This is a genomic window from Streptomyces sp. 150FB, from assembly GCF_000818195.1.
Lineage (GTDB): Bacteria > Actinomycetota > Actinomycetes > Streptomycetales > Streptomycetaceae > Streptomyces.
On sequence record NZ_JTHL01000001.1, the window covers coordinates 1,903,145 to 1,960,635 of the forward strand.

At 69.4% G+C, this 57,491-nt stretch carries 52 protein-coding genes and 1 pseudogene (1 of these 53 cut by a window edge); 18 read left to right on the forward strand and 35 right to left on the reverse strand.

Annotation, left to right across the window (positions count from 1 at the left end; translation table 11 throughout):
- Window positions 1-36: 36 nt before the first annotated feature.
- From QR77_RS07835 to QR77_RS07845, 3 genes are all read right to left on the reverse strand, one after another.
- Window positions 37-270, reverse strand: a complete 234-nt coding sequence (locus QR77_RS07835; protein ID WP_236710558.1) for a hypothetical protein — start codon at window positions 268-270, stop codon at window positions 37-39.
- 88 nt (window positions 271-358) lie between these two features.
- On the reverse strand, window positions 359-895 hold the full coding sequence (locus QR77_RS07840; RefSeq protein WP_040020530.1) for a TetR family transcriptional regulator: 537 nt from the start codon (window positions 893-895) through the stop codon (window positions 359-361).
- On the reverse strand, window positions 895-1,215 hold the full coding sequence (locus QR77_RS07845) for a multidrug efflux SMR transporter (protein WP_040020531.1): 321 nt from the start codon (window positions 1,213-1,215) through the stop codon (window positions 895-897). Before QR77_RS07845 ends, QR77_RS07840 begins: the two co-directional genes overlap by 1 nt.
- A gap of 299 nt (window positions 1,216-1,514) precedes the next feature.
- On the opposite strand from QR77_RS07845, the gene QR77_RS07850 reads away from it, so the two are divergent.
- The gene (locus tag QR77_RS07850) at window positions 1,515-2,474 is read left to right on the forward strand and encodes a hypothetical protein (RefSeq protein WP_052488597.1); all 960 of its coding nucleotides are present in this window, start codon (window positions 1,515-1,517) and stop codon (window positions 2,472-2,474) included.
- Between the two features lie 67 nt (window positions 2,475-2,541).
- Window positions 2,542-2,901 carry a VOC family protein gene (locus QR77_RS07855; RefSeq protein ID WP_040020533.1) on the forward strand — a complete coding sequence of 120 codons (360 nt, stop codon included), beginning with the start codon at window positions 2,542-2,544 and terminating at the stop codon, window positions 2,899-2,901.
- Between the two features lie 190 nt (window positions 2,902-3,091).
- Here the strand turns inward: QR77_RS07855 and QR77_RS07860 are convergent, their stop codons facing one another.
- The 9 genes from QR77_RS07860 to QR77_RS07900 form a co-directional block, all read right to left on the reverse strand.
- Window positions 3,092-3,439, reverse strand: coding sequence for a hypothetical protein (locus QR77_RS07860; RefSeq protein ID WP_040020535.1), 348 nt, complete (start codon window positions 3,437-3,439; stop codon window positions 3,092-3,094).
- A 256-nt stretch (window positions 3,440-3,695) separates the two neighbouring features.
- A complete protein-coding gene (locus QR77_RS07865) occupies window positions 3,696-4,034 on the reverse strand; it encodes a metal-sulfur cluster assembly factor (protein WP_040020537.1) in 339 nt (112 codons plus the stop codon).
- Window positions 4,031-4,495, reverse strand: coding sequence for a Fe-S cluster assembly sulfur transfer protein SufU (sufU, locus tag QR77_RS07870; RefSeq protein ID WP_040020538.1), 465 nt, complete (start codon window positions 4,493-4,495; stop codon window positions 4,031-4,033). Before sufU ends, QR77_RS07865 begins: the two co-directional genes overlap by 4 nt.
- Before the next feature lie 28 nt (window positions 4,496-4,523).
- Window positions 4,524-5,798 (reverse strand): cysteine desulfurase, encoded by a 1,275-nt coding sequence (locus tag QR77_RS07875; RefSeq protein WP_040020540.1) that lies wholly within the window; start codon window positions 5,796-5,798, stop codon window positions 4,524-4,526.
- Entirely contained in the window at window positions 5,795-6,559 is a 765-nt protein-coding gene (sufC, locus tag QR77_RS07880; protein WP_040020541.1) for a Fe-S cluster assembly ATPase SufC, read from the reverse strand. Before sufC ends, QR77_RS07875 begins: the two co-directional genes overlap by 4 nt.
- Window positions 6,560-6,565: 6 nt before the next feature.
- On the reverse strand, window positions 6,566-6,883 hold the full coding sequence (locus QR77_RS07885) for a non-heme iron oxygenase ferredoxin subunit (RefSeq protein WP_040020543.1): 318 nt from the start codon (window positions 6,881-6,883) through the stop codon (window positions 6,566-6,568).
- Entirely contained in the window at window positions 6,883-8,064 is a 1,182-nt protein-coding gene (gene sufD / locus QR77_RS07890) for a Fe-S cluster assembly protein SufD (RefSeq protein ID WP_040020547.1), read from the reverse strand. Before sufD ends, QR77_RS07885 begins: the two co-directional genes overlap by 1 nt.
- Window positions 8,065-8,164: 100 nt before the next feature.
- On the reverse strand, window positions 8,165-9,586 hold the full coding sequence (gene sufB, locus QR77_RS07895; protein ID WP_040020552.1) for a Fe-S cluster assembly protein SufB: 1,422 nt from the start codon (window positions 9,584-9,586) through the stop codon (window positions 8,165-8,167).
- Window positions 9,583-10,353 (reverse strand): ArsR family transcriptional regulator, encoded by a 771-nt coding sequence (locus QR77_RS07900; protein ID WP_040020553.1) that lies wholly within the window; start codon window positions 10,351-10,353, stop codon window positions 9,583-9,585. Before QR77_RS07900 ends, sufB begins: the two co-directional genes overlap by 4 nt.
- A gap of 181 nt (window positions 10,354-10,534) precedes the next feature.
- Here QR77_RS07900 and QR77_RS07905 point away from each other — a divergent pair, with 181 nt between their 5' ends.
- From QR77_RS07905 to QR77_RS07915, 3 genes are read left to right on the forward strand one after another with little or no spacing between them, the layout of a single operon-like run.
- Window positions 10,535-11,518 carry an ABC transporter ATP-binding protein gene (locus tag QR77_RS07905; RefSeq protein WP_236710559.1) on the forward strand — a complete coding sequence of 328 codons (984 nt, stop codon included), beginning with the start codon at window positions 10,535-10,537 and terminating at the stop codon, window positions 11,516-11,518.
- Window positions 11,515-12,324, forward strand: coding sequence for an ABC transporter permease (locus tag QR77_RS07910; RefSeq protein WP_040020555.1), 810 nt, complete (start codon window positions 11,515-11,517; stop codon window positions 12,322-12,324). The genes QR77_RS07905 and QR77_RS07910 overlap by 4 nt, the downstream gene beginning before the upstream one ends.
- Before the next feature lie 46 nt (window positions 12,325-12,370).
- Entirely contained in the window at window positions 12,371-13,390 is a 1,020-nt protein-coding gene (locus tag QR77_RS07915; RefSeq protein ID WP_040027504.1) for a COX15/CtaA family protein, read from the forward strand.
- Here the strand turns inward: QR77_RS07915 and QR77_RS07920 are convergent.
- From QR77_RS07920 to QR77_RS07930, 3 genes are all read right to left on the reverse strand, one after another.
- The gene (locus tag QR77_RS07920; protein WP_040020556.1) at window positions 13,376-14,536 is read right to left on the reverse strand and encodes an amidohydrolase family protein; all 1,161 of its coding nucleotides are present in this window, start codon (window positions 14,534-14,536) and stop codon (window positions 13,376-13,378) included. The two genes, QR77_RS07915 and QR77_RS07920, sit on opposite strands and share 15 nt — an antisense overlap.
- An 86-nt stretch (window positions 14,537-14,622) precedes the next feature.
- Window positions 14,623-15,009, reverse strand: coding sequence for a hypothetical protein (locus QR77_RS07925; protein WP_040020557.1), 387 nt, complete (start codon window positions 15,007-15,009; stop codon window positions 14,623-14,625).
- 28 nt (window positions 15,010-15,037) lie between these two features.
- Window positions 15,038-15,991 carry a heme o synthase gene (locus tag QR77_RS07930; RefSeq protein ID WP_063798013.1) on the reverse strand — a complete coding sequence of 318 codons (954 nt, stop codon included), beginning with the start codon at window positions 15,989-15,991 and terminating at the stop codon, window positions 15,038-15,040.
- 400 nt (window positions 15,992-16,391) lie between these two features.
- Between QR77_RS07930 and tkt the strand changes: the two genes are divergently transcribed.
- The 5 genes from tkt to pgl are packed head-to-tail and all read left to right on the forward strand — an operon-like array spanning window position 16,392 to window position 22,952.
- Complete coding sequence (tkt, locus tag QR77_RS07935) at window positions 16,392-18,467, forward strand: transketolase (RefSeq protein ID WP_040020559.1); 2,076 nt, start codon at window positions 16,392-16,394, stop codon at window positions 18,465-18,467.
- A 34-nt stretch (window positions 18,468-18,501) separates the two neighbouring features.
- Window positions 18,502-19,620: a transaldolase gene (gene tal, locus QR77_RS07940; protein WP_040020560.1), complete on the forward strand. Its 1,119-nt coding sequence runs from the start codon at window positions 18,502-18,504 to the stop codon at window positions 19,618-19,620.
- 4 nt (window positions 19,621-19,624) lie between these two features.
- Window positions 19,625-21,157 (forward strand): glucose-6-phosphate dehydrogenase, encoded by a 1,533-nt coding sequence (gene zwf / locus QR77_RS07945; RefSeq protein WP_040020561.1) that lies wholly within the window; start codon window positions 19,625-19,627, stop codon window positions 21,155-21,157.
- Window positions 21,154-22,173, forward strand: coding sequence for a glucose-6-phosphate dehydrogenase assembly protein OpcA (opcA, locus tag QR77_RS07950; RefSeq protein WP_040020563.1), 1,020 nt, complete (start codon window positions 21,154-21,156; stop codon window positions 22,171-22,173). The genes zwf and opcA overlap by 4 nt, the downstream gene beginning before the upstream one ends.
- Complete coding sequence (gene pgl / locus QR77_RS07955) at window positions 22,170-22,952, forward strand: 6-phosphogluconolactonase (protein ID WP_040020564.1); 783 nt, start codon at window positions 22,170-22,172, stop codon at window positions 22,950-22,952. The genes opcA and pgl overlap by 4 nt, the downstream gene beginning before the upstream one ends.
- 131 nt (window positions 22,953-23,083) lie before the next feature.
- On the opposite strand, the pseudogene mrdA reads toward pgl, so the two are convergent.
- A pseudogene (mrdA, locus tag QR77_RS07960) lies at window positions 23,084-25,159 on the reverse strand (penicillin-binding protein 2); the annotation flags it as partial.
- A 426-nt stretch (window positions 25,160-25,585) separates the two neighbouring features.
- A complete protein-coding gene (locus QR77_RS07965) occupies window positions 25,586-25,900 on the reverse strand; it encodes a helix-turn-helix domain-containing protein (protein ID WP_040020566.1) in 315 nt (104 codons plus the stop codon).
- A gap of 97 nt (window positions 25,901-25,997) precedes the next feature.
- Between QR77_RS07965 and QR77_RS07970 the strand changes: the two genes are divergently transcribed.
- Both QR77_RS07970 and QR77_RS07975 read left to right on the forward strand, forming a co-directional pair.
- A complete protein-coding gene (locus QR77_RS07970) occupies window positions 25,998-26,978 on the forward strand; it encodes a zinc-binding dehydrogenase (RefSeq protein WP_040020568.1) in 981 nt (326 codons plus the stop codon).
- Between the two features lie 96 nt (window positions 26,979-27,074).
- On the forward strand, window positions 27,075-27,419 hold the full coding sequence (locus tag QR77_RS07975; RefSeq protein ID WP_040020569.1) for a type II toxin-antitoxin system prevent-host-death family antitoxin: 345 nt from the start codon (window positions 27,075-27,077) through the stop codon (window positions 27,417-27,419).
- Here the strand turns inward: QR77_RS07975 and QR77_RS07980 are convergent.
- The 14 genes from QR77_RS07980 to QR77_RS08045 form a co-directional block, all read right to left on the reverse strand.
- On the reverse strand, window positions 27,349-28,860 hold the full coding sequence (locus QR77_RS07980; RefSeq protein WP_040027507.1) for a PH domain-containing protein: 1,512 nt from the start codon (window positions 28,858-28,860) through the stop codon (window positions 27,349-27,351). The two genes, QR77_RS07975 and QR77_RS07980, sit on opposite strands and share 71 nt — an antisense overlap.
- Window positions 28,861-28,949: 89 nt before the next feature.
- Window positions 28,950-29,483, reverse strand: coding sequence for a PH domain-containing protein (locus tag QR77_RS07985; RefSeq protein ID WP_052488598.1), 534 nt, complete (start codon window positions 29,481-29,483; stop codon window positions 28,950-28,952).
- A 4-nt stretch (window positions 29,484-29,487) separates the two neighbouring features.
- Window positions 29,488-31,140: a glucose-6-phosphate isomerase gene (gene pgi, locus QR77_RS07990; protein ID WP_040027511.1), complete on the reverse strand. Its 1,653-nt coding sequence runs from the start codon at window positions 31,138-31,140 to the stop codon at window positions 29,488-29,490.
- A 178-nt stretch (window positions 31,141-31,318) separates the two neighbouring features.
- Window positions 31,319-31,654 carry an RNA polymerase-binding protein RbpA gene (locus QR77_RS07995; protein ID WP_078876543.1) on the reverse strand — a complete coding sequence of 112 codons (336 nt, stop codon included), beginning with the start codon at window positions 31,652-31,654 and terminating at the stop codon, window positions 31,319-31,321.
- 179 nt (window positions 31,655-31,833) lie between these two features.
- Window positions 31,834-32,070, reverse strand: a complete 237-nt coding sequence (gene secG / locus QR77_RS08000; RefSeq protein ID WP_078876544.1) for a preprotein translocase subunit SecG — start codon at window positions 32,068-32,070, stop codon at window positions 31,834-31,836.
- Window positions 32,071-32,232: 162 nt separating this feature from the next.
- Window positions 32,233-33,027 carry a triose-phosphate isomerase gene (gene tpiA / locus QR77_RS08005; RefSeq protein ID WP_040020573.1) on the reverse strand — a complete coding sequence of 265 codons (795 nt, stop codon included), beginning with the start codon at window positions 33,025-33,027 and terminating at the stop codon, window positions 32,233-32,235.
- Between the two features lie 7 nt (window positions 33,028-33,034).
- On the reverse strand, window positions 33,035-34,246 hold the full coding sequence (locus QR77_RS08010) for a phosphoglycerate kinase (protein WP_040020576.1): 1,212 nt from the start codon (window positions 34,244-34,246) through the stop codon (window positions 33,035-33,037).
- Between the two features lie 111 nt (window positions 34,247-34,357).
- The gene (gene gap / locus QR77_RS08015; protein WP_040020579.1) at window positions 34,358-35,362 is read right to left on the reverse strand and encodes a type I glyceraldehyde-3-phosphate dehydrogenase; all 1,005 of its coding nucleotides are present in this window, start codon (window positions 35,360-35,362) and stop codon (window positions 34,358-34,360) included.
- A gap of 195 nt (window positions 35,363-35,557) precedes the next feature.
- Complete coding sequence (locus QR77_RS08020) at window positions 35,558-38,515, reverse strand: M14 family metallopeptidase (RefSeq protein WP_040020581.1); 2,958 nt, start codon at window positions 38,513-38,515, stop codon at window positions 35,558-35,560.
- A 156-nt stretch (window positions 38,516-38,671) separates the two neighbouring features.
- Window positions 38,672-39,661, reverse strand: coding sequence for a DNA-binding protein WhiA (whiA, locus tag QR77_RS08025; protein WP_040020583.1), 990 nt, complete (start codon window positions 39,659-39,661; stop codon window positions 38,672-38,674).
- Window positions 39,652-40,686 carry a uridine diphosphate-N-acetylglucosamine-binding protein YvcK gene (gene yvcK / locus QR77_RS08030; protein WP_040020584.1) on the reverse strand — a complete coding sequence of 345 codons (1,035 nt, stop codon included), beginning with the start codon at window positions 40,684-40,686 and terminating at the stop codon, window positions 39,652-39,654. The genes whiA and yvcK overlap by 10 nt, the downstream gene beginning before the upstream one ends.
- A complete protein-coding gene (rapZ, locus tag QR77_RS08035; protein WP_052488599.1) occupies window positions 40,683-41,630 on the reverse strand; it encodes an RNase adapter RapZ in 948 nt (315 codons plus the stop codon). Before rapZ ends, yvcK begins: the two co-directional genes overlap by 4 nt.
- Window positions 41,623-43,893, reverse strand: a complete 2,271-nt coding sequence (uvrC, locus tag QR77_RS08040; RefSeq protein WP_040020586.1) for an excinuclease ABC subunit UvrC — start codon at window positions 43,891-43,893, stop codon at window positions 41,623-41,625. The genes rapZ and uvrC overlap by 8 nt, the downstream gene beginning before the upstream one ends.
- Before the next feature lie 108 nt (window positions 43,894-44,001).
- Window positions 44,002-44,475, reverse strand: a complete 474-nt coding sequence (locus QR77_RS08045; RefSeq protein ID WP_052488600.1) for a Rieske (2Fe-2S) protein — start codon at window positions 44,473-44,475, stop codon at window positions 44,002-44,004.
- 131 nt (window positions 44,476-44,606) lie between these two features.
- Between QR77_RS08045 and QR77_RS08050 the strand changes: the two genes are divergently transcribed.
- Window positions 44,607-45,533, forward strand: coding sequence for a carbohydrate kinase (locus QR77_RS08050; protein ID WP_040020588.1), 927 nt, complete (start codon window positions 44,607-44,609; stop codon window positions 45,531-45,533).
- An 80-nt stretch (window positions 45,534-45,613) separates the two neighbouring features.
- Here QR77_RS08050 and QR77_RS08055 read toward each other — a convergent pair whose 3' ends face one another.
- Together QR77_RS08055 and QR77_RS08060 are read right to left on the reverse strand one after the other, a co-directional pair.
- Complete coding sequence (locus QR77_RS08055) at window positions 45,614-46,867, reverse strand: MFS transporter (RefSeq protein WP_078877765.1); 1,254 nt, start codon at window positions 46,865-46,867, stop codon at window positions 45,614-45,616.
- Between the two features lie 341 nt (window positions 46,868-47,208).
- On the reverse strand, window positions 47,209-48,540 hold the full coding sequence (locus tag QR77_RS08060; protein ID WP_052488602.1) for a glucarate dehydratase family protein: 1,332 nt from the start codon (window positions 48,538-48,540) through the stop codon (window positions 47,209-47,211).
- Window positions 48,541-48,726: 186 nt separating this feature from the next.
- Here QR77_RS08060 and QR77_RS08065 point away from each other — a divergent pair, with 186 nt between their 5' ends.
- The 3 genes from QR77_RS08065 (at window position 48,727) to QR77_RS08075 (ending at window position 51,326) form a co-directional block, all read left to right on the forward strand.
- Window positions 48,727-49,518, forward strand: a complete 792-nt coding sequence (locus QR77_RS08065; RefSeq protein WP_040020591.1) for an IclR family transcriptional regulator — start codon at window positions 48,727-48,729, stop codon at window positions 49,516-49,518.
- A gap of 105 nt (window positions 49,519-49,623) precedes the next feature.
- A complete protein-coding gene (locus QR77_RS08070; protein WP_040020592.1) occupies window positions 49,624-50,538 on the forward strand; it encodes an SDR family oxidoreductase in 915 nt (304 codons plus the stop codon).
- 266 nt (window positions 50,539-50,804) lie between these two features.
- On the forward strand, window positions 50,805-51,326 hold the full coding sequence (locus QR77_RS08075) for a DUF6879 family protein (RefSeq protein WP_040020594.1): 522 nt from the start codon (window positions 50,805-50,807) through the stop codon (window positions 51,324-51,326).
- A gap of 649 nt (window positions 51,327-51,975) precedes the next feature.
- Here the strand turns inward: QR77_RS08075 and QR77_RS08080 are convergent.
- On the reverse strand, window positions 51,976-53,688 hold the full coding sequence (locus tag QR77_RS08080) for an AIPR family protein (protein WP_040020596.1): 1,713 nt from the start codon (window positions 53,686-53,688) through the stop codon (window positions 51,976-51,978).
- A 395-nt stretch (window positions 53,689-54,083) separates the two neighbouring features.
- On the opposite strand from QR77_RS08080, the gene QR77_RS08085 reads away from it, so the two are divergent.
- A complete protein-coding gene (locus QR77_RS08085; protein ID WP_040020597.1) occupies window positions 54,084-55,295 on the forward strand; it encodes a helix-turn-helix transcriptional regulator in 1,212 nt (403 codons plus the stop codon).
- A 152-nt stretch (window positions 55,296-55,447) separates the two neighbouring features.
- On the forward strand, window positions 55,448-55,654 hold the full coding sequence (locus QR77_RS08090; RefSeq protein ID WP_040020598.1) for a hypothetical protein: 207 nt from the start codon (window positions 55,448-55,450) through the stop codon (window positions 55,652-55,654).
- A 164-nt stretch (window positions 55,655-55,818) separates the two neighbouring features.
- Here QR77_RS08090 and uvrA read toward each other — a convergent pair whose 3' ends face one another.
- Window positions 55,819-57,491 carry the 3' portion of an excinuclease ABC subunit UvrA gene (gene uvrA / locus QR77_RS08095; RefSeq protein WP_040020599.1) on the reverse strand. 1,327 nt of this gene lie beyond the right edge of the window, so the window shows 1,673 of its 3,000 coding nt (coding positions 1,328-3,000); its start codon lies beyond the right edge, outside the window; it ends in the stop codon at window positions 55,819-55,821.

A 57,491-nucleotide genomic window follows, 5' to 3' on the forward strand; every position in this document is an offset into this window, starting at 1 on the left:
CCGGGCGCGCGGGCGCGGGGCGCGCGGGCGCCGTGCTCAACTCAGCCTGTTGCCGCCGGGACCGCCCGTCGCGTGGTCGGCGTCGTCCTCGGCGCGTGGCAGCGCCCGGTGCCCCTCGGAGTGGTGGTTGACCCAGCCGCAGACACCGCAGCTGTAACGGCCGTCGAGTCCGGCGATGAGCGTGCCGCACTGGCGGCACTCGGCGTACGTGATCTCGGGGCCCGTGTCGTCCGCCGGCCGGATGCCGGGCTCCCGGGTTGGGTTGTTCACCCGGTCAACCTACCGCCGTGGCCCGGTGGCGTCGGCCGTGGGACCCCGGGGCTTTCCGACCCGGGGCCGTCGGCGGATCAGCCGGTCGTCAGCGGATCAGCCGCGCCAGCATCTCGCGCGCGTACCCCTCGTCGTACGGAACGCCCGTCAGCAGCACCTGGAGGCAGATCCCGTCGAGCAGCGCGACGAGCGCCCGCGCGGTGACGGGGTCGGTGCGCCGGGCCAGGATGTCGGCGACGCCGTCCGCCCATTCGGCGGCGACGGGGCGCAGCGCGGGGCGGCGCAGGGCGCCAAGGTACAGCTCGTACTCCAGTTCCACGCCGGTGCGCTCGCCGGCCAGCCACCGTCCGGTGAGGGCGGCCAGGACGGCGGCGACATCGCAGTTGGGGTCGGTGGGCAGTTCGCTCTCGCGCACCGCGGCCGCGAAGCCCTCGTTGGCCTGGCGCAGCGCGGCGACCAGCAGTTCGTCCAGGGAGGCGAAGTGGTACGTGGTCGAGCCGAGCGGCACATCGGCCTCGGCGGCGACGCTGCGGTGGCTCAGCCCGGCGATCCCGGCACGCCCCACGACACGGATCGCCGCGTCGATGATGCGCCCGCGCCGCTCGGGGTCGTACCTGCGGGTCATCAGTGCGCACCTCCGACATTGAGCAGGATCACGCCGGCGATCACGAGCAGCAGCCCGGCGATCTTGGCCAGGCCGGCCGACTCACCCATGAAGAGCATGCCGATGACGGCGATGGCCGCTGTGCCCGTGCCCGCCCAGATCGCGTAGGCGGTGCCCACGGAGAGCGTCTTGAGCGTCTGCGCGAGCAGGGTGAAGGCGATCAGATAACCGGCGACCGTGACCAGCGAGGGCCACAGGCGCGTAAAACCGTCGCTGTACTTCATGGCCGTGGTGCCGGCCACCTCCGCCGCGATCGCCCCGGCGAGCAGTCCATATCCCATGTGTACGAGGGTACACAACGTTGTGTACGACCGTACACAACCACCGGGAGCCAGGGACCCGTTACGGTGTCCGCGTCGGACACGACCAACCGACACGACCGACCGACACGACCGATCTACACGCCGGATACGCCGACACACGGGGGACGAAGCAAGTGGCACAGGACACGCCGCCAGGGGCATCACAACCGCCACACCCGCCACAGGGGCCACCGGCGTACGCGCCGGGGCCCTACGGACCACCACCACCGCCCGGCTGGGGCGGCCCGGGCTGGGGGCCGCCGCCTCCGAAGCCGGGCGTGATACCCCTGAGGCCGCTGAGTCTCGGCGAGATACTGGGCGCCACCTTCACCACCCTGGGCCGCTACTGGAAGCCGCTGCTCGGCGTGCTCCTGGCGGCGTACGGCCTGGCAGGCGCGGTGATCCTGGCGATGGCCGGCGTCGCGTACCTCGCCTTCCCCGAGTCGCGGGACTTCCCGGAGTCGGCAGTGGTCGCGCTCGTCGTCCTCGCGGTGCCGGCCGCGCTGGCCGTACTGGCGGCGACGGCGATGGTGCAGGCCGCGTGCCCGGTGATCGTGCAGCAGGCGGTGCTGGGACGCGCCACCACCTTCCGCGAGATCTGGTGGCGGGCCGCCACCCGGCTGCGCTCGGTGGCCGGGATCGTCGTCGTCGAAGGGCTGATCGCCCTGATCCCCACGGCCCTGTTCCTGCTGGGTTTCGTCGTTCTGCTGATGTCGCTCGTCGCGCCGGAGGACGGCCCGAACGTGGCGCTCTCACTGACCGTCAGCTTCGTCGGCACGCTGCTCTCCGTACCCCTGGGCATCTGGCTCTGGGTCCGCTTCAGCCTCGCCTCGGCCGCAGCGGTCATCGAGTTCCGCGCCCCCGTGGACGCCCTGCGCCGCTCCACCGAACTGGTCAGCGGCGCCTGGTGGCGGATCTGCGGCATCTCGGCTCTGGGGTTCCTGATCGCGGGGGCCGCCAGCACGATGATCGAACAGGCCGGATCCCTGCTGAGCCCGTTCGCCGGCATGTACGACGACTGGTCCTCGTCCGGAAGTGACGTCGGTGACGCACCGTCGGTCGTGCTGGGCGTGCTCGCCGTGGCGATAACCCTGATCGCACTGCTGGCGGCCCGCGCGATCGCGACCGTGGTGCCGGAGATCACGCTGAACCTGCTCTACGTGGACCAACGCCTCCGCAGGGAGAACCTGGGCCCGCTACTGGCGGAAGCGGCCGGAGCCGCACCGGCGGCCGGATAGGAGTGGGCGGCGGGCTGCGGCGTAAAGCACGATCGCGCCGCAAAGTGGCACTCTCCTGGAGGTACCGGTGTTCAAGAATGTGCGTACCGTGATGGTCTTCGCGAAGGACCCGGAGGCCTCGGCCGACTGGTGGTGCCGACTCCTCGGCACGCCAGTGAAAACGGAAGTCAGCGACACGGGTGCGGTGTACGCCTGGGGCGAGATCGGCGGCGTCGAGCTGGGTTTCCACCCGGCGGACGACGAGCGCAACCCCAGGGGCGGCAGCCCGGTCGTCTACTGGGAAGTGGACGACGTCGATCAGGCCCGTGACTGGCTGCTGGCCGCGGGGTGCGAGCACCACCGCGGCCCTCTCACCATCGAGCGCGGTCGGCGTATCGCCCAACTGCGCGACCCGTTCGGAACGATCGTCGGCATCGACGGACCGTGAGACCCGACGCCCCGCCTGAAACCGGCTGGGCCGTCAGGCCTTCGCGCTCAGCGGTCCAGTCCGTGCAGGCTCGGTCTCGACGACGAGCAGCACCACTTCACCATCGGCCGTAGCCGCAGGTGTTCCCCGCCCCAGCAGGAATAGATGATCTTGTACCTGACGACGTGTGGCGTTGCTTCCGCCCCGGCGGTCAAGTTGGCTCGGTGGACTCGGACTTCCAAGCGAAGGCGTCTGCGGTTCGAGCAGCCAGAGATCCGGTCCGCCAAGAGTCGGTGATGTCGGTCCACTCGTGGAGGTAGGCGCTCAGCGCGCCGTGCTCTGCTGACTGATCGTGGAAAAGAAGGAATCCATAGACCCTGCCGTCATCGGAAATAACTTGGCCGTCCTCGTGGTCCGGACCCCCCTGCAGGAGGTCGACAACGATCGTCCGATCCGGATCGAGCCCCTCGCTCCTCAGGAGCTCCCGTAACCGGATCCAGAGGTCGTAGGTACTGGTCCGCAGGAGGTCGGTGTACTGAACGACGATGCTTGACACCATGAACTCATGATCCGTCTGGCGAGCAGTGTGGGGAAGCAGCGGGCACCGTTCTACTACAAGTGCCGGCGACCGCGCCGTCGCTCGTCCTGGCGCGCTCCAACTCGCTTGCAGCATCATCCGCTTACGACGTCTCCGAACGTCATTCTGAAATGATCAGTAAGGCGGGCTGGCGGCATCTGCCTTTATTCATGCCACCGGGCACGTCCCGCGGCCTCGGAGAAGCCGCGGGACGTGCCCGGTGGATGACGAATATGGCTCAGACGTTGAAGCCGAGTGCGCGGAGCTGCTCGCGGCCGTCGTCCGTGATCTTGTCCGGGCCCCACGGCGGCATCCAGACCCAGTTGATCTTCAGCTCGTTGACGATGCCGTCCGTCGCCGCCTTCGCCTGGTCCTCGATCACGTCGGTCAGCGGACAGGCCGCCGACGTCAGCGTCATGTCGAGGGTGGCGATGTTGGAGTCGTCGATGTGGATGCCGTAGATCAGGCCCAGGTTGACGACGTCGATGCCCAACTCGGGGTCGACGACGTCGTACAGCGCCTCACGTACCTCGTCCTCCGAGGCCGGCTTCATGGTCAGGGTCTCGTTGTCACTCATGCGGTCTCCTTCTGCGCGGGGCCGTCCAGGGCCTGGGCCGTCGCGTCCTTCCAAGCCATCCAGCTCAGCAACGCGCACTTCACTCGGGCGGGGTATTTGGAGACGCCGGCGAACGCGACAGCGTCCTCCAGCACCTCCTCCATCGCGTCGTCGGGCTCGAGCTGGCCCTTGGACTGCATCAGCTCCAGGAACGTGCCCTGGATCTTCTGCGCCTCGGCCAGCTCCTTGCCGACCAGGAGATCGTTCAGCACGGACGCGCTGGCCTGGCTGATGGAGCAGCCCTGGCCCTCGTAGCTGACGTCCGCGATGCGCGATCCGTCGTACCGGACGCGCAGCGTGATCTCGTCACCGCAGGTCGGGTTCACGTGGTGCACCTCGGCGTCGCCGTCCCGCAGACCGCGCCCGTGGGGGTGCTTGTAGTGGTCCAGGATGACGTCCTGGTACATCGAATCCAGCTTCACGAGTCAGTCCCTTGTCCGACGAAGTTCATCATCCGAAGAAATTACGGACGTGCTCCAGCCCGTCGACCAAGGCGTCGACCTCGGCCATCGTGGAGTACAGATAGAACGACGCCCGTGTGGTCGCGGGAATTCCGTAGCGCAGGCAGACGGGCCTCGCGCAGTGGTGGCCGACCCTGACGGCGATGCCCTGCTCGTCGAGGACCTGGCCCACGTCGTGCGGGTGGATATCACCCAGTGTGAAGGAGATCGCCGCACCCCGCTCCTCGGCCGTGGTGGGGCCGATGATGCGCAGGTCAGGGACCTCAAGCAGCCGCTGCACCGCGTACGAGGTGATCGCGTGCTCATGCGCGGCGATCTTGTCCATACCGATCGCCGAGAGGTAGTCCACGGCTGCGCCGAGGCCCACCGCCTGCGCGATCGGCGGGGTGCCCGCCTCGAACTTGTGCGGCGCCGGGGCGTAGGTGGACGAGTGCATCGACACGGTCTCGATCATCTCGCCGCCGCCGAGGAACGGCGGCAGGTCCTCCAGCAGCTCCTGCCGGCCCCAGAGCACACCGATGCCGGTCGGACCGCACATCTTGTGGCCGGTGAAGGCCACGAAGTCCGCCTGGAGCGCCTGGACGTCTATCGGCATGTGCGGGGCCGCCTGCGAGGCGTCGATCAGCACCAGCGCGCCGACCTCCTGCGCGCGCCGGACGATCGCCTCGACGGGGTTGACCGTACCCAGGATGTTGGAGACGAGGACGAAGGAGACGATCTTCGTCTTCTCCGTGATGACCTCGTTGATGTCCGAGAGGTCCAGCCGGCCGTCGTCCGTGAGACCGAACCACTTCAGCTTCGCGCCCGTGCGCTGCGACAGGAGCTGCCACGGAACGATGTTGGAGTGGTGCTCCATCTCCGTGATGACGATCTCGGTCTCGTGGTCGACGCGGTACGGCTCGTCGGCCCAGCCGAGCATGTTCGCCACGAGGTTGAGCGACTCCGAGGCGTTCTTGGTGAAGACGACCTCGTCGCGGCTCGGTGCGTTGATGAAGGCCGCGACCTTGTCACGGGCGCCTTCGTACAGCGCCGTGGCCTCCTCGGCGAGCACATGCACACCACGGTGCACGTTGGCGTTGTGCTGCTCGTAGTAGTCGTTGAGCGCGTCGAGCACCTGGCGCGGTTTCTGCGAGGTCGCCGCGTTGTCCAGGTACACGATCTTCTTCCCGTCGTGGACCGTGCGGTCCAGGAGCGGGAAGTCCTTGCGGATCGCCTCGTCGAGTAGTTGATCGGGCGCTGTGAGGAGGCCCGGCAGCCGTGTCACGCGGTGACGCCACCCTTCGCATATGCCTCGTAGCCCTCGTTCTCCAGCTTGTCGGCCAGCTCCGCGCCGCCGGACTCGGCGATGCGGCCCTGTGCGAAGACGTGCACGAAGTCGGGCTTGATGTAGCGGAGAATCCGCGTGTAGTGCGTGATCAGCAGGGTGCCGACCTCGCCGCCCTCCCGGACGCGGTTGACGCCCTCGGAGACCACACGCAGCGCGTCGACGTCGAGGCCCGAGTCGGTCTCGTCGAGGACCGCGATCCGCGGCTTGAGCAGTTCGAGCTGGAGGATCTCGTGGCGCTTCTTCTCGCCGCCGGAGAATCCCTCGTTCAGGTTGCGTTCGGCGAACGCGGGGTCCATCTGGAGGCGCGCCATGGTCTCCCTGACCTCCTTCACCCACGTACGGAGCTTGGGGGCCTCGCCGCGGATCGCCGTCGCCGACGTACGCAGGAAGTTGGAGACGGAGACGCCGGGGACCTCGACGGGGTACTGCATCGCGAGGAAGAGACCGGCGCGGGCGCGCTCGTCGACGGTCATCGCGAGGACGTCCTCGCCGTCCAGGGTCACGGTGCCACCGGTGACGGTGTACTTCGGGTGGCCCGCGAGGGAGTACGCGAGGGTCGACTTGCCGGAGCCGTTGGGGCCCATGATGGCGTGCGTCTCGCCCTGCTTGACGGTCAGGTCGACGCCCTTGAGGATCTCGCGGGCGCCGTTCTCGGCCTCGACGGTGACGTGCAGGTCGTTGATTTCAAGCGTTGCCATGGGGACTCAAGACTCCTGGGTGACGGAGACGAGCACATCGTCCCCTTGGATCTGTACGGGGTATACGGGGACGGGGCGCGTCGCGGGGAGGCCGGACGGCTTTCCGGTACGGAGGTCGAAGGTGGAGCCGTGCAGCCAGCACTCGATGCGGCAGTCCTCCACCTCGCCCTCGGCGAGCGAGACGTTCGCGTGCGAGCAGATGTCGTTGATGGCGAACACCTCGCCCGCTGTGCGGACCACGGAGACCGGCGTGCCGTCGAGTTCCACCCTTTTAGGGGTGTCCTCCTCCAGCTCGCTGAATCCACAGACTCGGACGAAGGCCATCAGACAGTGGCCTCCAGCTCCGTCTCGATCTTGCCGAGCAGGCGTTCCTCGACGTCCGGCAGACCGATCTGCTGGATCAGCTCCGCGAAGAATCCGCGGACCACGAGACGGCGGGCCTCGGTCTCCGGAATGCCGCGCGCCATCAGGTAGAAGAGCTGCTCGTCGTCGAACCGGCCGGTGGCCGAGGCGTGACCGGCACCGGCGATCTCGCCGGTCTCGATCTCCAGGTTCGGTACGGAGTCGACCCGCGCGCCGTCCGTGAGGACGAGGTTGCGGTTCATCTCGTACGTGTCGGTGCCCTCGGCGGACGCCCGGATGAGCACGTCGCCGATCCACACGGCGTGCGCGTCCTGGCCCTGGAGCGCGCCCTTGTAGACGGCGTTGGACTTGCAGTTCGGGGCGTTGTGGTCGACGAAGAGCCGGTGCTCCTGGTGCTGGCCGCTCTCGGTGAAGTACAGGCCGAACAGCTCGGCCTCGCCACCGGGGCCCGCGTACTCCACGCGGGGGTGCAGCCGTACGACGTCGCCGCCGAAGGTGACCACGATCGACTTGAACGAGGCGTCCCTGCCGATCAGCGCGTTGTGCTGGGCGACGTGGACGGCGGTGTCGTCCCAGTCCTGGACGGAGACGACGGTCAGCTTGGCGCCGTCCCCGATCAGGTAGTCCACATTGGAGCCGAGGACCGCGTCGCCGGTGTGGTCGATGACGACGACCGCCTCGGCGAAGGCCCCCAGCTCGATGACCAGGTGGCTGTACGAGACGCCGCCCTCGCCGTGCACGGCGATCCGTACCGGCTCGCTCAGCACGCTCTCCTTGGGGACCGAGACGACCGAGGCCTTCTCGAACGAGGAGAACGCCTGGGCCGCGACCCGGTCGGCCGGGACACCGGCCTTCCCGACCCGCTCGTCGTCACGGCCCACGGTCTCGACGAGTACGCCGTCGGGCGCGCTCACCGAGAACGTGACGCTCCCGTCCGTCGCCGCCGCGGTGCCGTCGTGCAGGCCTCGCAGCCGCTCCAGCGGCGTGAACCGCCACTCCTCCTCGCGGCCGTGCGGAACGGAGAAGTCCGCGACGTCGAAGGAGGGGGGCGCGCTCATGCGCGTGGCGACGGTCGACTCGGCGGCCACCGCGATCGAACCGGCGGTGGTGGAACCCACCGGAATGTTCTGAGCCTCAGCCATGGCTGTCGTCGTGCTCTCTCTCTGCCTCTGCGTAGGTGATCGGTCGGTGCTGCGGGGACGCAGCGGGAGGGGCGGGCCGTGCGGCGGCCCGCCCACCGGACTAACCCACCGAGCCTTCCATCTGGAGCTCGATCAGCCGGTTCAGCTCGAGCGCGTACTCCATGGGCAGTTCCTTGGCGATCGGCTCCACGAAGCCGCGCACGATCATCGCCATCGCCTCGAACTCGGAGAGACCACGGCTCATCAGGTAGAAGAGCTGGTCCTCGGAGACCTTGGAGACGGTCGCCTCGTGCCCCATGGACACGTCGTCCTCGCGGACGTCCACGTACGGGTAGGTGTCGGAGCGCGAGATGGTGTCCACCAGCAGCGCGTCACAGAGCACGTTCGACTTGGAGCCCGCCGCGCCCTCACCGATCTCGATCAGACCGCGGTACGAGGTACGGCCGCCACCGCGCGCCACCGACTTGGAGACGATGTTCGACGAGGTGTTCGGAGCCATGTGGACCATCTTGGCGCCGGCGTCCTGGTGCTGGCCCTCGCCCGCGAAGGCGATGGACAGGGTCTCGCCCTTGGCGTGCTCGCCCATCAGGTAGACGGCCGGGTACTTCATGGTGACCTTGGAGCCGATGTTGCCGTCGACCCACTCCATGGTCGCGCCCTCGTACGCCACGGCGCGCTTGGTGACGAGGTTGTAGACGTTGTTCGACCAGTTCTGGATGGTCGTGTAGCGGCAGCGGCCGCCCTTCTTGACGATGATCTCGACCACGGCGCTGTGCAGCGAGTCCGAGGAGTAGATCGGGGCGGTGCAGCCCTCGACGTAGTGGACGTAGGCGTCCTCGTCGACGATGATCAGCGTCCGCTCGAACTGGCCCATGTTCTCCGTGTTGATACGGAAGTAGGCCTGGAGCGGGATGTCGACGTGCACGCCCTTCGGCACGTAGATGAACGATCCGCCGGACCACACGGCCGAGTTCAGCGAGGCGAACTTGTTGTCGCCGACCGGGATGACCGTGCCGAAGTACTCCTCGAACAGCTCCGGGTTCTCCCTGAGGGCGGTGTCGGTGTCCTTGAAGATGACACCCTGCTCCTCCAGGTCCTCACGGATCTGGTGGTAGACGACCTCGGACTCGTACTGCGCGGCGACACCGGCGACAAGGCGCTGCTTCTCAGCCTCGGGGATGCCGAGCTTGTCGTAGGTGTTCTTGATGTCCTCCGGCAGGTCCTCCCAGGACTCGGCCTGCTTCTCGGTGGACCGCACGAAGTACTTGATGTTGTCGAAGTGGATGCCCGACAGGTCGGAGCCCCAGTTCGGCATGGGCTTCTTGCCGAACAGCTTCAGGCCCTTGAGCCGCAGCTTCAGCATCCACTCGGGCTCGTTCTTCTTCTGCGAGATGTCGCGGACGACAGCTTCGGAGAGACCGCGCTTGGCAGCGGCGCCGGCAGCGTCGGAGTCGGCCCAGCCGAATTCGTACGTGCCCAGGCCCTCGAGTTCGGGGTGGGCAGTCTCCGTGGGGAGCGTCATGCGGGGTTCCTCCCGGCGTTGCTTTCAGATGACTGATCAGTGGCTTGTGTGAGTTGCGCTGTGGTGTCGCCCTGGTGCGTCGCACGCGGGATGAAGGTCGTGCAGACCCCGTCACCGTGGGCGATGGTGGCGAGCCGCTGCACATGCGTGCCGAGCAGATCGGAGAAGAACTCCGTCTCGGCCTCGCAGAGCTGCGGAAACTTCTCGGCGACGTGCGCGACCGGGCAGTGGTGCTGGCAGAGCTGCTCGCCCTGCTGGTTCGGGGCACCGCGTGCCGCCGCGGCGTAACCGTCGGCGCTCAGCGCCTTGGCGAGCGCCTCGGTGCGCTTTCCCGGCTCGGCGCCGTCGACAGCGGCGCGGTAGGCCTCGCCCTGTCCGGCGACCCGGGCCCTGGCGAAGGCGGCGACGGCCGCTTCGCCCTGCTCGCCGCCCCCCGCCGCACGGGCGATCCAGTGCAGCGCCTCGGCGGCGAGCTTGTCGTAACTCTGGTCGAAGGCGTCCCTGCCGCAGTCGGTGAGCGCGAACACCTTGGCGGGCCTGCCGCGTCCGCGTGAGCCGTAGACCCGCTGGTCGCGGGGCTCGACGACGGTATCGGCGACAAGGGCGTCGAGGTGGCGGCGGACCGCGGCCTGGGTGAGGCGCAGGCGTCCCGCCAGATCGGAGACGGTGGAAGGGCCGTGGTCCAGGATGGAGCGCGCGACCCTGTTGCGAGTGGAGTCCTCGCCGGTCGCGAGTTCCTCCTGCGGAGCCTCGCCAACGTATTTCACAACGCCATTGTTGCGTAATTCACTCGGCCATGACAACAGCGGCACGGATCGCCTGCCGGTGGGTTTCATCACTAAGGGTTACCTAACCAGCCGAGGGGGCGACCTGAGGGGCATCAGGCGACGTCAGGGGCTTCCGCCCCCGCGACCGGGGCCGCCGGGCGCCCTGCCTAGACTTCCCGCCATGTACAGCGTCTCTTCCGGTGACTCCCTGCCCGACGGCGGTTCCGCTCCCGGCCTGACCGGCGGGGAGCCCGTCGTCGAGGTCCGCGGGCTGGTCAAACGGTACGGCGCGAAGACGGCGGTGGACGGCCTCGACCTGGTGGTACGGGCCGGCACGGTGACCGCCGTACTCGGGCCCAACGGAGCCGGCAAGACCACCACCGTCGAGACCTGCGAGGGCTACCGCCGCCCCGACGCCGGCACCGTACGCGTCCTCGGGCTGGACCCCGTCGCCGACGCGGCCAGGCTGCGCCCGCGCATCGGGGTGATGCTCCAGTCCGGCGGCGTGTACTCCGGCGCACGCGCCGAGGAGATGCTCCGCCACATGGCGCGGCTGCACGCGCGCCCCCTCGACGTGGACGCCCTGATCGAACGGCTCGGCCTCGGCTCCTGCGGCCGTACGGCCTACCGGCGGCTCTCCGGCGGCCAGCAGCAGCGGCTCGCACTGGCCCTGGCCGTCGTCGGCCGTCCCGAGCTGCTCTTCCTCGACGAGCCGACCGCCGGGCTCGACCCGCAGGCGCGCCGCTCCACCTGGGACCTGGTGCGCGAGCTGCGGGCCGACGGCGTCGGCGTCGTGCTGACCACGCACTTCATGGACGAGGCCGAGGAGCTCGCCGACGATGTCGTGATCATCGACGCGGGCCGGGTCATCGCCCAGGGCAGCCCCGAGGCACTCTGCCGGGGCGGCGCCGAGAACACCCTGCGCTTCACCGGACGCCCCGGCCTCGATCTCGGCTCGCTGCTCAAGGCGCTCCCCGACGGCACCGAGGCCGTCGAGCTGACCCACGGCATGTACCGGATCGCCGGCACGGTCGATCCGCAGCTCCTGGCGACGGTCGCCTCCTGGTGCGCCCAGCACGGCGTGATGGCGGACGGGATCGCGGTCGAACGGCACACCCTGGAGGACGTCTTCCTCGAACTGACCGGCAAGGAGCTGCGCGCATGAGTACCGGTACGAGCACAGGTACGGGTACGGGCGCGGGCACCGGCGCCGGTACGTACACCCCCGCGCCCGGCGCCGCCCCCCTGGCGCGCATGATCGCGGCGCAGACCGGCTTCGAGACGAAGCTGCTGCTGCGCAACGGCGAGCAGCTCCTGCTGACCGTGATCATCCCCTCCCTGCTGCTGGTGCTGTTCTCGACGGTCGACGTCGTGGACACCGGCACCGGCTCCTCGGTGGACTTCCTGGCGCCCGGGATCCTGGCGCTGGCCGTGATGTCGACGGCGTTCACCGGACAGGCCATCGCGACGGGCTTCGAGCGGCGGTACGGGGTGCTCAAGCGCCTCGCAGTCTCACCGCTGCCCCGCTGGGCCCTGATGACGTCCAAGACGCTCTCCGTCCTGGTCACCGAGGTGCTCCAGGTCGTTCTGCTGACGGTCATCGCCCTCGCGCTCGGCTGGTCGCCGCACGGCAACCCGCTCGCCGTACTGCTCCTCCTGGTCCTCGGCACCGCCGCCTTCTCCGGGCTCGGCCTGCTGATGGCGGGCACGCTCAGGGCCGAGGCGACCCTCGCAGCAGCCAACCTGGTCTTCCTGCTGCTCCTGGTGGGCGGCGGGGTGATCGTGCCGCTGACGAAGTTCCCCGGAGCGGCCCGGTCGGTGCTCGACCTGCTGCCGATCTCGGCACTCTCCGACGGGCTGCGGGACGTCCTCCAGCACGGCGCGGCCATGCCCTGGGGTGATGTCGGCATCCTCGCCGTGTGGGCCGTGGTCGGTCTCGGCGCCGCCGGCGCGTTCTTCCGCTGGGAGTGAGCGGGCAGACCGGGGCCCGGGCCCCTCGCGGACCCCTCGTGAAAACCTGCACAAGCGCGCGCCTACGATAGTGGCCGTGTTGACCCCCCTCGCCTATATCGCCCGGCGCTGGACGCCTTCGCCCCGTACGCTCCAACTCGCCGCACTTATCGCGGTGCTGGCGAGCGTGCTCATCGTCGTGACGGGCGGCGCAGTCCGGCTCACCGGCTCCGGCCTCGGCTGCGACACCTGGCCCAAGTGCACGGACAACAGCCTGATCGCCACGCCCGCGCAGGGCATCCACGGCGCGATCGAGTTCAGCAACCGGATGCTGACGTATGTGATCTGCGCCGCTGTCGGCTGGGCCATCATCGCCGCGCGCTGCGCGAAGCCGCGCCGCACCGGCCTGACCCGGCTCGCCTGGTCCCAGTTCTGGCTGGTGATGGGCAACGCCGTACTCGGCGGCATCACGGTCAAGGCCGGCCTCAACCCCTGGACGGTGGCGGGGCATCTGCTGCTCGCCGTCGGCCTGCTCACCGTCACCACCCTCACCTGGCTGCGCACCCGCGAGGGCGACGGCCCCCCGCGGCCGCGCGTGCCGCGCCCCGTACACAAGCTGGCCTGGGCCATCGTCCTGACGACCGGGGTGCTGATGGTCGCCGGCACGGTCGTCACCGGCACGGGACCGCACGCGGGCGACAGCAGCGATGTGCCCCGGATGCCGTTCAAGTGGGCCGACACGGTGCTGGTGCACGAGGTGTTCGCCTGGATCGTGTGCGCGCTGGCCGTGGCGATGTGGCTGGTGCTGCGGGCCGTCGACGCGCCGCGCGACACACGCGTGATCTCCCGCAATCTGCTGCTGATCCTGCTCGCGCAGGGCGCCGTGGGGTACGCGCAGTACCTCACCGACCTCCCCGAGGTCGTCGTCGGCATCCACATGCTCGGGCTGACCCTGGTCTGGATCGGGGTGCTGCGGATGTTCGTCTGCCTGCGCGAGCGCCCGGAGATCACACCGGACATCCCCGCGCAGGCGAATCAGCAGGGACAGTCGGGCCAGTCGGATCAGCCGGTCTCAGCAGCCGTCTGACAGCCCGTAGACGCGGCGGGCGTTGCCCGCCGCGATCATCCCGGCGACCCGCTGCGCGTCCCCGAGCGACCAGGCGCCGTCGGCGACCCAGCCGCCGAGTACCCGCGCCAGCGCCTCCCTGAACACCCGGGCGGCGACCACATGCAGCTCGGGCAGGGCGCCGGCGCCGCTGGAGAACAACAGCTTCCCGAACGGCGCGATTTCGAGGATCTCCGCGAGCACGGCCGCCGCCCGCGCGCCGGTGTGCGCGAGCGTCGAGCCGAGGTCCGCGTACACATGCGGGAAGACGCCGGCGAGATGGGCGGCCTGCCGGTGGTACGGATAGGTGCCGAGCAGCACCAGGTCGGTGCCGAACCCCTCGGTGGCCGAGGCGAAGTCGGTCAGCGGCGTCGGGTCGGGGCGGTCGAACGGCGCGCCAGGGACGCCCGGCACGACCGGGACCGCCGGAGCGACCCCCGAGAACCCGCCGCCCCTCCCCACGTGCAGTTGCAGCGGCAGCCCGGTGGCGACCGCGCTCCACAGCAGGTGCCGCAGCAGTACGGGATCGGTGAGCGCGTCACCCGCCCGCCGCGCCGCGAGCCAGCGCCCGGCCGCGCCCCGTACCTCGCCCGGTCCCGGCGGCTCCGGCGACTGCGCGAGCGCGCGTACGGGGCCCCCGACGGAGGCGAAGGCGACCGCCGTGGACGCGGCGGTGTGCAGCGATCCCGCGAGGTTGGCGAGGAACGCCTCGGCCGATCCGGAGGTGTCGGCGACCTGCCGTGCGAGCAGTTCGAGCCGGACGATCTCATGGGCGTCCGCCGCCCCGGCCGAGGCGATCTCGCCGGGCCCCGTGAGGTCGCCGGGCGGGCCGGTGTCGACCAGATAGGTGGAGATCCCCGTACCGCGCAGCAGCCGTCTGCCGGCCTCAGCCACACCCAGCTCCCTGCGGCGGGCGAGGTAGCGGGCGGGCGCGCAGTGCGCTTCGAGCCCGAGCAGCGGCGGGCACCAGCGGCGTACGGCGAATCCGGTCTGGGTGTCGAAGAAGGTGGTGCCGGAGGCCGCCGGGCCCGCCACCCTGCCGAGGCGGGCCTCGAACGTGCCGAGGCCCAGCTCCGTACGGAGCACGCCGTGGCAGTACTGGTCGACCAGGGACGCTGTTTCGATCATCGGGTTTCCCGTCGTGGACCGTGCTCCTACAGTCCTAACGGGTGAGCGCCGATCCGGTGGCGCCCACGGGCGGTCCCAGTGCCCGGTCAGCGCCCGGTCGAGCCGCCGACCTGGATACCTGCCATCCGGGACCACTCGTACGGGCCGGTCCGCACCTTCGCGGCGAACTCCCCGTCGAAGGTGTCGTGGAGGGTGAGTCCCGCCTTCTCGGCGGCGCTCAGTGCCAGGGCGTGCGAGGGGGCGACGAGATCTCCCCAGCCGCCGTCCTCACCCACGAGCACGATCCGGGTCCCGGCCTGTCCGAGGTGGGCGAGCTGCCCCTCGGCGCCGCCGTGCCGCTTCGAGAACGCGGCGATGTGCTTGGCGAGCCTGGCGGCCCGGCGCTCGGCGCGTGCCGCCTGCCTGGCCGCCGCCCTGGCCTCCGACGGGTCCGGAGCCGGGGCACTCTCGTCAACCTGCTGAGTCTCTGCCATGCATACGATGCTACCGGCGAGTAGTCGTTCAGCGGAGGAAGGGGTCCACCGCGACGGCGATGAAGAGCAGCGACACATAGGTGATGGACCAGTGGAACAGCCGCATCTCCTTGAGCTTGGGCCCCGCGGCACCGGCCTTGGCGCGCGAGTACAGCCCGTGCGCCTCCCAGAGCCAGAAGCCGCCGGACAGCAGCGCGACCGTCGTGTAGAACCAGCCGGTGTAGCCCATCGGGGTCAGCAGCAGCGAGACCGCGACCATCACCCAGCTATAGATGACGACCTGCTTGGCCACCACCTGGTTGGAGGCGACGACCGGGAGCATCGGCACGCCGACCCGCGCGTAGTCGTCCTTCACCTTCATCGACAGCGGCCAGTAGTGCGGCGGCGTCCAGAAGAACATCACCAGGAAGAGGACGACCGGGGCCCAGGACATCGAGTTCGTGACCGAGGACCAGCCGATCAGCACCGGCATACAGCCGGCGATGCCGCCCCAGACGATGTTCTGCGAGGTGCGGCGCTTGAGAATCATCGTGTAGACGACGACGTAGAAGAGGAGCGCGCCGAGCGACAGGGCGGCCGACAGCCAGTTGACGAGCAGTCCGAACCAGAGCGTCGAGACCACGCCGAGCGTGAGGCCGAAGACCAGGCCCTCGCGCGGCGACACCATGCCGGTCACCAGCGGGCGCTGTGACGTACGGTCCATCAGCGCGTCGATGTCACGGTCGATGTACATGTTCAGCGCGTTGGCGCCGCCCGCGGAGAGATAACCGCCGACGCAGGTGACGAGCACCAGCCAGAGATCGGGAACACCCTGCGAGGCGAGGAACATCACCGGAACAGTGGTGATGAGCAACAGCTCGATGATCCGTGGCTTCGTCAGCATCACGAATGCCTTGACACGAGCCCCGAACGGCCGATGGCCCCTCGGGCCCGTAGTCGTAACGACCCCTGCGGGTCGGGACTCGACGGCTGTCACGCACACCCCTGACAGAGAATTCCCAGCAAGATACGGGCGATTGATCCCGGTTGAGACTTGCTCTTACCAGGTCACTCTAGACGTTGCCCGGACACCGATCTTCGCGGGGGTGGGGTCATACGGGCGGCCCCGCGCACGCACTCGGGCCGCATTCCATCCGTACTCGAACACCGCATGAAGACCGCCCGGACGGCGGCCGGGACAGCACTCAGGAGGCGGACCGGCGATCCTCGTCGCACCCTGGCGGTAACACGACTTTTTCACCGGCGGACCATCGCCGGCCACGTCGCGGACGAGTCGGCGGGCAATCGAAAAGGCGGGCGTTGCCGCGAGGGTAGGCTCGACAGCGAACCGGTGCGCTCTCGGACACCGGGATTCGACATGTGGGAAGGAGCCCTGACTCAGGGTGAGCACCAAGCCGACCACCACTGACCTCGAGTGGACCGAATTGGACCGGCGGGCAGTCGATACCGTCCGCGTCCTGGCCATGGATTCCGTACAGAAGGTCGGCAACGGCCATCCCGGTACGGCCATGAGCCTGGCGCCCGCCGCGTACGTGCTGTTCCAGAAGCTCCTGCGGCACGACCCCGCCGACGCGCAGTGGACCGGCCGCGACCGGTTCATCCTCTCGGCGGGCCACTCCTCCCTCACTCTCTACATCCAGCTCTACCTGGCCGGTTACGGCCTGGAGCTGAACGACCTGGAGAGCTTCCGCACCTGGGGTTCGAAGACCCCGGGCCACCCGGAGTACGGGCACACCGTCGGCGTCGAGACCACCACGGGCCCGCTGGGCCAGGGTGTGGCGAACGCCGTGGGCATGGCGATGGCCTCGCGGTACGAGCGCGGTATGTACGACCCGGACGCCGCGCCCGGCACGTCCCCCTTCGACCACACCATCTGGTCGATCGCCGGCGACGGCTGCCTCCAGGAGGGTGTCTCGGCCGAGGCGTCCTCGCTGGCCGGCCACCAGAAGCTGGGCAATCTCGTCCTGCTGTGGGACGACAACCACATCTCGATCGAGGGCGACACGGAGACGGCCGTCTCCGAGGACACCGTGAAGCGGTACGAGGCGTACGGCTGGCACGTCCAGCGCGTCGACCCCCTGCCGAGCGGCGACCTCGACCCGGCCGGTCTGTACGAGGCGCTCAAGGCCGCGAAGGCCGAGACCGAGCGCCCGTCCTTCATCGCGGCGCGCTCGATCATCGCGTGGCCGGCCCCGCACGCGCAGAACACCGGCGCGGCGCACGGCTCGGCGCTCGGCGCCGACGAGGTCGCCGCGACCAAGAAGGTCCTGGGCTTCGACCCGGACAAGTCCTTCGACGTCGCCGACGAGGTGCTCGCGCACACGCGTGAGGCGCTCGACCGCGGCCGTGAGGTGCGCGCCGACTGGGAGAAGACCTTCGCCGCGTGGCGTACGGCCAACCCGGAGCGCGCCGCGACCTTCGACCGGGTCCGCGCCGGCGAGCTGCCCGAGGGCTGGGAGGACAAGGTCCCCGCGTTCGAGACGGGCAAGTCCCTCGCGACGCGCGCGGCCTCCGGCAAGGTGCTCGAAGCACTCGGCCCGGTCATCCCCGAGCTGTGGGGCGGCTCCGCCGACCTCGCGGGATCGAACAACACCACGATCGACAAGACGTCGTCGTTCCTCCCGGCGGGCAACCCCCTCCCGGGCGCCGACCCCTACGGCCGCACGGTGCACTACGGCATCCGTGAGCACGCCATGGGCTCGACGATGAACGGCATCTCGCTGCACGGCAACACCCGTATCTACGGCGGCACCTTCCTGGTGTTCTCCGACTACATGCGCGCGTCCGTACGGCTCGCGGCGCTGATGCAGGTGCCCGTGACGTACGTCTGGACGCACGACTCGATCGGCCTCGGCGAGGACGGCCCGACGCACCAGCCGGTCGAGCACCTCTCCGTGCTGCGCGCGATCCCCGGACTGAACATCGTCCGCCCCGCCGACGCCAACGAGACGGCGATCGCCTGGCGCGAGATCCTCAAGCGGCACCCCAAGCGCTCGCCGCACGGTATGGCGCTGACGCGCCAGGGTGTGCCGACGTACGAGGCCAACGAGGACGCCGCGCGCGGTGGTTACGTGCTGTTCGAGGCCGAGGGCGGCGCCCCGCAGGTCGTACTGATCGGTACGGGCTCCGAGGTGCAGCTCGCCGTCGAGGCGCGCGAGCAGCTCCAGGCCGAGGGCATCGCGACCCGTGTCGTGTCGATGCCGTCCGTGGAGTGGTTCGAGGAGCAGGACCAGGAGTACCGGGATTCCGTGCTGCCGCCGTCCGTGAAGGCGCGCGTGGCGGTCGAGGCCGGGATCGCGCTCACCTGGTACCGCTTCGTGGGTGAGGCGGGACGCATCGTCTCGCTGGAGCACTTCGGCGCCTCCGCCGATGCCAAGATCCTGTTCCGCGAGTTCGGCTTCACCGCCGAAGCGGTGGCCTCCGCCGCCCGGGAATCTCTCGAAGCCGCAGCGCGCTGACGTCTTTATACGAACTGTAGGAGATGCAAACCTCATGACAGACGCACTCAAGCGCCTCTCCGACGAAGGCGTCGCGATCTGGCTCGACGACCTGTCACGCAAGCGGATCACGTCCGGCAACCTCGCCGAACTGATCGACCAGCAGCACGTGGTGGGTGTCACCACCAACCCGTCGATCTTCCAGAAGGCGATCTCGGCGGGCGACGGCTACGAGACACAGCTCACCGAGCTGGCGGCCCGCAGGGTCACCGTCGAAGAAGCCGTCCGCATGATCACGACGTCCGACGTGCGTGACGCGGCGGACATCCTGCGCCCCGTCTTCGACGCGACCGACGGCCAGGACGGCCGGGTCTCGATCGAGGTCGACCCGCGACTGGCGCACAACACCCTGGCGACCACCGCCGAGGCCAAGCAGCTCGCCTGGCTGGTGGACCGCCCGAACACGCTCATCAAGATCCCGGCGACCGAGGCGGGGCTGCCCGCGATCACCGAGACCATCGGCCGGGGCATCAGCGTCAACGTCACGCTGATCTTCTCGCTGGAGCGCTACCGCAAGGTCATGGACGCCTACCTGGCGGGTCTGGAGAAGGCGAAGGCCGCCGGCCTGGACCTCTCGAAGATCCACTCGGTGGCGTCCTTCTTCGTGTCCCGGGTGGACACCGAGATCGACAAGCGGCTCGACGCGCTGGGCACCGAAGCGGCGAAGGCCGCGCGCGGCAAGGCCGCCGTGGCGAACGCCCGGCTCGCCTACGAGGCGTACGAGGAGGTCTTCTCGTCCGACCGCTGGGCCCCGCTGGACCGTGCGCAGGCCAACAAGCAGCGTCCGCTGTGGGCCTCGACCGGCGTGAAGGACCCGGCGTACAAGGACACGATGTACGTGACCGACCTGGTGGCGCCGAACACGGTGAACACCATGCCGGAGGCCACGCTGGACGCGACCGCCGACCACGGTGAGATCACCGGCGACGCGGTGCGCGGTACGTACGACCAGGCGCGCGCCGACATCGAGGCCGTCGAGAAGCTGGGGATCTCCTACGACGAGGTCGTCCAGCTCCTCGAGGACGAGGGTGTCGAGAAGTTCGCCGCCTCCTGGACCGATCTGCTCAAGTCGACCGAGGCGGAGCTCAAGCGCCTCGCCCCTTCGGAGGGCTGAAACCTTGACCGCAACCCACGGAGCGAATCCGCTCCGTGACGCCGCGGACCGACGGCTCCCGCGTATCGCGGGACCGTCGGGTCTCGTGATCTTCGGCGTTACGGGCGATTTGTCCCGCAAAAAGCTGATGCCTGCGATCTATGACCTGGCCAACCGTGGTCTGCTGCCGCCGGGCTTCTCGCTCATCGGTTTCGCGCGCCGCGAGTGGCAGGACGAGGACTTCGCGCAGGAGGTGCACGACGCCGTCAAGGAGCACGCGCGTACACCGTTCCGCGAGGAGGTGTGGCAGCAGCTCATCCAGGGGATGCGCTTCGTCCAGGGCACCTTCGACGACGACCAGGCGTTCGAGAACCTCAAGGCCACGATCGAGGACCTCGACAAGAAGCAGGGGACGGGCGGCAACTTCGCCTTCTACCTCTCCGTACCGCCGAAGTTCTTCCCCAAGGTCGTCCAGCAGCTCAAGAAGCACGGGCTCGCCGACCAGAAGGAAGGCTCCTGGCGCCGCGCGGTCATCGAGAAGCCCTTCGGCCACGACCTGGTCTCCGCGAAGGAGCTCAACAAGGTCGTCCACGAGGTCTTCCCGTCGCACGAGGTCTTCAGGATCGACCACTACCTGGGCAAGGAGACCGTCCAGAACATCCTGGCGCTCCGGTTCGCCAACACCCTCTTCGAGCCGATCTGGAACAGGTCGTACGTCGACCACATCCAGATCACCATGGCCGAGGACATCGGCATCGGCGGCCGGGCCGGGTACTACGACGGCATCGGCGCAGCCCGTGACGTCATCCAGAACCACCTGCTCCAGTTGATGGCGCTGACCGCGATGGAGGAGCCCGCCTCCTTCGACGCGGACGCGCTGGCCGCCGAGAAGACCAAGGTGCTGGGCGCCGTACGGCTGCCGAAGGACCTCGGCGCCGACACGGTGCGCGGGCAGTACGCGGATGGCTGGCAGGGCGGCGAGAAGGCCGTCGGCTACCTCCACGAGGACGGCATCGACCCCAAGTCGAAGACGGACACGTACGCCGCGGTGAAGCTGGAGATCGACAACCGCCGCTGGGCGGGCGTGCCGTTCTACCTCCGTACCGGCAAGCGCCTCGGCCGCCGGGTCACCGAGATCGCGGTCGTCTTCCAGCGCGCGCCGCACTCCCCCTTCGACCACACGGCCACGGAGGAGCTGGGGCAGAACGCCCTGGTCATCCGCGTCCAGCCGGACGAGGGCGTGACCATGCGCTTCGGCTCGAAGGTGCCGGGCACCTCGATGGAGGTGCGGGACGTCTCGATGGACTTCGCCTACGGCGAGTCCTTCACCGAGTCCAGCCCCGAGGCGTACGAGCGGCTCATTCTCGATGTGCTGCTCGGCGACTCGAACCTCTTCCCCCGTACCGAGGAGGTCGAGCGCTCCTGGAGCATCCTCGACCCGATCGAGCAGTACTGGGACAAGCACGGCAAGCCCGCGCAGTACGAGTCCGGGACCTGGGGTCCTGCCGAGGCGGACGAAATGCTCGCACGAGACGGACGGAGCTGGCGTCGGCCATGAAGATCGACCTAACGGACACCACGTCCAGCAAGATCAACAAGGCGCTGGTGCAGGGGCGCAGGGCGATCGGCACTCCCGCCGTCGGCATGGTCCTCACGCTGGTCATCGTCACCGACGAGGAGAACGCGTACGACGCGCTCAAGGCCGCCAACGACGCGTCCCGTGAGCACCCGTCGCGCAAGCTGGTCGTCGTCAAGCGGGTCTCCCGCTCGGCGCGCGACCGCGCGAAGGCGCGCCTCGACGCCGAGGTCCGCCTCGGCGTCGAGGCCGGCACCGGCGAGACGGTCGTCCTGCGGCTGTACGGCGAGGTCATCGACCACGCCCAGTCGGTCGTACTGCCGCTGCTGCTGCCCGACGCGCCCGTCGTCGTGTGGTGGGCGGTCAACGCGCCGGTCAACCCGGCGAAGGACCCGCTCGGCACGCTCGCGCAGCGGCGCGTGACGGACACGTACGCCGCTGAGCACCCCATCGAGGAGCTCAAGGCGCGCGCCTCCGTCTACACACCGGGCGACACGGATCTGGCGTGGAGCCGGATCACCCCATGGCGCTCGATGCTGGCGGCGGCGCTGGACCAGGTCGACTGCGACGTCACCTCGGTGGAGGTGGCGGGCGAGGAGCACAACGCGAGCGTCGAGCTGCTCGCCATGTGGCTCGCGAACCGGCTGAAGGTACCGGTCAAGCGCGCCGTCTCCTCCGGCCCCGGCCTCACGGCCGTACGGATGGAGTCCACGTGCGGTCCGATCGTCCTGGACCGCGCCGACGGCACGCTGGCGACGCTCTGCATCGAGGGCCAGCCGGACCGGGCGGTGGCGCTCAAGCGGCGCGAGACCTCCGAGCTGATCGCGGAGGAGCTGCGCAGGCTGGACCCGGACGAGACGTACGCCGCGGCGCTGAAGTTCGGCATGGAGCGGCTCGAGGACGGGTCGGGCAAGGCCGCGTCAGGCGGCTCCGACAAGGCGACCGGCGAGGCGGCGAAGAAGGCCGCGGCTCCGGCCAAGAAGGCGGCGGCGAAGTGAGTGTCCCTCAGCTCGTCGTCCACCGGGACAAGGAGCTGATGGCACAGGCCACGGCGGCCAGGCTGATCACGAGGATCGTGGACGCCCAGGCCTCCCGTGGCTCCGCCTCCGTCGTCCTCACGGGCGGGCGCAACGGCAACGGCCTGCTGGCCGCGCTGTCGTCGGCGCCCGCGCGGGACGCGATCGACTGGTCGCGGCTCGACCTGTGGTGGGGTGACGAGCGCTTCCTGCCCGAGGGTGACCCGGAGCGCAATGTCACCCAGGCGCGTGAGGCGCTGCTCGACTCGGTGCCGCTGGACCCGTCGCGGGTGCACGCGATGCCGGCGTCGGACGGCCCGTACGGCAGTGATGTGGAGGCGGCGGCAGCCGCGTACGCGACGGAACTCGTCGCGGCCGCGCGGCCGGAGGACCACGCCTCGGTGCCGTCCTTCGACGTGCTGATGCTGGGCGTCGGCCCGGACACGCATGTCGCTTCGCTCTTCCCCGAGCTGCCGGGCGTCCGGGAGACCGAGCGCTCGGTGGTGGCCGTACGCGGGGCGCCCAAGCCCCCGCCGCTGCGTATCTCGCTGACGCTGCCCGCCATCCGCGCCGCGCACGAGGTGTGGCTGCTCGCCGCGGGCGAGGACAAGGCGGAGGCGGCGGAGATCGCGCTGTCGGGCGCGGGCGAGATCCAGGCTCCGGCGGCGGGCGCGTACGGCAGGAGCCGTACGCTCTGGCTGCTGGACGCAGCAGCGGCGTCGAAGCTGCCGCGCGGGCTGTACCCGCCGGCGTCGGCCTGACCGTCGGCCTGACGCCGCTGTTGACGCTCGTCGCCCACGTGGCCCGGGCCGCCTCTCGGGGCGGACCGGGCCACGGGCGTATACAGGACGTCGGACCGTCGGCGGGTCCCGGCGGATCAGTGGGTCTGCGCGATCAGACCGTCCGGCTGGATGGCGGGCAGCGCGGCGCGCGGCTTCGGCAGCATGGCCTTGTCCAGGTGCTGCTTGCCGTTGGCGTCCAGCCCGTACATCGCCTCGTAGATCTTGCGGACGGCGGGTCCTGAGGCGCCGGAGCCGGTGCCGCCCTGGGAGATCGTCATGACGATCGTGTAGTCCTTGGTGTACGAGGCGAACCACGAGGTCGTCTGCTTGCCGTGGACCTCGGCCGTACCCGTCTTGGCGTGCATCGGGATCTTGTCCTGGGGCCAGTTCAGGAAGCGCCACGCCGCCGAACCCCGGGTCGCGACGGCGGCGAGGGCCGCGTCGATGTTGTTGCGGGTGGTCTTGTTCATCGGCAGCTTGCCGTGCGACTTCGGCTTGATCTCCGAGACGTGCTTGCCGTCGGCGCTGACGATGGCCTTGCCGATCGTCGGGTCGTACAGCGTGCCGCCGTTGGATATCGCGGAGTAGATGTCGGCCATCTGGACCGGGGTGACGAGTGTGTCGCCCTGCCCGATCGAGTAGTTGATGGCGTCGCCCTCACGCATCTGGTCGCCGTCGCGGCAGTTCTCGTACTCGAGCTTCTGGACGAAGCTGCCGTTCTTCTTGCCGCTCTTGCACCAGGCGTCCTTGTTCGCCTCGAAGAAGTCCTTCTTCCACTGGCGGTCGGGAACGCGGCCCGAGACCTCGTTGGGCAGGTCGATCCCGGTGGGCTTGCCGAGGCCGAACTTGTGGGCGGTGGTGAAGAACGCGTCCTTGGGGTGCTTCTTCGGGTCGATCCCGCCGTCCTTGTTCCACTCCTTGTCGGCGATGCCGTAGAACACGGTGTCGCAGGAGACTTCGAGGGCCTTGCCGAGGGTGATGTCGCCGTAGCCCTCGGACTCGTAGTTCTGGAAGGTCTGGCTGCCGACGGAGTACGAACTGGGGCAGGGATAGCTGCCGTTGAACTCGTACCCGGCGTTGACCGCGGCCGTCGATGAGACCACCTTGAAGATCGAGCCGGGCGCCGCCTGGCTCTGGATGGCGCGGTTCAGCAGCGGATAGTCGGAACTCTTCGCCGTGAGCTTCTCGTAGTCCTTGGCGGAGATCCCGCCGACCCAGGAGTTGGGGTCGTACGTCGGCTGCGAGGCCATCGCGACCACGCGGCCCGTCTTCGCCTCCATGACGACGACGGAACCCGAGTCAGCCTTGTACTTCACGTGCGTGACCGGGTCGATCTGCGTGCGCGCTTCCTTCATCGCGTCGTTCAACTCGCGCTCGGCGACGCCCTGGACGCGCGCGTCGATGGACGTCACGATGTTCGAACCCGGCTGCGCCTTGTCCTTGGCGGTCTGGCCGATGACCCGGCCGAGGTTGTCCACCTCGTACCGCGTGACGCCGGCCTTGCCGCGCAACTGCTCGTCGTACGTACGCTCAAGCCCGGAGCGGCCGACCTGGTCGGAGCTGAGATAGGGCGAGTCGGTGTTCTTGGCCTTGTTGACCTCGTCGTCCGTCACGGGCGAGAGGTAACCGAGCACCTGCGCGGTGGACGCCTTCGAGGGCGCCGGATAGCGGCGTACGGCGGTGGGCTCGGCGGTGATGCCGGGGAAGTCCTCGGAACTCTCGCGGATCTGGAGGGCCTGCTGGGTGGTCGCCTTGTCGGTGACCAGGATCGGCTGGTACGGGGAGCCGTTCCAGCAGGGCTTCGGGGTCTTCGCGTCGCAGAGCCGGACCTTGTCGATGACCTCCTGCGGCTTCATACCGAGCACACCGGCGACCCGGGTGAGGACGGCCTTGCCGTCGTCCGCCATGGTCAGGAGCTTGGTACGGGAGGCGGTGACGACGAGCCGCGTCTCGTTGTCGGCGAGCGGCACACCCCGGTCGTCGAGGATCGACCCGCGTACGGCGGGCTGGACGACCTGCTGGACGTGGTTGTTCTTGGCCTCGGCCGTGTACTCCTGACCGTTGCGGACCTGGAGGTACCAGAGACGGCCGCCCAGGGTGAGGAGGAGGGCGAAGACGAGGATCTGGATGAGGACCAGCCGGAACTGCACCCGAGAGGTGCGGCCGGTCTCGGGTATGTTGCTCAACTTTTGTCCCCCTGGGACGTCTGATCCGCCGGCGCGTTCACGCAGCACACACCACTACTGCCGGCCCCCGACCAAGGGAGCGGCCACGCCTGCAAGTTACCGCACACGACTGTGCGGCAAAGGGGGCAGGCCCCACCCCTGCCGGGCCACGATACGACCGCACGCCGGCTCTGACGAACCGGCCCGGGGGCGGGCTGGGAAGCCGAGCGCCAGGAACAGCGAGGAGAAGGCCCGGGGGCCCCGGTGTTGCTCCAGCCAGTCGCACAGGCCGGGCTCCCCGCACGCAGCCGGAGACACGACAGCGCCCCGGCTCGTCGGGGCCGGGGCGGGGCGGCACCGCGCGTCGGGCACGACCGTTGGGCTTGGCCTCCTCGGCGGACGGCGCCCGCCTCCCGGTCGGGGAGGCGCGACGCCGAACGCTCGGTCTCAGGCGTCCCGCAGGACCAGTGACAGCAGGCCCGGGAAGCGTGCCTCGAATTCGGGGCGGCGTAGGCGGTTGACGCGTTTGGGGCCCTTGTCGCGCTGTTCCAGCAGGCCCGCCGTGCGCAGTACCGCGAAGTGGTGGCTCAGGCCCGCCTTGCCCACCGGGACGTTGAAGGTGCCACAGGCGCGCTCCCAGTCGTCCGCGCTCGCGAGTTCGCGTACGAGCTGGAGCCGGACGGGGTCCGCGAGCGCGGCCAGGGCCGTCTGGATCGGTACGTCGGCGGGGTCGGTGTGCTCGGGTTCTGCCCGATGGCCCATCTCGGTTCCTCCCGGAGCCACTTGCGGAGTGTTCGATGAAATCCGTACACTCGCGGTGTTCGCTTCTTGTTGAACAGTCTACCCAGGGGGAACAGCTATGCGCGCAGTCCAGTTCGAGCAGTACGGCGGACCCGAGGTCCTCCAGGTGTCCCAGGTCCCCGTGCCGGAGCCGGGTACGGGTGAGGTGACCATCGACGTCGCCTACGCCGGCGTCAACTTCGCCGACACCAAGGCCCGCGCCGTCGGCTACCGGGTCCCCGCCCTGCCCTTCGGCCCCGGCCTTGAGGTCTCCGGCCGGATACGGGCCGTCGGTGCCGGCGTCGAGGGTCTGCGTCCCGGCCAGCAGGTCGCCGCCCTCACCCCGCACAGCGGTTATGCCGAGGTGGCCGTCGCCCCGGCCGCCACCGTTTTCGCGCTCCCCACGGGCGTCTCCCTGCGCACCGGCGCCACCCTGCCGACCGTCCTGCCCACCGTGCGGGCCCTCGTCCACGAGGTCGGCCGGCTGCGGGCCGGGGAGACCGTACTCGTCCAGGGCGCCGCGGGCGGCGTCGGCACCGTCGCGGGGCAGGTCGCCCGGCTCGGCGGCGCGAGCGCCGTCTACGGCGTCGTATCGCGGCCCGAGAAGGTCGATGAGGCGCTCAGGTACGGCTACGACGAGGTGTTCGTGGGCGACGGCTTCAGCGACGAGGTGCGGCGCGCGACCGGCGGCCGTGGTGTCGACCTCGCCCTCGACCCGGTGGGCGGCGACACCCTGCGCCGGAGCCTGGACGCCCTCGCACGCTTCGGCCGCCTCGTCTCCTTCGGCAACGCCGGCGGAGCCGCGCCCTGGCAATTCGGCCAGTCCGAGCTTTATCCGCGCGGGCTCTCGGTGGCCGGCTTCTCCATCCTCACCCTCGCCCAGGACGATCCCGACGCGCTGCGCGCCATCGCCGAGAAGTCCTTCCTGCTCACCGCGAGCGGCAAGGTCGACCTGCCGATCACCGCCGAGTTCCCCCTCGATCAGGCAGCCGAGGCCCACCGCCTGATGGACACCCGCACCACCGTCGGCAAACTGCTGCTGCGTGTCGCAGGCGAGTGACGGCGCGGCCCTCGGCACTGACGCCGTGGTCTCACGTCGGAATCATCCCCGAAATCGGGAGGAGCACCTGGTAGCACAGGGGGCTACGGTCACTTTATGAGCGTTCAGCCCGAGATCACCCAGCGCGACCTGCGTAGCCGTTCCAACGAGATCATGGACGCCGTCCAGGGCGGGCAGTCTTTCACCATCACTCGCGACGGGCACCGGATCGCCGAGCTGATCCCCTTGCGCAGGCGTCGGCGGTTCGTCCCGCGTTCGGAGTTCGCCGCCATGTCCCGCACCGCGTCGGATGTCTCCCTGGAGGCGTTCCGGGCCGACCAGGACGGCACGGCCGAGCAGGAGACAGACGACGCGCCAGGGCCGGTCCCAGTCACCCCCGGGGCCGTTCCGGCTCCAGGAACGGTGTCAGGAGGTCCGGGACCGCGGTGTCCGCGAAGGTGAGGCCCTCGCTCAGTCCCGCGTCCCGTACGTGGTACGCGCCCTCCCCCGCCGCCGTGGTCGCCGTCAGCGTCAGCACGCCAGCGCGCCGCTGGAAGTACGACTGCTTGACCGTCCAGCCGATCACCCCGCCGCGCTGGAGCGCGACCGTCGTACGGCGTACGGTCCCCGACCGGGTCACCAGATACGCGCCGCTGATGCCGTGCCCCAGATTGCGGTACGCGTCGAGCGCGAGCAGGAGGCCCACCGGCAGCGCGACCACCGCGTACCCCGCCGCGATGTAGAGCAGTACGTCGGTCAGCAGGAGCCCCAGGAGCGCGAGGAGCGCCGCCGGGACCAGTGCCGCCGCCAGTGCCCGGCGCAGTCTGCGGGCCCTGGCCACGCGCGGGTGGCGGGTCAGCACGGTCCTGGCCGTCGGGGACAGCGGTTCGCGCAGCACCCGCGCCGCCACCGCGTCGGCGAGCGCACGGGGCGCTGCGGGAAGCAGTGTCTTGTGGTCGGCGTGCTTGTCCTCGTCGTCGTGGGCGAGGCCGGTGGCCACCGCGTCCAGCCTGGCCGCGCCCAGCAGCCTGACGCCTATCGGCTCGACCAGCTCCACACCACGCAGCCGGCGCTCCTCGATCGAGACGGACCGGGAGGTGAGCAGTCCCCTGCGTACGCGGAGGGTGCCGCCCGCTTCCCGTTCGAGGCGGTAGTTCCACCACATCTCCGTCCACACGCCGAGCGCCCCCACGACGCCGGCGAGCCCGGCCACCGCCACCAGCGCCAGGATCGCCCAGACCAGCGGGGTGTCACGCAGCCGGTGCGCCACCCAGTCGATCACCTGCTCCTGGGCGCCGAACCAGTCGCTGATCTGGAGCAGACCGCCGGTCGTCGCGCCCGCGAGCAGCGGAGCGAGGAAGGACACGGGGGCGTAGAGCACCCAGCGGAGGTCGAGGGCGGCCAGCGTCCCTTCGCCGAAGGGCCCGGGCTCCGACGGTGTCCGGTCGAGCAGTTCCGTACGGAGCCGCTCGCCCTCGGCTCTCGACACCGGGTCCAGTTCGAGCGTGGACTCGTTGCCGCTGTGCTCCCCGGTGCCTATCCGGACCTTGACCAGGCCGAGGAGCCGGTGCAGCGGGTGGGCCGTGAGGTCGACGCTGCGGATCCGTTCGCGGGCCAGCGAACGGCGCTTGACCAGGAACAGTCCGGTGTGGAGTTCGGCGCGCTCCGGGCCGATGCGGTAGCGGGTGCGGCGCCAGCGTACGTAGTCCCCGCCCGTGGCGCACAGGACCAGCAGCGCGGTCCCGCCGAGCACCCAGGCCAGCGCTTTCCAGAGGCCGCCGCCGTCCGCCATGCCGACGGCGGTCGGCACACCCGCGCCGAGTGCGAAGCTCCCCGTCACCGCCGTGGTGGCGAGGAGGCTGCGCATGTCGAGCCGCCGCCAGGGCGCGACAGCCGGATCCATGGCCGAATCCACGGCCGGACCGGCAGCCGCCGCCCGTACGTCCTCCAGAGCCTCCCCCGGCGCCTCCGCCGGCGCCTCCGGGGCCTCGCTCATGTGGCGTCCCCCGGCGTGCCCTGCGTGATGTGCGTCAGCCGCTCGGCGAGCGCCGCGGCCGTCTCGTGGTCGAGCCCCGCGATGTGCAGCGCGCCCTTGGACGACGCGGTCGTGACGATCACCGTGGAGAGCCTGAAGAGCTGCTCCAGCGGGCCGCGCACGGTGTCCACGGTCTGGATCCGGGACATCGGCGCGATGCGCCACTCCTGCCGGAAGAAGCCCGTACGGACATAGACCGCCTGGTCCGTCACCTCCCACCGGTGTACCCCGAACCACCAGCGCGGCAGCAGCGCGGCGCAGGCCGCGCCGAGGACGGCGAGGACGACGGCGACGCCCAGCAGCCACGTACGCGCGGGGGTGATCAGCACCCCCAGCACGCACAGCACCGCCACCGGCGCCGCCGTCAGCAGCAGCCACTGCGCGCGCCACCAGCTCACGGCACGCGCGTCGAGCGTGTTGTTCGGGGGCCGCAGCCGCCGCACACCCGGAGCCCCTGTCGGCTCCGCCGCCGTCCCCGCCGCCGCCTCCATCCGCTCAGCGACCGCGCAGCGTGCGGTACTTGGCCACGAGCGCCGTCGTCGAACCGTCCAGCTCGTCCCCCGAGTCGTCCCCGGTCAGCACGGGCTCCAGCTTCTTCGCCAGGACCTTGCCCAGCTCGACACCCCACTGGTCGAAGGAGTCGATGTTCCAGACGGCCCCCTGGACGAACACCTTGTGCTCGTACAGCGCGATCAACTGGCCGAGTACGGACGGCGAAAGCTTCTCGGCGAGGATCGTGGTCGTCGGGTGGTTGCCCTTGAACGTCTTGTGCGGCACCAGTTCGGCCGGCACACCCTCGGCCGCGACCTCCTCCGGCCTCCTGCCGAAGGCGAGCGCCTGGGTCTGGGCGAAGAAGTTGGCCATCAGCAGGTCGTGCTGGTCGATCAGGCCGGGCAGCAGATCGGCGACCGGCCGGGCGAAGCCGATGAAGTCGGCGGGGATGACCTTCGTGCCCTGGTGGATCAACTGGTAGTACGCGTGCTGCCCGTTGGTGCCCGGCGTGCCCCAGACGACCGGCCCGGTCTGCCAGTCGACGGGGTTGCCGTCCCGGTCGACGGACTTGCCGTTCGACTCCATGTCGAGCTGCTGGAGGTAGGCGGTGAACTTCGACAGGTAGTGGCTGTACGGGAGAACCGCGTGCGACTGCGCGTCGAAGAACGAGCCGTACCAGACACCCAGCAGCCCCAGCAGCAGCGGCGCGTTGGACTCGGGAGGCGCGGTACGGAAGTGCTCGTCGACGAGGTGGAAGCCGTCGAGCATCTCGCGGAAGCGCTCGGGGCCGATCGCGATCATCAGCGAGAGGCCGATGGCCGAATCGTACGAGTAGCGCCCGCCGACCCAGTCCCAGAACTCGAACATGTTGGCCGTGTCGATGCCGAAGTCGGCGACCTTCTCGCCGTTGGTGGACAGCGCCACGAAGTGCTTGGCGACGGCGTCCTGGCCGGCGTGCAGCTCGCTCAGCAGCCAGTCGCGCGCCGAGGTCGCGTTGGTGATGGTCTCGACGGTGGTGAAGGTCTTGGACGCGATGACGAACAGCGTCTCGGCGGGGTCCAGGTCCCGGACCGCCTCGTGCAGGTCGGCTCCGTCGACGTTCGAGACGAACCGGACCGTGAGGCTCCGGTCGGTGAACGACTTGAGCGCCTCGTACGCCATGGCGGGGCCGAGGTCGGAGCCGCCGATGCCGATGTTGATCACGTTCTTGATGGGGCGGCCGGTGTGTCCGGTCCAGTCGCCCGACCTGACCCGGTAGGCGAAGGCGCTCATCTTGTCGAGGACGGCGTGGACCGCCGGTACGACGTTCTCCCCGTCGACCTCGATGACGGCGTCACGCGGGGCGCGCAGCGCGGTGTGCAGCACCGCGCGGTCCTCGGTGGTGTTGATCTTCTCGCCGCGGAACATGGCGTCCCGCAGCTCGGTGACCCCGGTGGCGGCGGCGAGGTCGCGCAGCAGCGCCAGTGTCTCGTCGTTCACCAGGTGCTTGGAGTAGTCCAGGTGCAGATCGCCCACCTGGAGGGTGTAGCTCGTGCCGCGCGCCGGATCGGCGGCGAACAGCTCCCGCAGATGGGTCTGGCCCCACTGCTCGCGGTGCTTGCCGAGCGCGGCCCACTCGGGCGTCCTGTTGAGCCTGGGACGGCTTCCTGCGTTCATTTCGGACATCAGCCCATTCGTCTCGTGCCTGCACGCGTGCCCTGCTGCACCTTCCAACCTAATTGATCGGCAGCTCAGGCGAGAGCCGGGAGCCGGGCACCGGGAGCGGGGACCACGACGGGACGCCACGCACGACAAAACGGCCGGACACCTGTCAGGTGTCCGGCCGGATCACTGCTCAGATCTCGCCGCGCAGTTTGGCGAGGGCTTCGGCGAGGATCGCCTCGCCGTCCGCGTCGCTGCGCCGTTCCCGTACGTAGGCGAGGTGTGTCTTGTACGGCTCCGTACGCGGCGGGTCCGGGGGGTTGTCCCGGTCCTGGCCCGCAGGGAATCCGCAGCGCGGGCAGTCCCACGTGTCGGGAACCTGAGCGTCATGGGCGAAGCTCGGCACCGTCTCGTGCCCGTTGGAGCACCAGAAGGAGATGCGCAGGCGTGGCGCGGACTCGCCACGCTCGGCCTCGCCCATCGGCCCCGCTCCGACCCGGCTTCCACGGATCGCGTTGCCACTTGCCACGGTCGTAACTCCCTGCGTGATGGTGCCGCAAAGCATCCAAATCTCGATAGGCAGCTCCGCTGCCGGGCGCCCCAGTCTACGTAAGGCCCAACGCGCGTCCAGTGACGGGAGTTACCCCCCGTCGCTGCACACAGGACCTCATGATAGGCCGCGCCCGCGGCGCCGTACCGTGACCGAGATCAGCTGTCCAGCTTCAGCAGCAGACCAAGGACGACAATGCTCGCGAACCACAGCAGACCGACAACCACCGTAATGCGGTCGAGGTTACGCTCGGCGACGGAGGAACCACCAACGGACGACTGCATTCCGCCACCGAACATGTCGGAGAGGCCGCCGCCCTTCCCCTTGTGCATCAGCACCAGCAGCATCAGCAGCAAGCTGAAGACGATGAGGGCGATCTGGAACCCCATAACCACGGCTGGACCCTACTTCCTGGCGTTCTCATCGATTGAAACGAACCACGGGGACCCGGTGGACAAGCCACCCGGCCCCCGCAAGGGTACGACGGATCCCCGGCGCCGCCTACAGGCCGCCCAGGGACCGCGCGATCGCCTGTCGCGGGACCGCGCGGCGCCCGCTCACTGCTCGGCGTACCTGACGATCTTCACGATCTCCTCGGCGTCCAGCGCGGCGCCGCCCACGAGAGCGCCGTCCACGTCGGGCTGCTTCATGATCGCGGCGATGTTCCCGGACTTCACGGAGCCGCCGTACTGGATCCTGACCTTGTCGGCCAGCTCCTGCGAGTACAGCTCGGCCAGCCGGCCACGGATCGCCGAGCAGACCTCCTGCGCGTCCTCCGGGGTCGCGACCTCGCCGGTGCCGATGGCCCACACCGGCTCGTAGGCGATCACCACGGACTCTGCCTGGTCGGCCGGGATGTCCTTGAGGCCGCCGTCGAGCTGGCTCAGCGCGTGCTCGACCTGCTTGCCCGCCTTGCGGACGTCGAGGGCCTCACCGACGCAGAGGATCGGGGTCAGCCCGTGCCGGTAGGCGGCCTTCACCTTCGCGTTGCAGAGTTCGTCGCTCTCGTTGTGGTACTGCCTGCGCTCGGAGTGCCCGACGATCACGAACGCGCACTTCAGCTTGGCCAGCATCACGCCCGAGATCTCACCGGTGTACGCACCGGAGTCGTGCGCCGAGATGTCCTGGGCGCCGTACTTGATCCTGAGCTTGTCGCCGTCGACGAGGGTCTGTACGGACCTCAGGTCGGTGAAGGGCGGCAGGACCGCGACCTCCACGGCGTCGTAGTCCTTGTCGGCCAGCGCGAAGGCGAGCTTCTGGGTGTGGGCGATGGCCTCGAGGTGGTTGAGGTTCATCTTCCAGTTGCCCGCCATGAGCGGCTTACGGTCGGCTGTCTCGGGTGCAGGGGTCATCAGGGGGTCAGTCCTCCAGTGCGGCGAGGCCGGGAAGCGTCTTGCCTTCGAGGTATTCGAGGCTGGCGCCACCGCCGGTCGAAATATGGCCGAATGCCTTCTCGTCGAAGCCCAGGATGCGTACGGCGGCGGCGGAGTCGCCACCGCCGACGACCGTGAAGGCGGACGAGTCGACGAGCGCCTGGGCCACGGCCCTGGTGCCCTCGGCGTAGTCGGGGTGTTCGAAGACGCCCATGGGGCCGTTCCAGAAGACGGTGGCCGCGTCGGCGAGCTTCGAGGCGTACAGCGCGCAGGTCTCGGGCCCGTTGTCGAGGCCCATCTTCCCGGCGGGCATGGCATCGGCCCTGACCGTCTCGGGGTTGGCCGGCGCCTTGGTCTTCAGGTCGGGGAACTCCGGCGCCACCAGGAAGTCGACGGGGAGTACGAACTCCACGCCCAGCTCCTTCGCGCGCTCCAGATAGCCCTGGACGGCCGGGATCTGGTCCTCCTGGAGCAGCGACGAACCGACCTCGTGGCCCTGTGCCTTGAGGAAGGTGAACGCCATGCCGCCGCCGATCAGGATGCGGTCGGCCTTCTCCAGCAGGTGGTCGATGACACCGAGCTTGTCGGAGACCTTCGCGCCGCCGAGAACCACGGCGTACGGGCGCTTGACGTCCTCGGTGAGCTTCTTGAGTACGCCCACCTCGGTGGCGATCAGTCCGCCGGCGGCGTGCGGCAGCCGGGCCGGCAGGTCGAAGACCGAGGCGTGCTTGCGGTGTACGGCACCGAAGCCGTCGCCGACGTACAGGTCGGCCAGCTCGGCGAGCTGGTCGGCGAAGGCGCCGCGCTCGGCGTCGTCCTTCGAGGTCTCGCCCGCGTTGAAGCGGAGGTTCTCGATGACGGCGACCTGGCCGTCGGTGAGGGCGCCGACCACGGACTTGGCGGACTCGCCGACCGTGTCGGTCGCGAAAGCGACGTCGGCCCCGAGGAGTTCACCGAGCCGCCGCGCCGCGGGCGCGAGTGTGAAGGCCGGGTCGGGAGCGCCCTTGGGGCGGCCGAGGTGGGAGGCGACGATCACGCGCGCGCCGGCGTCGGCGAGGCGGGCGACCGTCGGTTCGACGGCGCGGATACGGCCGTCGTCGGTGATCTTCGTACCGTCGAGCGGCACGTTGAGGTCGGCGCGGACGAATACGCGCCTGCCGCTGACCCCTTCGGCGAGAAGTTCGTCGATCGTCTTCATCTGGTGCTGGACTCCTAGGTGAGGTCTGGACAGGCAACAGGGCTCGAACAGCGCCGTTGTGTGCGCCGACCGAGCCCTGTCGCTCACATCGAAATACCTACCGGCCCTGGATCAGAGCTGGCCGCCGACGAAGACGGTCAGGTCGACCAGCCGGTTGGAGTAACCCCACTCGTTGTCGTACCAGCCGATGACCTTCACGCTCTTGCCCTGGACCATGGTCAGGGAGGAGTCGAAGGTGCAGGAGGCGGGCCAGTTGACGATGTCCGAGGAGACGATCGGGTCCTCGGTGTAGTCCAGGTAGCTCTTGAGCTGACCCTCCGACGCCTTCTGGAAAGCGGCGTTGACCTCTTCCTTGGTCACCACGCGCTCGGTCTCGACGACCAGGTCGGTGACGGAGCCCGTCGGGACGGGGACGCGCATCGCCATGCCGTTGAGCTTGCCGGCCAGCTCCGGGATGACCAGGCCGAGGGCCTTGGCCGCTCCGGTGCTCGCCGGAATGATGTTCTCGGCGGCGGCGCGGGCGCGGCGCAGGTCCTTGTGCGGGAAGTCCTGGAGGCGCTGGTCGCTGGTGTACGCGTGGACCGTCGTCATCAGGCCCGAGACGATGCCGAAGTTCTCCAGCAGGACCTTGGCCATCGGCGCCACACAGTTGGTGGTGCAGGAGGCGTTGGAGATGATGTCGTGCTTCGCGGGGTCGTACTTCTCTTCGTTGACGCCCAGCACGATCGTGATGTCCTCATCCGTGGCCGGAGCCGAGATGATGACCTTCTTGGCGCCGCCCGCGAGGTGCTTCTGCGCGTCGGCCCTCTTGGTGAAGATGCCGGTCGACTCGATGACGACGTCGACGCCCAGCTCGCCCCAGGGGAGGTTGGCCGGGTCGCGCTCGGAGAGCACCTTGATGGTGTGGTCGTCGACAGTGATCGTGTCGGCGGTGTGGCTCACCTCTGCCTTGAGGCGGCCCAGGATCGTGTCGTACTTCAGCAGATGCGCGGTGGTCGCGGTGTCACCCAGGTCGTTGACAGCCACGATCTCGATGTCTGCACCCTGCTCCAGCAGCGCGCGGAAGTAGTTACGACCGATGCGGCCAAAGCCGTTGATGCCTACGCGGATCGTCACGAACTCGATCTCCTCGTTGGTACGCCGGGTTCGACACCGGCGAGCTGTATGGGATGTCCCCGACCGCTTACGACCCTACCGCGCCGGGGTCCACGAGGTGACATCGAGCCAGGGAAGAAGGCCGGTGACGGCCCCTACCCACGGGTAGGGGTACGGGCCGCCACCGCCGGGGTCAACAGCGCGTGAACGCTCCCCTCACGACCGGTGTCCCAGGCTGCGCAAGGCCTCTCCGAGGACGGCCGCACGTGCTTTCGCGTCCTGTACGTGCTCAAGACCGAAGCCGAGGAGCACGGTGTCACGTGTCGTGACCGCCGCGTGACTTGAGAAGAGTTCCCCCGTACGGGCCCAGTCGCCGGTCACCGCGGGGCTGCCTTCCGGAGCGCCCTGCGCGCTCCACGCGCCGAGGGACGTCTCGAAGCCCTCCGCCTGGGTGTCGGTGCCTCCTACGGAGAGCCGCGCGTTGTCGGCGAAGACACCGCGTCCGCCGCTGCCCGCGTCGGTGACGTAGCTGAGCGACAGTTCGACGGAGGTGCCCGCGTAACCGCTCAGGTCGAAGGCGGTCTCCTTCCACCCGTTCGAGGTGCCGGTGAGGCTGTTCCACGCGCCGCTGGTGCCGGTCGCCGTGCAGCCGTCGTCGCCGAGTGTCAGGTAGTGCTTCAGGAACGGGTGTCCGCTGAGGAAGAACCCTGCTTCGCACTCGGTGGGCACGCTCGCGCTGGTCGCGCCGCCGGCCTCGGGGAGCGTGGTCCAGTCGTCGCCTCCGGCCGTCCGGGCCTCCAGTACGGCGTGGTCGTAGCCCGCCTCGGTGTTCCAGTTGAGCGCGAGGCGCAGTTCGGGCTTCGCGGCCGCCGTGGTGCCGGTGAGGTCGACGGTGCGGCTGAGCCGCTGCCAGTCGTTGTCCTCGTGGCGGGCCGACGCCATCCAGGACCCCTCGTACGGTGCGTAGGGGTGGGCGATCCCCGTGTACGTACCGCCCGGGGCGCTCCTGAACTGCGGGTACGTCGCCGGGTCCAGGGTGTCGGAGGTGACGGTGTACGAACCCGCCGCGTTCAGCGGGTTCCCCGGGGCGGCGCCGAGGGCGCCCGACGCCTTGGCGAGTGCTCCGGCGCCGGTGAAGCCGGTGGCGCCCGCCGAGGAGGTACGTCCGTACGCCCCCAGGTAGTACTGGCTGAAGTCGTTGGTCGCCGCCCGTCCGACCTGGGCGTTCCCGCCGGCCAGCTCACCGGCCTCGATCAGTTTGCCGCCCTCGTTGATGAAGTCGCGTACGGCGAGCTGGGTGTCGCCGCCGGGCGCGACGGCGCCCGTGTAGTGGACGACGGTGGAGAAGTGGCCGAGGACCCCCAGCGGGTGCGGGACGCCCTGGGTGGCGACGTCCCAGACGGCGGCGGTACGGCCGTTCGCCTTCAGAGCGGCGGTGTACGCGGCGAGCTGCGCGGCGGGGGCGCCCTCCTCGGCGACGACGAGGGTGTCGGCCTTGGGGCGGTCGGCGACGGTGTACGTGAAGTGCTCGCTGGAGGTGGTCCGACCGCGGTCGTTCCTGCCGGTGAACCAGACGTCGACCGTGTCGCCGGGGCGCGCGCCCTCGACGTCGGCGCGGTACTCGTCGAAGTAGTTGTTGTCCTCGCCGCCGTACGTCTCGCCGCCCTTCCACGCGGTGAGCCGGGCGTCGCGGGTACGGCCGCCGTTGACGCGGTAGTTGAGCTCCTTGTCCCTGACGGATCTGCGGGCGGTGACGGCGACCTCCTGGTCGGTGCCGCGCGCGTACGAGGTGGTGAAGGCGTCCGGGGTGAAGTCGGCGGCGCTCAGGCCGACCGAGGACGTGGGCCGGTCGGGGTGGGCCGCGGTCTCGGCGACGGCGAGCGCGAAGGGGACGTTCTTGGCGAACTCCTGCTGGATCAGCTTCTCGTCGTCGGGGAAGTTGAATCCGGACTGGCAGTCCCTGGCCTCCCAGGCGTCGGCCGGGTCGATGGCCGAAGCGGTCTGGCAGGTGGTCATCTCCGGGGTGAACATCATCATCCCGTTGACGTTGGCGGCGTGGCCGTCGGCCTCGCCGTTGGTGGTGTACAGCTCGGAGGAGACCTGCGGGTAGTAGCCGGGTATCGCCGAGTTGTCCGGGGTGCCGGCGAGCGAGCCGTAGAGCACGTCGTCGGGGGTCGGGGTGGCGACCTGCCAGCCCACGCCGTACAGAAGCAGTTCGGACGCCGAGTGGTAGTTGATGCCGTACTCGAAGCCGACGCGCTTCTCCAGTTGGTCGATCGCCCGGGTCTCGGGCTCGGAGCCGGGCGACGCGCCCCGGTAGGTCTCGCTGGTGGAGCGGGGGGACGAGCCCTCGTCGTCGTAGCCCCACTTGTAGGCGAAGTTGCGGTTGAGGTCGACTCCGTCGGCGTTGGTCAGCCGGCCGTCACCGTCGGCGTCGCGCAGGTTCTTGCGCCACAGCCGGTTGTCGGCGGCGGCGTGGGTGTAGTCGTAGCCGTCCGGGTTGGCGGACAGGACGAACCACAGCTCGGTGGAGTCGACGATCTTGGTGATCCGCCGGTCCTTGCCGTAGTTGTCGAGGTAGTAGTGCATCAGCCGGCGCGTCGTCTCGGGCGTGATCCACTCGCGGGCGTGCTGGTTCGACATGTACAGCACGGACGGCTTGGCGCCGTCCTTGGTCTTGCGGGCGCCCTTGGTGAGCTTGAGGGCGAGGATGTCCTGTCCCTCGACCGTCTTCCCGATGGAGACGACCTTGGTGAGGCCGGGGTTGGCCTGCCCGGTCCTGACGATCTCCTCCTGGAGATTGCCCTTGCCGCTGTACGGGCGGTAGACGCCGTCCCCCGCTGCGTCGAGCCTGGCCGTGGTCTTCGCCGGGACGACCCGTTCGGTGACGTCGACGCCCTGTTTCTCCAGGGCGCGCGCCTGGGTGTCGGTGAGGAACAGCTCGACCTTCGCGGTCCCCTTTGCGGGGGCGCGCTCGGTCAGTTCCGCGGCGTCCTGGCCCGCCGCGAGGAGCAGGGGTACCTGCTCCGCCGTGACCGAGGCGTCGAAGACTTTCACGGCGTCAGCGGCCCCGGCGGGTCCGGCTCCTGGCTGCGCCTGGGCGACGGGTGCCGCGATGATCCCGCTCAGCAACAGTGCGCCCGCTGCGAGGATCGATCTCGCTCTGCGTCTCATGTGCCCCCCTTGCTGTTGTCTGCCACATCCGTGGCAGACACGCAGACTCGCCACGCTTCATGATCATGTCAAGAGCGCCCCAAGCGAGGGCAAAATAGCTGCTGCCGACACCTAACCACGGTGCCGGCAGCGGCGGGACGAGCGGAGACGGAGCGCTCAGCCGACGAGCCCGTCGGCCATCTCCTCGCTGAGCGTGGACTCCGTACTGGGAATCCCGAGGTCCTGCGCCCTCTTGTCGGCCATGGCGAGCAGCCGCCGGATCCGGCCGGCGACCGCGTCCTTGGTCAGCGGCGGGTCGGCGAGCGCGCCCAGCTCTTCGAGCGAAGCCTGCTTGTGCTCCATCCGGAGGCGGCCCGCGGCGGCGAGATGCTCGGGCACCTCCTCGCCGAGGATCTCCAGGGCGCGCCCGACCCGGGCACCGGCGGCGACGGCGGCGCGGGCGGAGCGGCGCAGGTTCGCGTCGTCGAAGTTGGCCAGGCGGTTCGCTGTGGCGCGTACCTCCCGGCGCATCCGCCGCTCCTCCCACGCCAGCACCGACTCGTGCGCGCCGAGCCGGGTCAGCAGGGCACCGATCGCGTCCCCGTCCCGTACGACCACGCGGTCCACCCCGCGTACCTCACGGGCCTTGGCGGCGATCTGGAGCCTGCGGGCGGCGCCCACCAGGGCGAGCGCGGCCTCGGGGCCCGGGCAGGTGACCTCCAGGGAGGAGGATCTGCCGGGCTCGGTCAGCGAGCCGTGCGCGAGGAACGCGCCGCGCCAGGCGGCCTCGGCGTCACAGGTCGCGCCGGAGACGACCTGCGGGGGCAGTCCGCGGATCGGGCGGCCACGGCCGTCGACCAGGCCGGTCTGCCGCGCGAGCTGGTCACCGCCCGTGATCACCCGAACGACGTAGCGACTGCCGCGCCGCAGCCCGCCGGGGGCCATCACCACCAGCTCCGAGTTGTGCCCGAAGATCTCCAGGATGTCCTTGCGCAGCCGGCGGGCGGCGATGCTGGTGTCCAACTCCGCCTCGATCACGATGCGGCCGCTCACCAGGTGCAGCCCGCCCGCGAACCGGAGAATCGCCGAGACCTCGGCCTTCCTGCAGCACGTCCGGGTGACGGGGAGGCGGGCGATCTCGTCCTTCACCGCTGGCGTCATCGCCATGGGCCGATCCTTCCATGCATCCGAAAAATACGGTCGTACGCGGCTGCCAACAGCTCCGGATCATGGATCGGGGAACCATCGGGAGCGGCCACCGACGCCAGCTCGACCGCGGCGCCGAACCGTATCGCGGCATCGACAAGTGACTCACGGTCAGGCACAGCGGCTTCGTCGGCCAGCACCACGTCCAAGGCGAGTTTAGGGGCGTGTCGCCCCAAAACCTCCAAATGACGCTGCGGTGAGAAGCCTGAGGTTTCGCCAGGTTGTGGTGCGAGGTTCAACGAAAGGACCCGGCGGGCCTTCGTCTCGACCAGCGCGTCGAGCAGTTCGGGCACCAGCAGATGGGGGATCACGGAGGAGAACCAGGAGCCCGGACCGAGCACCACCCAGTCGGCGTCGAGGACGGCGGCGACGGCCTCGGGGACGGCCGGCGGGTCGTTCGGCACGAGATGGACGGACTGCACCTCGCCCCGGGTGAGCGCCACGGTGGCCTGCCCGCGTACGGTCTCCACCTCGTCGGGACGCTCCGGGTCATGGCCGCGTACGAGCGCCTGCAACTCCAGCGGTACGGCCGACATCGGCAGCACCCTGCCGTGCGCGCCGAGCAGCTTGCCGACCAGGTCGAGGGCCTGCACATGGTCCCCGAGCTGCTCCCACAGCGCGACGATCAGCAGATTGCCGACGGCGTGTTCGTGCAGGTCACCCTGGGACTGGAAGCGGTGCTGGATGACCCGGGCCCAGGTCTGGCCCCAGTCGTCGTCACCGCACAGCGCCGCCAGCGCCTTGCGCAAATCGCCCGGCGGCAGGACGCCCAGCTCCTCGCGGAGCCGGCCGCTGGAGCCGCCGTCGTCGGCGACGGTGACCACGGCCGTGAGGTCTCCGGTGATCCGCCGGAGCGCGGCGAGGGACGCCGACAGGCCCATGCCCCCGCCGAGCGCGACGACCTTGGGCTGCGCGCTGCGGCCGCGCGCGGAGAGTTCGGGGGCGCCTCTGCGCAGCCGCCGCATTCGGAACGTACGTCCGGTCACTCGCGCCCCATGTCCCGGTGGACGACAACGGTCTCTATGCCTTCGGTGGCCAGGCGCGCGGCGAGCTTCTCCGACATCGCGACGGACCGGTGCTTACCACCCGTACAGCCGACAGCCACCGTCACATAGCGCTTGCCCTCGCGCCGGTATCCGGTGGCGATGAGCTGGAGCAGCTCGGTGTAGCGGTCGAGGAACTCCTTGGCACCCGGCTGGTTGAAGACGTACGCCGACACCTCAGGGTTGAGCCCGGTGTAGGGGCGCAGCTCGGGGACCCAGTGCGGGTTGGGCAGGAAACGGCAGTCCACCACGAGGTCGGCGTCGACCGGCAGGCCGTACTTGTAGCCGAACGACATGACGGTGGCCCGCAGCTCGGGCTTCTCGTCACCGGCGAACGACGCGTCGAGCTTGGCGCGCAGCTCGTGCACGTTGAGGCTGGAGGTGTCGATGACCAGGTCGGCGTCGCCGCGCAGCTCGCGCAGCAGCTCGCGCTCGGCGGCGATGCCGTCGACGATCCGGCCGTCGCCCTGGAGCGGGTGCGGGCGGCGTACGGATTCGAAGCGGCGGACCAGCGTGTCGTCGGAGGACTCCAGGAAGACGATCCGCCGGGTGACGCCCTTGGCGTCGAGGTCCGCGAGGGACTCGCGGAGGTTGTCGAAGAAGCGGCGGCCGCGCACGTCGACGACGACGGCGATCCGCGCCACATTGCCCTGCGAGCGGGCGCCCAGCTCCACCATGGTGGGGATCAGCGCGGGCGGCAGGTTGTCCACCACGAACCAGCCGAGGTCCTCCAGGCACTTGGCGGCCGTGCTGCGGCCGGCGCCGGACATCCCCGAGATGATCACCAGCTCGGGGATGGCCGCTTCGGCCGCCTCGGCGGCCTCCTTGGCCTCCTTCGTGGTGCCCGTGTCCACCTGCTCCGCTCCGTCCCGCTCGCGCTCAGTCATCGGTACTGCCCTCGTCGTCGTCCATGATCTCTCCTGTTGCCGTGTTCACGGCGGGTGCGGCCGGGGCCGCTTCGGCGAGGGCCACGACCACGGACTCGGCCGTCTTGCGGCCGAAGCCGGGAACCTCACAGATCTGGTCGATTGTCGCCTGCCGCAGCCGCTTCACCGAGCCGAAATGCTTGATGAGCGCCTGTTTGCGTGACTCCCCGAGGCCGGGTACGTCGTCGAGCGGACTGGTCCTGATGCGTTTGGCCCGCTTGGCGCGCTGATAGGTGATGGCGAAGCGGTGCGCCTCGTCGCGTACCCGCTGGAGGAGGTAGAGGCCTTCGCTGGAGCGCGGCAGGACGATCGGGTCGGTGTCGTCGGGCAGCCAGACCTCTTCGAGGCGCTTGGCGAGGCCGCAGACCGCCACGTCGTCGATGCCCAGCTCGTCCATGGCGCGCTTGGCCGCCGCGACCTGGGGCTGGCCGCCGTCGACGACGACGAGCTGCGGCGGGTACGCGAAGCGCTTGGGGCGGCCGTCGTCCTCGGTGAGGGGCTCGCTGTCCGGCTCGGCGGGGAGGGTGGTGTTGGGGTCGGGGTCGGCCGGGGGCCGGCCGTTGCTTTCAGCCGGGGGCTGGCCGTTGCTCTCGGCCGGGGGCCGGCCGCTTTCGGCTGCGGGCCGGTCGGCTGCGGGCTGGTCGTTCTGCTCGGGCTGGAGCTGCTCGCTCTGCTCGGTCGGGAGGCCGCCGTTCTGCTCGGGCTGGAGCTGCCCGTTCCCGTCCGCCTCGGCCACCTCGTCCGCCGGGGGCTCTCCGTTCCCCTCGGCGAGTGCCGCGCCGCCGTTCCGCGCGTCCTCGCCCTCCGGCCACTCCCCCGTCCTCGCCTTCTCGGCGAGGTAGCGCTTGAAGCGGCGGCCGATCACCTCGTGCATCGAGCGGACGTCGTCCTGGCCCTCGAAGCCCTTGATCTGGAAGCGGCGGTACTCGCTCTTGCGGGCGAGGCCGTCCTCGAAGACGACCATGGACGCCACGACGTCGTCGCCCTGGAGGTGCGAGATGTCGAAGCACTCGATACGCAGCGGCGCCGTGTCGAGACCGAGCGCCTCGGCGATCTCCTCCAGCGCCCGGGAGCGGGTGGTCAGATCGCTGGCGCGCTTGGTCTTGTGCAGGACCAGGGCCTGACGCGCGTTGCGCCCGACCGTCGTCATCAGGTCCTTCTTGTCGCCGCGCTGCGGAATCCGCAGGGACACCTGGGAGCCCCGGCGCTCGCTCAGCCACTGGCTGACGGCCTCCGTGTCCTCGGGCAGGGCGGGGACCAGGACCTCCTTGGGGACCGCCTCGCCGCTCTCCTCCCCGTACAGGTGCTGCAACGCGTGCTCGACGAGCCCGGAGGTCTCGACGGCCTCGACCTTGTCGGTGACCCAGCCGCGCTGGCCGCGCACCCGGCCGCCCCGGACGTGGAAGATCTGTACGGCCGCTTCCAGCTCGTCCTCGGCGACGGCGATCAGGTCGGCGTCGGTGGCGTCGGCGAGCACCACGGCGCTCTTCTCCATCGCCCGGCGCAGGGCCCCTATGTCGTCCCGCAGCCGGCCTGCCCTCTCGTACTCCATGTCCTCCGCGGCGGCCGTCATCTCCTTCTCAAGACGGCGGATGTAGGTGCCGGTGCGGCCGACCATGAAGTCGCAGAATTCCTCGGCCAGTTCGCGGTGCTCCTCGGGGGTCACGCGGCCGACGCAGGGCGCCGAGCACTTGCCGATGTAACCGAGCAGGCAGGGACGGCCGGTGCGGGCCGCGTTCTTGAACACCCCTGCGGAGCAGGTCCGTACCGGGAACACACGGAGCATCAGGTCGACGGTCTCGCGGATCGCCCAGGCGTGTCCGTACGGGCCGAAGTAGCGCACGCCCTTCTTCTTGGCGCCGCGCATCACCTGGACGCGCGGGAATTCCTCGTTGAGCGTGACCGCGAGGTACGGATAGCTCTTGTCGTCGCGGTACTTGACGTTGAAGCGGGGATCGAACTCCTTGATCCAGGAGTATTCGAGCTGGAGCGCCTCGACCTCGGTGGAGACTACGGTCCACTCGACGGAGGCCGCTGTGGTGACCATGGTGCGGGTACGCGGGTGCAGACCCGTGATGTCCTGGAAGTAGCTGGAGAGCCTCGGGCGCAGGCTCTTCGCCTTCCCGACGTAGATCACCCGGCGGTGTTCGTCGCGGAACTTGTAGACCCCCGGCGAGTCGGGGATCTGTCCCGGCTTGGGGCGGTAGCTGGAGGGGTCGGCCATGGACTCCACCCTACTTGCGGGCGCCGACAGTGTGACGCCCGGCGGCGGGCGGTGCCAGGTGGAATCGGTGCTTCCGTCGGCGGGTGGCGCGGCGGGCCCCCGGCGGGGTCACCCAGTGGGCGCGGCCGGTGACTGCGGTGACTCCGACGACCCCGAGGCCTCAGGTCCGGCGACGAGGTTGGTCCCGTCGTACCTGACGGGCACCGCGAGCAGCGGTACGGTCGCGGGGCCGTGCACCGGATTGCCGGTCGTGACGTCGAAGCGGCTGCCGTGGCAGGGGCAGTCGCCGACGGTGCCTTCGAGCTTCTCCAGCAGGCACCCGGCGTGGGTGCACTGCGCGCTGAACGCCTTGTACTGGCCCTTCGACGGGCAGTAGACGACCACCCGCTGCTCGCGGAAGAGCTTCGCGCCGCCGACCGGGATCTGGTCGGCGGAGCCGAGTGGTTCCGGCGCCGTCGGGGTCGGGGTCTGCGCGTGGCCGAGCTTCGACTCGGTGGAGCAGGCCGTCACTCCCAGCCCTGCCACGCCTATGAGAGCGGCACCCTTCAGCACGGAGCGGCGGGGGGCGGGCAGGCCGGACATGGCGTCTCCACTGATCGGAGGGGGTGGCTGGAACACATGCGACGATACCGGGGCCGTTCCGGCCTTCTCCGCGCGGGCTGCCGCTGCCTCCGGCCCGGGACTGTGGGTGGCGATGCGTTACGTTCTGCTGCGTGATCGTCGTAGCCGGAGAGTCCTTGATCGATCTGGTGCCGGGTGGCGTCGCGGGTGCGCCAGGGCCGCTGGACCCGCTGCTGCCACGGCTCGGCGGGGGCCCGTACAACACCGCTGTGGCCCTCGGCCGGCTCGGCGCGCGTACGGGCTTCTGCTCCCGGATCTCCACGGACGCCTTCGGTGAGGCGCTGCTGACCGGCCTCGGGGCTGCGGGCGTCGACACCTCGCTCGTCCAGCGCGGCCCCGAGCCGACGACGCTCGCCGTGGTCACACTCGGCGCCGACGGCTCCGCCGGTTTCGGTTTCTACGCACAGGGCACGGCCGACCGGCTCTTCACCCTGCCGCCCGCCCTTCCCCCCGCCACCCGCGCGCTCGCCCTCGGGACCTGCTCCCTGGTGCTGGAGCCGGGCGCGAGCGCGTACGAGCAACTGCTGCGCAGGGAGGCGAACCGGGGCGTCTTCACCCTGCTCGACCCGAACATCAGACCGGGCCTGATCCCCGACGCGGCCGCCTACCGCGAGCGCTTCGCGGGCTGGCTGCCGTACGTGACGCTGCTGAAGCTCTCCCGGGAGGACGCCGACTGGCTGGGCCGCTCCCCCGCCGAGCTGGCCGGGTCCGGGCCCGCCGCCGTGGTGCTGACCAGGGGCGGTGCGGGGCTCGGGGTGTGGACGGCCGGCGGTACGGAGGTCTCCGTACCGCCGGCGCCGGTGGAGGTGGTCGACACGATCGGCGCCGGCGACACCGTGAACGCGGCGCTGCTGCACTCGCTCGCCGTACGCGACGCCCTGTCGCCCGAGGCGCTGGGGGCGCTGGACGCGGGCGCCTGGCGCGAGGTGCTCGGCTTCGCCGCGCTGGCGGCAGCGGTGACGTGTTCCCGTACGGGGGCCGAGCCTCCGTACGCGGCGGAGCTGGCCGGGGCGCTCTGACCGTACCGCCCGTACCGCCTGTCCCGTCCGTACCGTCCCGTCTCGCGGAGTGACCGTCCGGTCCGGTCCGTCCCGCCGGATCAGGTCTCGACCGGCTCCGGGAGCGTGGCCGCGCCGCGCTGTTCGTTGCGTCCGCCGCCGCGTACCAGCGCGACCGTCACCGCCGCGATGACACCGACCACCGACAGACCGATCAGGCCGCCCTTGGTGCTGCCTGTCGTGTCCTGGAGGATGCCGAAGACCGTGGGAGAGACGAACCCGCCGAGGTTGCCGACGGAGTTGATCAGGGCGATGGCCGGGGCCGCGACCCTGGCGTCCAGATAGCTCTGCGGGATCGTCCAGAAGATGGGGGACGCCGTCTTGAAGCCCATCGCCGCGATGCACAGGGCGCCGAGGCCCGCCCAGGGCGAGACGACCGTCGCCAGGAAGGTGCCGACCGATCCGGTGATCAGTGCGGCGATCAGGAACGGGCGGCGTTTGCCCGTACGGTCGGAGGCGCGGCCCGACACGTACACGGCGGCGATCGCGCACAGCCAGGGCACGGCGACCAGCAGCCCGACCTCGAAGTCCGAGAGTCCGCCGATGTCGTCCACGATGCTCGGCAGCCAGAAGGTCACCGCGTACAGCGCCAGCGAGATCGCGAAGTAGAGCCAGCAGAAGAGCAGCATCTGCGGGTCGGCGAGCAGTTTCCAGCGTGAGACGCGTCCGGTGTCCCGGCTGGCGGCCCTGACGGTCTGTTCGGCCTCGACGGCCCTGTTCAGGGCGGCTTTTTCCTCGTCGGTGAGCCACTTGGCGTCCTCGACACGGTTGTCGAGGAGGCGGAAGGCGATGAAGCCCAGCACGACGGAGGCGGCGCCCTCGATGAAGAACATCCACTGCCAGCCGCTGTGTCCGGCGAACCCGTGCATCTCCAGCAGCGCTCCCGACAGCGGCCCGGCGATGACGGAAGCGGTGCCCGATCCCATCAGGAAGATGGCGGTGGCGCGGCCCCGGTCGGCGTCGGGGAGCCAGCGGGTGAAGTAGTAGATGACCGCGGGGAAGAAGCCCGCCTCGGCGACGCCCAGCAGGAAGCGCAGGACGTAGAACATCTCGGCGCTGGTGACGAAGGCCATCGCCGCGGCGACCAGACCCCACGTGATCATGATCCGGGTGAGCCAGATCTTGGCGCCGAACCGCTCCAGGAGCACGTTGCTGGGCACTTCGAAGATGGCGTACGCGATGAAGAAGAGCCCGGCGCCGAAGCCGAAGGCGCTGGCGGAGAGGCCGATGTCGGTACTCAACTGGTCCTGCGCGAAACCGATGTTGACGCGGTCGATGTAGTTGACGATGAACATCACGAAGAACAGCGGCACGACTCGCCGGAAGATCTTGTGGACGGCGGTACGGACCGCCGGCTCCTGCGGCGCGGCGTGAACGGGGTGTGCGGTCACGTGCGGCTCCTTTGTCGCGGCTGAACCGCCGCCGCTCGCACGGAGGTGGCTGCTCGCCAGGGGGGGTTCTCGTATCGAGGTCACAGTTCGAGGTCACGGTCCGGCAGGGGTGGGTGCTGGGGTGTGCGTACGGGCATCGGGCGCGGCGGCGTTCCCCGGCGCCCGCGCGGCGCCCGCCCGGGCCCTCGCCCAGGCCCTCGCCCGGCGGCCGGGACCGTCGCCCTGGTCCCTGCCGCCGGGCGCGGTCACCAGCGCGGTACGGCGGGGGTGACCCAGCCGGGGTCGGCGACCCTCATCGCCGCCGCGTCGTCGCGTTCGCGCATCGTCCCGTCGTCGTCCAGCCATCGCCGGTGGAGGACGGCGAGCCGCTCGCGGTCGAGCTCGACGCCGAGGCCGGGTCCCTCCGGCACATCCAGGCAGCCGTCGGTGAAGGTGAGGCGGGCGGTGATGACGTCCTCGGTCTGCCACGGGTAGTGGCTGTCGCAGGCGTAGTCGAGGTTCGGCACGGTGGATGCGACATGGGTCATCGCGGCCAGGCTGATACCGAGATGCGTGTTGGAGTGCATGGACAGGCCGACGCCGAACGTCCGGCAGACGGCGGCGAGTTCCCGCGTCCTGCGCAGCCCGCCCCAGTAGTGGTGGTCGCTCAGCACCACCTGGACGGCGCCGTGCAGGAACGCCTCGCGGATCTCGGCGAAGGTGGTGACGCACATGTTGGTGGCCAGCATCAGGTCGGTGCGCCCGGCCACCTCCGCCATGTTCGCGGTGCCGCTGGTGGGGTCCTCCAGATACTCCAGTACGTCGCTCAGGGCTTCGGCGACCTTCAGCGAGGTCGGCACGGACCAGGCGCCGTTGGGGTCGAGACGGACCGGCTGCCCGGGGAAGCGTTCGGCGAGGGCGCGTACGGCGGCGATCTCCTCTGCCGGCTCGTACACCCCGCCCTTCAGCTTGAACGAGGTGAAGCCGTAGTCGCGGGTGAACCGTTCGGCCTGTGCGACGACTCCCGCCGGGTCGAGGGCGGCGCCCCAGTCGTCGGACTCGCCCGCGCCGTCCGGGTGTTCGGCCCAGCGGTAGAAGAGGTACGCGCTGAACTCGACGCGGTCGCGCACCTTGCCGCCGAGCAGCGCGTGCACCGGCACATCCAGGGTTTTGCCGAGCGCGTCGAGGCAGGCGACCTCGAAGCCGGACACGACGGACAGCCGTAGCTTGTCGGCGGTCTGTACGCCGCGCAGCCCGCCGACGTCCACGGAGTTCTCCACCCGGGCGGCGTCCACGTCGAGTTGGCCGGCGAGCGTGAGGAGTCCGTTCAGGTCGGCGACGCTGTGCCCGACGAGCCGCTCGGCGAACGGCCGTGCCAGCTCCAGGTACTTGGTGTCGCCGTAGGTCTCGCCCACCCCTGTCACCCCGCCCTCGGTGACGACTTCCACGATCAGGCGGGGGGTGTACGGCTGATGCACGCCCTGCGTGTTGAGCAGCGGCGGATCGGCCACCAGGATCGGTGTGAGGCGCACGTCGGTGATGGTGAGGCCGCCGGGGCCAGGGGCCGTCGTGGGTGTCGCTTCGGCCGTGAGGACCACCAGCCGTCATCTCCCTATGTAGATGGTATCTACGTATGAAGATGCAGATTAGGGATGTGGACAGAGGGGCGTCAATACCCGGGGACGCGGAAAAGCCCAGGCCCCGGAGGGACCGGCCAGGAAGCGACCGGCCAGGAAGCAGCCGGCCCGGAAGCAGCCGCGCAGCCGCCGATTACGATCTGAGCCATGTCCGATACCGGCGGGGTACGCGAAGTGAAGTCGGCGGCCCGCACCGTTGAGTTGCTGGAAGTCCTGGCGGCGCGGGGCGACCGACCCGTACGGCTGCGGGAGCTGGCCGAGGATCTCGGGGTGCCCCGCAGCAGCATGTACGCCCTGCTCCAGACGCTGATCGACCGCGGCTGGGTGCGTACGGACGTCACCGGGTCGCTCTACGGGATCGGCATCAGGGCGCTGCTCACCGGCACCAGCTATCTGGACACCGACCCGCACGTGCGCGCCGTCCGCCCGTTCCTCGACGAGGCGTCCGACGCGCTCGGCGAGACCATCCACCTCGCCCGGCTCGACGGCGGCGACGTCGTCTACCTCGCCACCCGGGAGTCGCACGAATACCTGCGGGCCCTCAGCCGCGTGGGCCGCCGGCTGCCGGCCCATGTCGGCGCCCTGGGAAAGGCGCTGCTCGCCGAGCGCGCCCCGGACGCGCTGCCGCTTCCGGAAGGCCCGCTGGAACGGCTGACCCCCAACACCCACACCGACCGCGCGTCCCTCGCCGAGGACCTGGCCCGGGTGCGCGAGCGGGGGTACGCGATCGACCGCGAGGAGGGCGTCGCCGGCATCACGGGCTTCGGCTTCGCGCTGCGCTACGACACCCCGGCGGCGGACGCGATCAGTTGCTCGGTGCCGACCGTTCGCCTCACGGAGGAGCACGAGCGGCGGATCGTCGCCGGGATGCGGGAGATCAGGGACAGGATCGAGGCGGTCGCACCCCGGGGAACGGGCTCGGCGCCGCAGTGGCGCTGACCCCGCCGGCGCCGGCGCGCCGCGCGGGCCGGACAAAAGAAGACAGTGGGTGTCGGGTTACCGCGCGACCATCGTGTCCTCATCGCACGGAAGGACACACCACCCATGTCAGCAACGCTTGACGGCAAAGTCGCTCTGGTCGCGGGAGCGACGCGCGGGGCCGGCCGGGGTATCGCGGCCGAACTCGGCGCCGCCGGCGCCACCGTCTACGTAACGGGCCGCAGCACCCGGGAGCGGCGCTCGGAGTACAACCGTGCCGAGACCATCGAGGACACCGCCGACCTGGTGACGGCGGCAGGCGGCCTCGGGATCCCGGTCCCCACCGACCATCTGGTCCCCTCCCAGGTCAGCGCGCTGGTGGAGCGCATCGCCGACGAGCAGGGCCGGCTGGACGTCCTGGTCAACGACATCTGGGGCGGCGAGAACCTCTTCGCGTGGGACACCCCGCTGTGGGAGCACGACCTTGACGACGGGCTGCGGCTGCTCCGGCTGGCGGTGGAGACCCACGCGATCACCAGCCACCACGCACTCCCCCTCCTGCTGCGGAACGAGGGCGGACTGGTGATCGAGATGACCGACGGCACCGCCGAGTACAACAGGGACACCTACCGCGTCTCGTTCTTCTACGACCTCGCGAAGACAGCGGTGCTCCGCATGGCGTTCGCCCTGGGCCACGAACTGGGCCCCAGGGGCGCCACAGCGGTCGCGCTGACGCCCGGCTGGATGCGCTCGGAGATCATGCTCGACCACTTCGGCGTGACCGAGGAGTCATGGCGCGACGCGCTGAAGGACTCACCGCACTTCTGCATCTCCGAGACCCCGTTCTACGTCGGCCGGGCGGTCGCCGCCCTCGCGGCCGACCCCGAGGTGAGCCGCTGGAACGGCCAGTCACTGTCCAGCGGCGGCCTCGCCCAGATCTACGGCTTCACAGACCTGGACGGAAGCCGCCCGGACGCCTGGCGCTACCTGGTGGAGGTCCAGGACCGCGGAGCCCCCGCCGACGCGAGCACCTACCGCTGAACGCCAAACGGCCGCCGCCCACCCGCGCGACCGGCGCGCGACCCTTGCTCGGCCCCAACGGGTCGGGCGGGGGGCGCTGTCGTGCGTCCGGGCATGCGGTCTTTTGCCGGGCCGTCAGCAGCGCTACGGTGGCCGCCAGTTCGTGCACACTCCTGGCGAAGAGCGTGGCCTCCCTCGCACGATCGGACAAGGCGTCCACCTCCCGGATCATGAAACCGTGATCGAGTTCCCGCAGCGCATGATGCCGTTCTTCCCCGAGGTGACCGGTGACGACCCCGACACTCGCTGACCGCCTCCGCGCCTGCGGACGATCCGCCTTCCACCTGGAGATGCGGGACGGTTACATGCGTTCCGACCCTCGGTTCGTCGCCTGGCAGAACGGCGCCCGCGACGACCCGGCAGACATCGACCCGCGTCTGCGGCCGTGGCTCGCGCTGATCTCCGAGACGACCAGTCGCGGTGTCGCCGTCCGCCGGGCCCGCATCGTGTCCGAACCGGTCAGTGACTACATCCGGTTCGAGCACCATGTCACCGCGCCGAACGTCGCCGCAGGGGAGGACGTGCGCTGGCTGCCTCGTCGGCACGCCTCTGATCTCGCGCTGCCGGGAAACGACTTCTGGCTGTTCGACGGCGAACTGGTGGTCTTCCTGCACTTCGCGGGGAACGGCGAACTAGCGCCGGACGACGAGGATGTGAGCACCGGTCCCGCAGCCGTGGGGCTGTGTGCGTCCGCGTTCGAGGCTGTGTGGCAGCGTGCCGTTTCGCACGCCGACTACCACCTCACCTAAGAGGTATCCACCCGCGTGCGCCCGGACCTACTCGAGTTACTACGTTGCCTGCGGTAAAAAACCGACGAAACGGGCCTCTACCAGTGACGAAACTACTGGTAGAGGTCTGCTTCTCGCAGGTTCGCGGTCTGGTTCGATGTGGACGGAACTCGGGTCGCGAGCCCAGACTTGCTTGGCGCGCGCTACGGGGCCTTCGCAGTTGTTCGGTTCTTCTGCAGTCGTGGACGGCGCTGGCTGGCTTGCTTCGGCTGGTACGAGGTGGCCGGTCGGAGTCCAGATGCTGAGCTGTTTTGTCTCGCGTCGGTGATGGGTGCGGCGACGCGGTCTCTCACCGCCTAGGGCGAACGTGCCAGTTCTTGATCTTGCGGCGGTTGGCGTGAACGAGCTGGAAGACTCGTGCGGGCGGCTGTCCGCGAGTGGCGCGCCTCTGCGCCGAGGGCTGTGAGCTGTGAGCCAGAGTGCGCGCTGGTGGACGACGAGCGAGTTGAGATCTCAGTCGGTTGCGGTGGAGCTCCGGCATCTGATCGACCTGATGGACGGTTACTGGGACGGATAGCTACCGGGTGGCGAGATCGCGCTGGAATGACGGAGTGACGAGCCGCTCTTTTGGAACTCCTCTGGACGCCGGGTGCGGACCGCTCGATTCGAATTAGGACCCATCGACACCTCTATCGATCCCGTCCTTTCCAGAACGAACCTTTTGGACCAGGTCCCGACACTTTGTAATATTCTTGAAGAGACTAGTCAGATAGTTGGTCGAATAGGTGTCATCGATGCTCTTCGTGAGGGCCGTCAAGCTCTGTTCAGTCAGTTCAGGAACACGTTTCATTTCCGATGGCCAATCATACTCGGGATCCTCAATCCGCTGTAGATCGAGTTCCCGGAAGACCAGATGAAGAACCAGTCGGTTCCCCTGCAGACAGATGGAACGCGGGCGCCCATCTAGCTGACCTCTCAAACGTGTCAACGTTGCGTCGACTTCCCGCATGACCTCGACGCAACGCCATATCCGATAGGGCCCTACAGTCGGATTGAAGAGTGTCCGGTACGGGGGTTTCTCTGTGGACTCCCAAAGGCTTCCCATCCTGCTCTTCGCCATGACCGCCAAACTGGGCTCCCTATTCGCACACGCCAGAGCCACTGTGGCGTCCACCACCGTGCAGCCGTGCTCGGGGCTTGGAACAGGCTCCCCACGCTTGATCGAGTAAGTCTTTTTAAGAGAGAGAACCAGTTCTGTACACAAGCGACCCTGCTCGGGATCCAGCGAGACGAAATCTCGGGTCTCCACAGTATTCTGCGTGTTGGTCGCCCTGGTCACCGCTGTCGCAAAACCTTCAGGGCAGCCTTCAAGGCTGATAAAGCGCACCCACACCCTGGCCTCGTCCAGACCAGCTTCGCCCCTATGTGCTGCCTGGTGGATACTCGCCACCGTCTGGGCACCGTTAACGATACTCACACCCGTGAGCGAGAAATCACCGAAAGTGCGACTGGCGGCACCCCGCGCCGTCTTCTTCACGCTCTCGCAGAGCGCTGTCACGCCGTTGTTGAAGTACCAGAAATGTTGGGGGTCTTTGATAATCGTTTGCGAAACCGCCTCGTTGACGCTCGTGTTCCCCAGAGCCTTCCTGATGTTCTGGGAGAAAAGACGGTCTCCGAAATGCTCATACCAGTTCGCCACGCTTGAGGCGGTAACTACGCCGTAGTACGCCTCGTATGGTTCGCTTACCGTACCCCAGTTCTCCAGTTGGGCATTGAAGTCGATTCTGGAGCCTCCCAATCCTTCGGATATGAAGGAATGAAAATCACTCAGCCCCAGGATCTCCATGGATACGACTTGTTGCGACTCATTCATCTCTTCGAGTAGATCGCTGAAAACGGCGGATGAGGGGGCAGCCAAATCGGTTCGGCCGGTGGTTGCCACCACGAGAATGAAGGTGACGTTGACGTCATCAAGTGCCTCTGTAATTTTCTCCTCTTGGGCACGGAGACGCGCGTTGAACCGGTCGAACTTCGTGTCCAGGAGATCTCTGAACCCGGCCGTGAAATGGCGGGAATCGCCCAAGCCGAGGCTGCCGTCCCCGGAACCATCCCATTTTGACTGGACAAGGATCACTCTTCGCTGCAGAGGATCGATCGCAATGGCGTCGATTCCATTGTCCCCAGTTCCGTCCACCACCGTGGCCGCCGCCTCGGCGGCAGACAGTTCGGTGAACCTCTGTACGGCGAGAGCCGCCAAAGATCGGCTCAGGAAGGACTTTTCCCGGACCGAGTCGCTGGCTTTTGCGTAGTCGCTCATGTCGATGTGTTCCGCGAAGCCCGTGTGCAGCGCTTCCCTGATGTGCCTGACCCAGAGCCGTTTCATGCAGCCTCCTGCTCGCCAGCGCCGACAAACATGGCTGAGTTGCCGAAGTCACCGTAGTCATTGCATAGGGTGACTGGGAAGAGGCGGAACGTGATCTGGTCGCAAATGGTGCAACTCTCTTCTAGCCCGCACCTGTCCCGCGTGGCGACGCTCACGCCAGGGCGGACCCCAGAGTCAAACTACCGGTGACCAGCGAGGCGGGAAAAGATCTCTGGTATCGCGAGAAAAGATCTTGGATGGGCCAGGATTGCCGCTGCTCAGCGCATTCGTCGGTTGCCCGCAGTACCGCAGCCCCCTGCTCGGCCCCAACGGGTCGGGCAGGGGGCGCCTTTGCCGTACTCCCTGCGCCCACCCCACCAGTACCGTGGAAGCCTCACTCTCTGGCGGGGGCATCGGTGAACACGTCCGAAGGAAGCCTTGGCGACCGCATCGCAGAACTCCGATCGCGGCGAAACATGACGCAGGAGAAGCTGGCCGCGGCTGCCGGCCTGTCCGTCGACTTGATCCGCAAACTTGAGCAAGGCAGGCGCAGGACGGCGCGCCTGGCCAGCATCAATGCGATGGCGCGAGCGCTCGATACAGAGCCGAGCTATCTCGTCGGGCAGCCGACGACCTTCGAGGCCGGCGCATCGGACGGCGTCCCGCCCTCCGTGCTCGCGCTGCGGCAGGCCGTCTCCCCGGTGGCCGATCTGCTGGACGGGGACACGGACCTTGACGACCCGCCGAGCATCCTCGAGCTTCAGGCGTCACTGCTGTCGACCGAGGCCATTCGCCGCGACGGGCGCATGGGCGAGATCGGAGCCCTCCTCCCTCAGCTCATCCGTGACGCCCGCATGGCGGCACATGCCTACACCGGCAGCGACGCGGCAGCGGCGAACTCCGTCCTGGCCGTCGCGTACCAGGTCGCGGCCACCACGCTGACGGCCCTCGGCAAGGAGGACGCGGCGTTCACGGCCCTGGAGCGCTCGCTCCTCGCGATCCGCCTGTGCGACGACCCGAACCTTGAGACTATGGCCGCTTCGACCTTGTCGTGGGTGTTCACGAAACAAGGGCGGCTGGCGGATGCGGAGCATGTCGCCGTCACCCGCGCGCACCAGATCGAGCCGGGCTTCCGCTCCAGTCCGGAAGATCTCGCGCTGTGGGGCGTGTTGCTGCTTCGCGCGGCAACCGCCGCGGTGCGGCAGGAGAAACACGACACGGTCACTGACCTGTTGAGGTTGGCCAAGGGAGCTGCGGAGAGTATGGGGCGGGATCTCCTCGTCTACGCCACCCCGTTCGGGCCGACGAACGCGGGCATCGCCAAGGTGAACTTCCTGGTGGAGATGGAGAAAAGCGACGAGGCCCTGCGATCTGCCCGCGACATTCCGGGCATTGGTGGGCTGCCGCCCACCTGGAGGGCGCGCTTCCATGTCGACCGCGCTCTCGCGTACAACGATCTGGGGAAGGACCGGGCGGCAGAGGGCGCGCTCCTGCTGGCCGAGAAGGATGCGCCGGAGTGGATGCGCTACCACTCGACATCTCGCCGGTTGGTTGAGGAGTTGCGAGGGCGTGCGTCCCGCAAGGACGCCGTCCTCGGCCTGGCCGACCGGCTCGGGCTGGTGGGGTAGGACATAGCGCCCTACCTGATCCAGAACATAGGACAGCCTGTCACTGGTCTGTGATCACGCGACTCCATAGCGTGCTCCGCATGACGCGGTGCCGGTCAACCCCCACCAGAGACGGCCGGCGCCGCTCCCATCGCAGCCCCTGGGAGCCCACCATGACCGTCATCGCCCGCGAACTGCCGCCGCCCGACACGTTGTCCGAGCGCCAGTTACGCGGCGCCGACCGCTGCTTCTGCGGCGCAGACCTGACCCGCTCGGAGGTCACCGACCTCGGGCAGCAGCGGGTGACCGTGCACGGGGCCCGGGTGTCGTGGTTCCCCCGCTCCTGCCCGGGCTGCCCCAGAGCGGGCGGTGCGTCATGACCGTCTGCGTGAAGGGCCCTATGCGCGCGGCTTCCCGCTGGAGGACGTCACCGGTGCGTACTGCGAGGAGCACGGCTGATCACCGCGCCCGCTACGGCCGTCCCCCGCCCATCCCCCGGACCCTGCCGGACCGGGGAATGGACGGGGACGGGCGCGCCTTCGGCCTACTTCGCCGCCGTCTTCTTGGCAGCAGTCTTCTTCGCCGGGGCCTTCTTCGACTGTGCCGTCCTGGCGGCGACAGTCTTGGCTGCGACCGTCTTCGCCGGGGCCTTGCGGGCCGGGGCCTTCTTCCTCGCCGGGGCCGCCGCGTCGCTGATCCGTTCCGAGTCCAGGATCTCGCGCAGGAACTTGCCGGTGTGGCTGCCCGGCTCGCCCGCCACCTGCTCGGGGGTGCCCTCGGCGATGACCAGACCGCCGCCGTTGCCCCCCTCGGGACCCATGTCGATCACCCAGTCCGCCGTCTTGATGACATCGAGGTTGTGCTCGATGACGATGACGGTGTTGCCCTTCTCGACCAGCCCGGACAGTACGGTGATCAGCTTGCTGATGTCCTCGAAGTGCAGACCCGTGGTGGGCTCGTCCAGGACGTAGACCGTACGGCCCGTGGAGCGCTTCTGCAGCTCGCTCGACAGCTTCACCCGCTGCGCCTCGCCGCCCGAGAGGGTCGGCGCCGGCTGGCCGAGCCTGACGTAGCCGAGGCCCACCTCGTTGAGCGTCTTGAGGTGACGGGCGATCGTCGGGACGGCCTCGAAGAAGTCCAGCCCCTCCTCGATCGGCATGTCCAGCACCTCGGCGATGGACTTGCCCTTGTAGTGGACCTCCAGGGTCTCCCGGTTGTAGCGCGCTCCGTGGCAGACCTCGCACGGGACGTACACGTCCGGCAGGAAGTTCATCTCGATCTTGATGGTGCCGTCGCCCGAGCAGTTCTCGCAGCGCCCGCCCTTGACGTTGAAGGAGAAGCGTCCGGGCAGGTAGCCCCGGACCTTGGCCTCCATCGTCTCGGCGAAGAGCTTGCGGACATGGTCGAAGACGCCGGTGTACGTCGCCGGGTTGGACCGGGGCGTACGGCCGATGGGCGACTGGTCGACGTGGACGACCTTGTCGACCAGGTCGTCACCGTCGACACGGGTGTGCCGCCCGGGCACCGACTTCGCGCCGTTCAGCTCGCGGGCCAGGTGCGTGTAGAGGATGTCGTTGACCAGCGTCGACTTGCCCGAACCCGAGACACCGGTCACCGCGGTGAACACGCCGAGCGGGAACGACACGTCGATGTCCTGGAGGTTGTTCTCCCGGGCACCGTGCACGGTGAGCTGCCGGTCGCCCGAGACGGGCCTGCGGATCTCCGGGGTCGGGATGGACTTCTTCCCCGAGAGGTACTGGCCGGTCAGCGACTCCTTGTTGGCCAGGAGCCCCTTCAGCGAACCCGAGTGCACGACATGCCCGCCGTGCTCACCTGCGCCGGGGCCGATGTCGACCACCCAGTCGGCCACCTTGATGGTGTCCTCGTCGTGCTCCACCACGATCAGGGTGTTACCCATGTCGCGGAGCCGTACGAGGGTCTCGATCAGCCGGTGGTTGTCCCGCTGGTGCAGCCCGATCGACGGCTCGTCCAGTACGTACAGCACGCCGACCAAGCCGGAGCCGATCTGGGTGGCGAGCCGGATGCGCTGCGCCTCGCCGCCGGAGAGCGTGCCCGCCGCGCGGTTCAGCGAGAGGTAGTCCAGGCCCACGTCGACCAGGAACTTCAGCCGTTCGTTGACCTCCTTGAGCACCCGCTCGGCGATCTTCCGGTCGCGCGCGTTCAGCGTGAGCCGTGCGAGGAACTCGGCGCAGTCGC

Coding starts and splice junctions, on each gene's coding strand:
- QR77_RS07840 (WP_040020530.1), bottom strand. CDS start 895: ATGACCCGCAGGTACGACCCCGAGCGGCGCGGGCGCATCATCGACGCG.
- QR77_RS07845 (WP_040020531.1), bottom strand. CDS start 1,215: ATGGGATATGGACTGCTCGCCGGGGCGATCGCGGCGGAGGTGGCCGGC.
- QR77_RS07860 (WP_040020535.1), bottom strand. CDS start 3,439: ATGGTGTCAAGCATCGTCGTTCAGTACACCGACCTCCTGCGGACCAGT.
- QR77_RS07865 (WP_040020537.1), bottom strand. CDS start 4,034: ATGAGTGACAACGAGACCCTGACCATGAAGCCGGCCTCGGAGGACGAG.
- sufC (WP_040020541.1), bottom strand. CDS start 6,559: ATGGCAACGCTTGAAATCAACGACCTGCACGTCACCGTCGAGGCCGAG.
- QR77_RS07885 (WP_040020543.1), bottom strand. CDS start 6,883: ATGGCCTTCGTCCGAGTCTGTGGATTCAGCGAGCTGGAGGAGGACACC.
- sufD (WP_040020547.1), bottom strand. CDS start 8,064: ATGGCTGAGGCTCAGAACATTCCGGTGGGTTCCACCACCGCCGGTTCG.
- sufB (WP_040020552.1), bottom strand. CDS start 9,586: ATGACGCTCCCCACGGAGACTGCCCACCCCGAACTCGAGGGCCTGGGC.
- QR77_RS07905 (WP_236710559.1), top strand. CDS start 10,535: ATGTACAGCGTCTCTTCCGGTGACTCCCTGCCCGACGGCGGTTCCGCT.
- QR77_RS07910 (WP_040020555.1), top strand. CDS start 11,515: ATGAGTACCGGTACGAGCACAGGTACGGGTACGGGCGCGGGCACCGGC.
- QR77_RS07920 (WP_040020556.1), bottom strand. CDS start 14,536: ATGATCGAAACAGCGTCCCTGGTCGACCAGTACTGCCACGGCGTGCTC.
- QR77_RS07925 (WP_040020557.1), bottom strand. CDS start 15,009: ATGGCAGAGACTCAGCAGGTTGACGAGAGTGCCCCGGCTCCGGACCCG.
- tal (WP_040020560.1), top strand. CDS start 18,502: ATGACAGACGCACTCAAGCGCCTCTCCGACGAAGGCGTCGCGATCTGG.
- opcA (WP_040020563.1), top strand. CDS start 21,154: ATGAAGATCGACCTAACGGACACCACGTCCAGCAAGATCAACAAGGCG.
- QR77_RS07965 (WP_040020566.1), bottom strand. CDS start 25,900: ATGGGCCATCGGGCAGAACCCGAGCACACCGACCCCGCCGACGTACCG.
- QR77_RS07970 (WP_040020568.1), top strand. CDS start 25,998: ATGCGCGCAGTCCAGTTCGAGCAGTACGGCGGACCCGAGGTCCTCCAG.
- QR77_RS07975 (WP_040020569.1), top strand. CDS start 27,075: ATGAGCGTTCAGCCCGAGATCACCCAGCGCGACCTGCGTAGCCGTTCC.
- QR77_RS07980 (WP_040027507.1), bottom strand. CDS start 28,860: ATGGATCCGGCTGTCGCGCCCTGGCGGCGGCTCGACATGCGCAGCCTC.
- QR77_RS07985 (WP_052488598.1), bottom strand. CDS start 29,483: ATGGAGGCGGCGGCGGGGACGGCGGCGGAGCCGACAGGGGCTCCGGGT.
- pgi (WP_040027511.1), bottom strand. CDS start 31,140: ATGAACGCAGGAAGCCGTCCCAGGCTCAACAGGACGCCCGAGTGGGCC.
- tpiA (WP_040020573.1), bottom strand. CDS start 33,027: ATGACCCCTGCACCCGAGACAGCCGACCGTAAGCCGCTCATGGCGGGC.
- QR77_RS08010 (WP_040020576.1), bottom strand. CDS start 34,246: ATGAAGACGATCGACGAACTTCTCGCCGAAGGGGTCAGCGGCAGGCGC.
- QR77_RS08020 (WP_040020581.1), bottom strand. CDS start 38,515: ATGAGACGCAGAGCGAGATCGATCCTCGCAGCGGGCGCACTGTTGCTG.
- whiA (WP_040020583.1), bottom strand. CDS start 39,661: ATGGCGATGACGCCAGCGGTGAAGGACGAGATCGCCCGCCTCCCCGTC.
- rapZ (WP_052488599.1), bottom strand. CDS start 41,630: ATGACTGAGCGCGAGCGGGACGGAGCGGAGCAGGTGGACACGGGCACC.
- uvrC (WP_040020586.1), bottom strand. CDS start 43,893: ATGGCCGACCCCTCCAGCTACCGCCCCAAGCCGGGACAGATCCCCGAC.
- QR77_RS08045 (WP_052488600.1), bottom strand. CDS start 44,475: ATGTCCGGCCTGCCCGCCCCCCGCCGCTCCGTGCTGAAGGGTGCCGCT.
- QR77_RS08055 (WP_078877765.1), bottom strand. CDS start 46,867: ATGTTCATCGTCAACTACATCGACCGCGTCAACATCGGTTTCGCGCAG.
- QR77_RS08065 (WP_040020591.1), top strand. CDS start 48,727: ATGTCCGATACCGGCGGGGTACGCGAAGTGAAGTCGGCGGCCCGCACC.
- QR77_RS08070 (WP_040020592.1), top strand. CDS start 49,624: ATGTCAGCAACGCTTGACGGCAAAGTCGCTCTGGTCGCGGGAGCGACG.
- QR77_RS08080 (WP_040020596.1), bottom strand. CDS start 53,688: ATGAAACGGCTCTGGGTCAGGCACATCAGGGAAGCGCTGCACACGGGC.
- QR77_RS08090 (WP_040020598.1), top strand. CDS start 55,448: ATGACCGTCATCGCCCGCGAACTGCCGCCGCCCGACACGTTGTCCGAG.